The sequence below is a fragment of the Myxococcales bacterium genome (assembly GCA_016703425.1).
Taxonomy (GTDB): Bacteria; Myxococcota_A; Polyangia; order Polyangiales; family Polyangiaceae; genus JADJCA01.
This window is the reverse complement of sequence record JADJCA010000008.1, coordinates 1-57,671: the sequence shown is the minus strand read 5'-3', so window position 1 is coordinate 57,671 and position 57,671 is coordinate 1. Positions and strand designations below refer to the sequence as shown.

General features: G+C 69.1%; 45 protein-coding genes and 2 pseudogenes (1 of these 47 running past the window's edge). 23 read left to right on the top strand and 24 right to left on the bottom strand.

The window, feature by feature from the left end; genetic code table 11:
* The 6 genes from IPG50_15220 to IPG50_15195 all read right to left on the bottom strand — a co-directional run.
* Positions 1-125, bottom strand: the 5' portion of a protein-coding gene (locus IPG50_15220) for a hypothetical protein (protein MBK6693537.1). The gene continues 1,264 nt to the left of window position 1, outside the view; 125 of the gene's 1,389 nt are visible here — the first part of the coding sequence; it begins with the start codon at positions 123-125; its stop codon lies off the left edge, out of view.
* 12 nt (positions 126-137) lie between these two features.
* Positions 138-1,079 (bottom strand): hypothetical protein, encoded by a 942-nt coding sequence (locus IPG50_15215; GenBank protein ID MBK6693536.1) that lies wholly within the window; start codon positions 1,077-1,079, stop codon positions 138-140.
* Between the two features lie 26 nt (positions 1,080-1,105).
* The gene (locus tag IPG50_15210; protein MBK6693535.1) at positions 1,106-3,436 is read right to left on the bottom strand and encodes a protein kinase; all 2,331 of its coding nucleotides are present in this window, start codon (positions 3,434-3,436) and stop codon (positions 1,106-1,108) included.
* 144 nt (positions 3,437-3,580) lie between these two features.
* Entirely contained in the window at positions 3,581-3,922 is a 342-nt protein-coding gene (locus IPG50_15205; GenBank protein ID MBK6693534.1) for a hypothetical protein, read from the bottom strand.
* Positions 3,923-4,070: 148 nt separating this feature from the next.
* The gene (locus tag IPG50_15200) at positions 4,071-4,898 is read right to left on the bottom strand and encodes a hypothetical protein (GenBank protein MBK6693533.1); all 828 of its coding nucleotides are present in this window, start codon (positions 4,896-4,898) and stop codon (positions 4,071-4,073) included.
* Between the two features lie 178 nt (positions 4,899-5,076).
* On the bottom strand, positions 5,077-5,841 hold the full coding sequence (locus IPG50_15195) for a hypothetical protein (protein MBK6693532.1): 765 nt from the start codon (positions 5,839-5,841) through the stop codon (positions 5,077-5,079).
* Positions 5,842-5,933: 92 nt separating this feature from the next.
* Between IPG50_15195 and IPG50_15190 the strand changes: the two genes are divergently transcribed.
* From IPG50_15190 to pdxT, 6 genes are all read left to right on the top strand, one after another.
* Positions 5,934-6,494 carry an NAD(P)H-dependent oxidoreductase gene (locus IPG50_15190; GenBank protein MBK6693531.1) on the top strand — a complete coding sequence of 187 codons (561 nt, stop codon included), beginning with the start codon at positions 5,934-5,936 and terminating at the stop codon, positions 6,492-6,494.
* Between the two features lie 57 nt (positions 6,495-6,551).
* Positions 6,552-7,697, top strand: coding sequence for a hypothetical protein (locus tag IPG50_15185; GenBank protein ID MBK6693530.1), 1,146 nt, complete (start codon positions 6,552-6,554; stop codon positions 7,695-7,697).
* A 75-nt stretch (positions 7,698-7,772) separates the two neighbouring features.
* A complete protein-coding gene (locus tag IPG50_15180; protein MBK6693529.1) occupies positions 7,773-8,903 on the top strand; it encodes an aromatic ring-hydroxylating dioxygenase subunit alpha in 1,131 nt (376 codons plus the stop codon).
* A gap of 117 nt (positions 8,904-9,020) precedes the next feature.
* Entirely contained in the window at positions 9,021-10,568 is a 1,548-nt protein-coding gene (locus tag IPG50_15175) for a PLP-dependent aminotransferase family protein (protein MBK6693528.1), read from the top strand.
* A 142-nt stretch (positions 10,569-10,710) separates the two neighbouring features.
* Positions 10,711-11,592, top strand: a complete 882-nt coding sequence (gene pdxS / locus IPG50_15170; GenBank protein MBK6693527.1) for a pyridoxal 5'-phosphate synthase lyase subunit PdxS — start codon at positions 10,711-10,713, stop codon at positions 11,590-11,592.
* A gap of 1 nt (position 11,593) precedes the next feature.
* A complete protein-coding gene (gene pdxT / locus IPG50_15165) occupies positions 11,594-12,208 on the top strand; it encodes a pyridoxal 5'-phosphate synthase glutaminase subunit PdxT (protein MBK6693526.1) in 615 nt (204 codons plus the stop codon).
* On the opposite strand, the gene IPG50_15160 is transcribed toward pdxT, so the two are convergent.
* The 12 genes and pseudogenes from IPG50_15160 to IPG50_15105 form a co-directional block, all read right to left on the bottom strand.
* The gene (locus IPG50_15160; protein ID MBK6693525.1) at positions 12,151-15,792 is read right to left on the bottom strand and encodes an AgmX/PglI C-terminal domain-containing protein; all 3,642 of its coding nucleotides are present in this window, start codon (positions 15,790-15,792) and stop codon (positions 12,151-12,153) included. The two genes, pdxT and IPG50_15160, sit on opposite strands and share 58 nt — an antisense overlap.
* 162 nt (positions 15,793-15,954) lie before the next feature.
* Entirely contained in the window at positions 15,955-18,468 is a 2,514-nt protein-coding gene (locus IPG50_15155) for an SUMF1/EgtB/PvdO family nonheme iron enzyme (protein ID MBK6693524.1), read from the bottom strand.
* 172 nt (positions 18,469-18,640) lie between these two features.
* Positions 18,641-20,582, bottom strand: a pseudogene (locus IPG50_15150) (ABC-F family ATP-binding cassette domain-containing protein).
* Entirely contained in the window at positions 20,579-21,691 is a 1,113-nt protein-coding gene (locus IPG50_15145) for a GNAT family N-acetyltransferase (protein MBK6693523.1), read from the bottom strand. The pseudogene IPG50_15150 and the gene IPG50_15145 overlap by 4 nt, the downstream one beginning before the upstream one ends.
* Positions 21,692-21,808: 117 nt before the next feature.
* Complete coding sequence (locus tag IPG50_15140; protein ID MBK6693522.1) at positions 21,809-22,975, bottom strand: hypothetical protein; 1,167 nt, start codon at positions 22,973-22,975, stop codon at positions 21,809-21,811.
* A pseudogene (locus IPG50_15135) lies at positions 22,972-24,362 on the bottom strand (hypothetical protein). Before IPG50_15135 ends, IPG50_15140 begins: the two are co-directional and overlap by 4 nt.
* 292 nt (positions 24,363-24,654) lie before the next feature.
* Positions 24,655-25,605 carry a hypothetical protein gene (locus IPG50_15130; protein ID MBK6693521.1) on the bottom strand — a complete coding sequence of 317 codons (951 nt, stop codon included), beginning with the start codon at positions 25,603-25,605 and terminating at the stop codon, positions 24,655-24,657.
* A 185-nt stretch (positions 25,606-25,790) separates the two neighbouring features.
* On the bottom strand, positions 25,791-26,078 hold the full coding sequence (locus IPG50_15125) for a winged helix-turn-helix transcriptional regulator (GenBank protein ID MBK6693520.1): 288 nt from the start codon (positions 26,076-26,078) through the stop codon (positions 25,791-25,793).
* 182 nt (positions 26,079-26,260) lie between these two features.
* A complete protein-coding gene (locus IPG50_15120) occupies positions 26,261-26,944 on the bottom strand; it encodes a hypothetical protein (protein ID MBK6693519.1) in 684 nt (227 codons plus the stop codon).
* 286 nt (positions 26,945-27,230) lie between these two features.
* Positions 27,231-28,895 (bottom strand): PAS domain-containing protein, encoded by a 1,665-nt coding sequence (locus IPG50_15115; protein ID MBK6693518.1) that lies wholly within the window; start codon positions 28,893-28,895, stop codon positions 27,231-27,233.
* 113 nt (positions 28,896-29,008) lie between these two features.
* Positions 29,009-31,612 (bottom strand): hypothetical protein, encoded by a 2,604-nt coding sequence (locus IPG50_15110; GenBank protein MBK6693517.1) that lies wholly within the window; start codon positions 31,610-31,612, stop codon positions 29,009-29,011.
* Positions 31,613-31,888: 276 nt separating this feature from the next.
* Positions 31,889-33,352, bottom strand: a complete 1,464-nt coding sequence (locus IPG50_15105) for a DUF4388 domain-containing protein (protein MBK6693516.1) — start codon at positions 33,350-33,352, stop codon at positions 31,889-31,891.
* Positions 33,353-33,524: 172 nt separating this feature from the next.
* Between IPG50_15105 and IPG50_15100 the strand changes: the two genes are divergently transcribed.
* Both IPG50_15100 and IPG50_15095 read left to right on the top strand, forming a co-directional pair.
* Entirely contained in the window at positions 33,525-34,826 is a 1,302-nt protein-coding gene (locus IPG50_15100; protein ID MBK6693515.1) for a hypothetical protein, read from the top strand.
* Positions 34,827-34,842: 16 nt separating this feature from the next.
* Entirely contained in the window at positions 34,843-35,595 is a 753-nt protein-coding gene (locus IPG50_15095) for an SDR family NAD(P)-dependent oxidoreductase (GenBank protein MBK6693514.1), read from the top strand.
* On the opposite strand, the gene IPG50_15090 is transcribed toward IPG50_15095, so the two are convergent.
* Positions 35,592-36,290, bottom strand: coding sequence for a hypothetical protein (locus IPG50_15090; GenBank protein ID MBK6693513.1), 699 nt, complete (start codon positions 36,288-36,290; stop codon positions 35,592-35,594). The two genes, IPG50_15095 and IPG50_15090, sit on opposite strands and share 4 nt — an antisense overlap.
* A gap of 120 nt (positions 36,291-36,410) precedes the next feature.
* Between IPG50_15090 and IPG50_15085 the strand changes: the two genes are divergently transcribed.
* From IPG50_15085 to IPG50_15065, 5 genes are all read left to right on the top strand, one after another.
* Complete coding sequence (locus tag IPG50_15085; GenBank protein MBK6693512.1) at positions 36,411-37,172, top strand: hypothetical protein; 762 nt, start codon at positions 36,411-36,413, stop codon at positions 37,170-37,172.
* Between the two features lie 9 nt (positions 37,173-37,181).
* On the top strand, positions 37,182-38,414 hold the full coding sequence (locus tag IPG50_15080; GenBank protein ID MBK6693511.1) for a branched-chain amino acid ABC transporter permease: 1,233 nt from the start codon (positions 37,182-37,184) through the stop codon (positions 38,412-38,414).
* Positions 38,411-39,190, top strand: a complete 780-nt coding sequence (locus IPG50_15075) for an ABC transporter ATP-binding protein (protein MBK6693510.1) — start codon at positions 38,411-38,413, stop codon at positions 39,188-39,190. The genes IPG50_15080 and IPG50_15075 overlap by 4 nt, the downstream gene beginning before the upstream one ends.
* Positions 39,187-39,945 carry an ABC transporter ATP-binding protein gene (locus tag IPG50_15070; GenBank protein ID MBK6693509.1) on the top strand — a complete coding sequence of 253 codons (759 nt, stop codon included), beginning with the start codon at positions 39,187-39,189 and terminating at the stop codon, positions 39,943-39,945. Before IPG50_15075 ends, IPG50_15070 begins: the two co-directional genes overlap by 4 nt.
* A gap of 69 nt (positions 39,946-40,014) precedes the next feature.
* Positions 40,015-40,614, top strand: a complete 600-nt coding sequence (locus IPG50_15065; protein MBK6693508.1) for a DUF4920 domain-containing protein — start codon at positions 40,015-40,017, stop codon at positions 40,612-40,614.
* Positions 40,615-40,766: 152 nt separating this feature from the next.
* Here IPG50_15065 and IPG50_15060 read toward each other — a convergent pair whose 3' ends face one another.
* Positions 40,767-41,780, bottom strand: a complete 1,014-nt coding sequence (locus IPG50_15060) for a hypothetical protein (protein MBK6693507.1) — start codon at positions 41,778-41,780, stop codon at positions 40,767-40,769.
* A 141-nt stretch (positions 41,781-41,921) separates the two neighbouring features.
* Between IPG50_15060 and IPG50_15055 the strand changes: the two genes are divergently transcribed.
* The 3 genes from IPG50_15055 (at position 41,922) to IPG50_15045 (ending at position 44,466) form a co-directional block, all read left to right on the top strand.
* Positions 41,922-42,839 (top strand): TIGR01777 family protein, encoded by a 918-nt coding sequence (locus IPG50_15055; protein ID MBK6693506.1) that lies wholly within the window; start codon positions 41,922-41,924, stop codon positions 42,837-42,839.
* A 115-nt stretch (positions 42,840-42,954) separates the two neighbouring features.
* Positions 42,955-43,326, top strand: coding sequence for a nuclear transport factor 2 family protein (locus tag IPG50_15050; protein ID MBK6693505.1), 372 nt, complete (start codon positions 42,955-42,957; stop codon positions 43,324-43,326).
* Positions 43,327-43,425: 99 nt separating this feature from the next.
* Complete coding sequence (locus tag IPG50_15045) at positions 43,426-44,466, top strand: hypothetical protein (protein ID MBK6693504.1); 1,041 nt, start codon at positions 43,426-43,428, stop codon at positions 44,464-44,466.
* Between the two features lie 385 nt (positions 44,467-44,851).
* Here IPG50_15045 and IPG50_15040 read toward each other — a convergent pair whose 3' ends face one another.
* Together IPG50_15040 and pssA are read right to left on the bottom strand one after the other, a co-directional pair.
* The gene (locus tag IPG50_15040) at positions 44,852-46,690 is read right to left on the bottom strand and encodes a HEAT repeat domain-containing protein (GenBank protein ID MBK6693503.1); all 1,839 of its coding nucleotides are present in this window, start codon (positions 46,688-46,690) and stop codon (positions 44,852-44,854) included.
* Between the two features lie 70 nt (positions 46,691-46,760).
* Positions 46,761-47,570, bottom strand: coding sequence for a CDP-diacylglycerol--serine O-phosphatidyltransferase (gene pssA, locus IPG50_15035; protein ID MBK6693502.1), 810 nt, complete (start codon positions 47,568-47,570; stop codon positions 46,761-46,763).
* 131 nt (positions 47,571-47,701) lie between these two features.
* Between pssA and ybgF the strand changes: the two genes are divergently transcribed.
* The 3 genes from ybgF (at position 47,702) to IPG50_15020 (ending at position 52,142) form a co-directional block, all read left to right on the top strand.
* Positions 47,702-48,652, top strand: coding sequence for a tol-pal system protein YbgF (ybgF, locus tag IPG50_15030; protein ID MBK6693501.1), 951 nt, complete (start codon positions 47,702-47,704; stop codon positions 48,650-48,652).
* Entirely contained in the window at positions 48,649-49,959 is a 1,311-nt protein-coding gene (locus IPG50_15025) for a LysM peptidoglycan-binding domain-containing protein (protein MBK6693500.1), read from the top strand. The genes ybgF and IPG50_15025 overlap by 4 nt, the downstream gene beginning before the upstream one ends.
* A gap of 107 nt (positions 49,960-50,066) precedes the next feature.
* A complete protein-coding gene (locus IPG50_15020; GenBank protein ID MBK6693499.1) occupies positions 50,067-52,142 on the top strand; it encodes an aconitate hydratase in 2,076 nt (691 codons plus the stop codon).
* 24 nt (positions 52,143-52,166) lie between these two features.
* On the opposite strand, the gene IPG50_15015 is transcribed toward IPG50_15020, so the two are convergent.
* Together IPG50_15015 and IPG50_15010 are read right to left on the bottom strand one after the other, a co-directional pair.
* A complete protein-coding gene (locus IPG50_15015; protein MBK6693498.1) occupies positions 52,167-52,907 on the bottom strand; it encodes an FAD-dependent oxidoreductase in 741 nt (246 codons plus the stop codon).
* 93 nt (positions 52,908-53,000) lie between these two features.
* Positions 53,001-53,708, bottom strand: coding sequence for a hypothetical protein (locus IPG50_15010; GenBank protein MBK6693497.1), 708 nt, complete (start codon positions 53,706-53,708; stop codon positions 53,001-53,003).
* An 89-nt stretch (positions 53,709-53,797) separates the two neighbouring features.
* Between IPG50_15010 and IPG50_15005 the strand changes: the two genes are divergently transcribed.
* Genes IPG50_15005 through hemC form a run of 4 tightly spaced genes read left to right on the top strand, consistent with a single transcriptional unit; the run spans position 53,798 to position 57,385 of the window.
* Positions 53,798-54,199, top strand: coding sequence for a hypothetical protein (locus IPG50_15005; protein MBK6693496.1), 402 nt, complete (start codon positions 53,798-53,800; stop codon positions 54,197-54,199).
* Positions 54,196-55,122, top strand: a complete 927-nt coding sequence (gene ccsA / locus IPG50_15000; protein ID MBK6693495.1) for a cytochrome c biogenesis protein CcsA — start codon at positions 54,196-54,198, stop codon at positions 55,120-55,122. Before IPG50_15005 ends, ccsA begins: the two co-directional genes overlap by 4 nt.
* The gene (locus tag IPG50_14995; GenBank protein MBK6693494.1) at positions 55,119-56,438 is read left to right on the top strand and encodes a glutamyl-tRNA reductase; all 1,320 of its coding nucleotides are present in this window, start codon (positions 55,119-55,121) and stop codon (positions 56,436-56,438) included. Before ccsA ends, IPG50_14995 begins: the two co-directional genes overlap by 4 nt.
* An 8-nt stretch (positions 56,439-56,446) precedes the next feature.
* A complete protein-coding gene (gene hemC / locus IPG50_14990; protein ID MBK6693493.1) occupies positions 56,447-57,385 on the top strand; it encodes a hydroxymethylbilane synthase in 939 nt (312 codons plus the stop codon).
* Positions 57,386-57,671 lie beyond the last annotated feature (286 nt).

The following is a 57,671-nucleotide window of genomic DNA, read 5'->3' as shown; positions in this document are numbered from 1 at the left end:
GCTGTGGCGTCAGGCAAGCCCGTGGCAGGTGGCTCCGGGAACGATGAGAGCCCGATGAGATCCGCGCACGCCGCCGAGAGAAGCGTCGTGGCACCCCAGAGGCTCAAGGTGCGCGCGTGTCTCATGGCCCGCTCACGTCAGAAGGTTCCATTCAGCGCCTTGTCGATGATGCGCTGCGATTGGCTCGTCACCCCCGCCTTTGTTGGCGCGTCGACGAAGAGGTACACGCCAAGGCCCGTGAGCAGCAGCCCCGCGATGGCGGTCGCCGTGGAGACCGTGGCCACGGTTCGACCGTCGTCGACGAGACGGTTGGCGTCGGCAGCGCGTCCACCGTCGAAGGCCTCTTGCGCGTCGCCCTTCTTCGCGAGGGCGAGCACCCCCGTGACGCCCGATGCGCCGAGCGCCGCGAGGCCGGTACCGAGCGTCAGCCAAGGCACGAGCCCCCGCGCGCCCCCGGCTCTCGTCGACGCGCCCGGCGCGTCATCCTTCGCAGTCGCGCTCGCTGCCGCACCGAAGTGGACTGTGACGAGCGAGCCCGCGCGGACGTCGCCGGAGGTTCGCCGAACGACCCGATCGCCGAAACGGATCTCCACCGTGTGAGCGCCAGGCTCTACGGCTACCGGCCGCGTCAGGAAGGTCGGTCCTTGTTGCCCGTCGACCCAGAGCGACTCTCCGCCTAGCAACGGCCCGCTCAACGCCACCTTCAGGCGCGCCACCTTGTCCTCGAGCGAACGCGCGCGCGCGGTCGCGACATCGGCACGATCGGCTTTGCTTTCGCGCTCGGCGCGCGCCGCAGCCTCGGTGAACTGGTTGTATGCGAGGACGAGCTCGCCGCGCTCCTGCTGGCACCCGGCGACGTTGAGCAAGGAGCCGACGGCAGGCAAGAGCGCATGACTCCGCTCGAAGAGATCGCATGCCGCGGCCACGTCTCCGCGGCTCGAGGCCGCGAGCCCCGCCTCGAAGAGGGCGCGTCCGTCTTGCGCACGCGCGTCACCGGGCCTGAGGAGGATCATGCAGAGCCCGACGAGTCCGACGGCAAGCGCGCCGGGCGCGCTCCTCTTGTGCGCAGTGCTCTTCATGCAGGGGCTCTTCATGCCGGGGCTCTTCAATCGAGTCGGTCCGTCACCGGTTGGAACGACGACGGTGGGGTCTGCGTCCTCGCGGCAGCCGGTGTTGGCGACGACACCACCGGTGGTGCAGCTCTTCGCGGCGCCGAGCCCTTCGTGTCGACGCGCGGCCGGGCGCCCGCGTCGGTCGCGGCCTCGGTCGGCGTTGCCACGGGCACCACCGCCGGAAGGCTGATCGGCGACGGCGCGGTGGGTGGAGTCGCCGCGCCTGGCGACAATGCCGTCGCAGCGACCGTCGGCCGGCTCGCCTCGGCGGGCCTGATCGTCGCGGTCCCGTCGCGGAGTCTCGCGATGGCCGCGCCGGCGAGCGCCACCGCAAGGACGCCCGCGATCGCGAGCGCGCGACCGTGCGAGCGGACCTCCGGACCGGCGCCGCTCGGCGCGAAGGCCGTGAGGGCCGATGTCGTGGTGGTGGCGCCGCGAGGCTCGAGCCGCGGAGGACCGAACGCCTTAGGCGCGTTCGACGAGCCGGCGGACAAGGCGGCGCTCTCGTGCTGGACCGAATGAAGCGCCCGCGAAGGGGCGCGTGCCGCGAAGGGCCTGAGGGCGTCTACGAACGCAGCGATGTCGGGGTACCGGTCCGCGGGCTCCTTCTCGAGGCAGCGTGCGAGGACGGCGTCGAACGAGGCGGGCAGCTCGCCTCTCCGTTCGGAAGCCGGGACCCACGGCTTGTTGGCGATGGCCAAGAGGAGCACGGCGGCGCTGTCGTCGGGGAACGGCAACGCGCCCGTCACCAGCTCGTAGAGCACGACCGCCAGCGACCAAATGTCCGCTCGATGATCGGCGGCCTTCGCGTTTCGAATTTGCTCCGGTGACATGTACGCCGGCGAACCCATGAACGCGTAGGTCTTCGAGAGGCTCACGTCACCGAGCGCTTCGCCTCGGACGATCTTCGAGAGGCCGAAGTCGAGCACCTTGATGGTGGGCGCACCCTCTTGCCGTCCCGTGGTCAAAAAGAGATTCGCCGGCTTCAAGTCGCGGTGCACGACGCCAAGAGCGTGCGCTTCGGCAACGGCGTCACACGCCTCGAGCACGTAGCGCGCGGCCTCGTCCAGCGGTAGTCGCGTCCGCCGTTTGAGGAGGCCTTCGAGGTCGGTGCCTTCGAGCAGCTCCATCACGATGTACGGCGCGCGCCCGTCGGGCGTCGCGACGTCGAGGACGCGGATCGCGTGTTCGCTGCGCAGCTCGGCGGTGACGCGGGCCTCCTGCGCGAAACGGGCCAACGACTCGGGGGTCGCTCGAGCGACGAGCACCTTGATCGCGACGCGCGTCTTGAGCACCAGGTGTTCGGCCGCGTAGACCGCGCCCATGGCACCCTGTCCGAGCAAGCGGTCAATCCGATAGCGACCATCGAGGACCATCCCGCTTGGGAGTGGGCCGCGGCGTGAGCCGACGACGTCGTCCTCATCGTCTTCGCGCCCTGCTGCGCGCGGGTGCCGCGTTCCGTGCGCGTCGTCGGTCCAGAGCTTGGCCCGGCGCTCCGAGTCCGCCACCTCAGTTGCAGCGAAGGCGCGCGCGTCAAGCCGCGGCACCGCGCCCGCGAGCTCTCCGAGCAACGCGCCCATGTTGGCAAAACGCTCGTCGGGCTCGCCCGACGTGGCCCTGCCCAGGCCCGCGCGCCAGTGCGCCGGCAGATCCGGCGGCCAATCGGCGTTCCGTGCGAGGTCCTGCGGCCTCACATCCGCCGAGAGCTCCGTAAGCACCTCGTAGGCGACGATGCCCCAAGCGTACTGATCGGTAAGCGGCGACGCAGCCGCCCCTGCCTTCTGTTCCGGCGCCATGTAGCGTGGCGTGCCGAGGCCGTGAATCGACCCAGCGTGGCTCTCGAGAGCGTCGAGGCTCTCGGCGCGCGCGATCCCGAAGTCGATGAGGCGCACACGGCCGTCGCTGCAAAGCATGACGTTGTCGGGCTTGATGTCGCGATGGACGATGCCGGCAGCGTGCGCGGCGTCGAGGGCGCTCGCGATCTGGACGAGCCAATCAAGCTTGGTCGCGGTGGGCACCCCACGGCCGGCGAACGACGAGCGGAGCGGCTCGCCGTCGAGGAGCTCCATCGCGATGAAGGCTGTGCCGTCGCCCTCGCCGACGTCGTAGATGGCCACGACGTTCGGGTGCTGAAAGGCAGCACACGCGCGCGCCTCGCGCAGCATGCGTCGAATTCCCGTGGCAGCGTCGTCGGTCCGGTCGGGCCGAAGGACCTTTAGCGCCACCGGCCGCTTCAGCAGCGTGTCGAAGGCTCGGTAGACCTCGCCCATGCCGCCACGCCCAATGGGGCCTTCGATGCTGTAACGCGGCGAGGGCGAGCGCATCCATTGCGTAGAGTACCGAAGTCGTCGGCTCCTTGTGCTTTGAGTGTGCCTTGCGCTGCAGCGCCTCGAGGATGAAGGGTGCGAGATTCACCCCTCGCGGAGCCCTAGGCTTGCGGGCGGCTAGCGGCCAGCGTTTGTGCAGTCTTACGCGCTTCGGGCGAAAAGCTCGCTCGAATCTCCGTGCGACTCCACGCGTTGATGGCGGAGAGCGCGTCCTGTCAGCGCGACCGTCATTTCGCCTTGGGTGGTGAACCCGCGCTCGGGCGGCGCCCGCCAGAGGACGGCGCGTGCGCCGGGCCGGTGGCCCGCAACGGGGTTGCCGTCGACGTCGATCCACAAGACCCACGTGAGACCCACGAGACTTCGCGCCGGCGTGTCCTCGTCGAACGATGTGACGCGTGTGCACACGCCGTCTTCGAAGTAGATGAGCTCGCGCGCCGTCTCGACCACCGTCACGCCGTCGAGGGTGCGCGGCAGCGTGGCCATCCTCCACGAGAGGCTGTGCCTGGCCGCGAGGTGCTTAAGCCATTGCCGGCGGGTTTGCGTCGCGGTGACCATCGTTGCCCCTTTCTGCATTCGTCGTGCCTGACCTGCGAGTCGTCGGGCTTCGAGCGACCTCATCGTCCGCTGGCGCTCATCCGTACTTGGTAGGTTGCAGGCGCTCGACGCCGTAGGGGTCGGTCGCTGCGCCGTCCGTCGTCGTGTTCGGAACCGAAGGCAGCGGTGGCAAGTCGGCGAGCGTGGGCATCGCTGGCAAGTCCGGGGCGAGCGCGATGTCGGGCCAGTCGACGGGCACGTAGGGCGGAGGCAGCGGCGGGAGCGCGGATGCGTCGGTCGGACCTTCGAGTGGCGAGCCCGTCGTACCTGGCAGCGGCGGGAGCGCGGGCACCACCAGGGGTTCGAAGGGGGCATAGGCGTGGGTCGCGCTCGGTGCCGCGCCGTCGTGCAGCGCGGGTGTCGGCGCCGCGTCATTCACCTCGGGCAGCTCTCGCGTGGTGGTCGTGGGCACCACGCTCGGTGAAAACGTTGGCGGCGGCGGGACGTACGCCGGAGCGTGGTCCGTCGACGAATGCGGCGTCGCGCGCGATGGCTTGTCGTCGTCCTCCAGCGCTGCGGCGAAGAGGTTCATCGCCACGTTTCCAGCGGCCGCCAGCAGGTTGCCGCCTACGGTGCCGCCTCCCGTCACCGGTTGCTTGAGCAAGTCGATGGCCGATTGCGCGAGGCCGCCTATCGTCGACGCTGGCGTCGTCGCCGCGCGAACCTGCTCAGCGACCTGCGCTGCATGGCGCGGCGTTGCACCGGCCGCGACGAACACATGCCCCGCCTGATCGAGGCCGAGCAACGCGTCATGGACGCCGCCGATGTGCGAAGCCTGTGCGGGCGCGAGCGTGTGGATGCGGAGGCCGCCGTGGGCCCGGTCGAGCGCGGCAAGCGAGAGGGAAGCGAGCGAGGAGGGTTTCATGGCTTGTGCGAGTACGAGCACGCGCCATGCCGCGCGTTGGGTCGCGTCGCGCTCGACGAAACCCGAATGGTTTTGGGCTGGCGCCGCGCGAACGCTTCGTTCGCACCGGTCGCGCAGCGATGGGACCTCCGGGTGCGATGCGCGCCTTCGCAGTCCGCGTCTGCGATCTAGACGGGGCTCAGGGCGCTACTTCCGCCACAAAGCGAGCGAGGAGCGTCTTGGTCCCGGCTTCGAAGCGGATCGTCAGCTTGGCTTCGGGGCCGACGCCGTCGAGCTTCTCGAGGACGCCGACGCCAAATTTCGGATGCTCGAAGTGTCGCGGCGGCGCAGGCGGCTCTACCTTCGCCCGCGTCAGAACCGGCTTCGGCATCTTGAGCGTTCCGTCCGCGGTCGTCGCCACGGGGGTCTTCTTCGCCGCTGGCGCCCGCTTCGGGGAGGTCGCCTCCGCCTCGCGCACGGCCGTTGCCGCCGCTGCTTTCGCCGGGGTGGCGCGGGGCGCGGGTATGTCGAGACCCAAGGTCTTTCGCAGCGCCATCGCGGCCGGCCCTTGCGATTCGGCGAAGAGCGCGCGCAGCTCGGGCACGTCGATGCGGCGCAGTTCGACTTGAAGAAGCTCGCGGCCCACGAGCACGAGCACCGTCGGACGACCCGCCGCGTCGTCCGACGCCCACTGCCGCGCGAGAGCCCACACGTCGTCGCTTGTTTGCGGCGGCGCGTACGTGCACGCAAAGGTCACGACCTCGGCGGGCTCCGGGAAGAACGTCCATTGGCCGAAGCCGGCGCCAAGGTTCTCGGCGATGAGCCGTGGAAGCTTGGACTGCTCGGCGAGCGCCGCCCCGGCGATCTTGCACTCGGCGTAAGGGGCTCCGTGATGCGCGCGGGCGACGAGCAGTACGAGGTCTTCGCGGGAGAGAGGTGGCGTCGGCTCGGTCGGTTCGGACATCGCACAAGGATCCGGGGCCCTGGAGCGAAGGTCAATAAGGGCGGGGCCTCGAGGTTTCGAGACTTCGCCGACGCGCTACACTCGCACCCCTCATGAGAAAGCTGAACGTCATCATCGCGAGCACGCGGCCCGGTCGCGCAGGCCTGCCTATCGGAACATGGTTCCTCGAGCGGGCCCGCGCCCACGGAGGCTTTGAGGTCGTCTTGTCGGACCTAAAGGAGGTCGCGTTGCCGCTCTTCGACGAGCCAAAACACCCGCGCCTCGGTCAATACGAGCACGCGCACACGAAGGCCTGGAGCGAGAGCGTTCGCGCCGCCGACGCGTTCGTGATCGTCACGCCTGAATACAACTACGGCTCGCCGCCGGCGCTCATCAACGCGCTCGACTATCTCTTCAGCGAATGGGCCTACAAGCCGGCGGCGTTCGTCAGCTACGGCGGCATTTCCGGGGGCCTCCGGTCGGTGCAAATGACCAAGCAGTTTCTGACCACGCTGAAGATGATGCCCATCCCCGAAGCCGTCACGGTTTCTGGGTTCTCCGCCCACATGAAGGAGGGCACCTTTCAGCCCCCCGAGTCCTTCGATGGCGCAGCCAAGACCATGCTCGATGAGCTCTTGCGATGGGCCAACGCGCTTGCGCCCATGAGGGCATAGGCACGGCCCCGACCCCCTTCTTGGGAACATGTGGGGCTGTAGGGCGTCCCACTCCACATGCTCAAGCGCTTCGCCTTGTGCCTGCTCCTCTGCGCATGCTCCGCCGCGGGCGCTGACGAGGCGGAGTCGACGGAGGTGACGCGCGTTGGCGGCGTCGCTCCCCGCCACCTCGCGGAGGGGCCGTCGTGGTTCCGTGACGACTCGAAGGCCGCGGAGGTGGACGCGCTCTCGTGGCTCCCGGCGGGGTTTCAGCACGCCGCCAATCGCCTGCCGACGTCGCCGCCCCCTGTTGTGGAGAGCGATCTCGAGCTGATCGTGGCGCCGCGCGGGCTCGCGCTCGTTGACGGCGCGGCACCCGAGCTTGGCGTGCTCCTCTTCAATCGCTCCGAGTCGCGTAGTCACGTCGTCGTGCTTTCCGGCGACGGCAGCGAGCTCGGGTGGCGCGAGCCCGAGCTCCGCATCACCGTCGAGGTGCGGCGCGGCGATCGTTGGGCAAACGCCCGCACCGTGCCCGTCGCGCGTTGCGGGAACTACGCGGAGGACTGGAGTCATGACATCCGGGTCTTGGCACCGGGCGAGTCGGTGGAGCTTCCGTGGGTTCGCTTCCCGCACGTCGACCTGTCGGGAGCTGAGGCGATCCGCTCGACGGCGCACTACCGGTACGGTGCCCACACGCTGGCGCCCGGCTTTTGGGGCCGCCGCATCCCGACGCCATCGGCGGCGGCGAACATGGCGCCCTTTGCGCTGCATTCGAAGCCGGTCACGCAGTCCGTCGAGGCACCGATGCGCCTCGTCGTGAGGGCCGCCGACTTGCGTCGTCTCGCCGATGAGCGTCCGCTGAAGGACGCCCTCGAGATCGATCTGGTGAGCGAGGATCGGGCGGCCACCATGAGCCAACCCGCCTCCCTTGAGCTCGAGGTCGTCTCGCGCAACGTCGCCGCGCTGGACCGCGACGACGCGACCACGCAGGAGTGGTTCAGCCTCCGCGAGTGGTTCCCCGGCGGGGGCTTGGTGCCGCCGCGCACCGCCCTAACCGACGGGGTCAGCGGCGTGGCGCGCCCCGATGGCCAACTCGATTTGTCGCGCCTCTTGCGAGCGCGCGCCGTGCTTCACATGAAGCTCGGCGACGACGACGACCCTCGCTATCGCGTTCTCTCGTCCGCCTGGTTTGACGCGCGAGGCCGCGCCGTTCAAGCCGAGTGACCGTGATAGCGCGGCGCCGAGCCGCGTCCGCGTTCCGAGGACAGCGCGCCGGTCGCGGTGTTATACCGGCGGGCGATGGTCCGTTTGCCGCTAGAAGTCGATGGAACGCTCGACGACATCCTCGCCTCCTTCGACGACAAGGCGCCGCTCGAGGAGGCAAAGACCCTCTCGGGACCTTGGTACACCGACCCGAGCGTCCATCGCCTCGAGACGCGCGCCGTCTTCGGCGGCACGTGGCAGTTCGCGGCGCGCGAAGACCAGCTTCGGCGTTCCGGCGACTTCGTGACCACGGTCATCGGCGGCGAGCCCATCGTCGTCGTGCGCGGCGACGACGGCGTCTTGCGCGCGTTCTTCAACGTTTGCCGCCATCACGCGGCGGCGGTGGCCACCGAGCCGTCGGGGTGCGCCGAGCGTCTTCGCTGCCCCTACCACGGCTGGACGTATTCGCTCGCGGGCGAGCTCCGGTCGACGCCCGAGTTTGACGGTGTTCGGAACTTCGACAAGGCGGCCTTTGGTCTCGTGCCGGTGGCCGTCGCCACCTGGGAGAAGTTCGTCTTCGTCAACACGTCGCCCGATCCCATGCCTCTCGAGGCTCACATGGGGAGTCTGCCGGAGCAGTTCGCGCCGCTCGGTGTCGGCAAGCTCCACTTCGCGGAGCGCCGCGAATACGAGCTCGCCTGCAACTGGAAGGTCTTCGTCGACAACTACCTCGACGGCGGCTACCACGTTCCGTTTCTCCACAAAGGCTTGAGCAGCATCCTCGCGTTCAAGGACTACACGATCGAAAATTTCGATCGCTTCTGCCTCCAGTCGAGCCCCATCGACGCCTCCACGGGTGAGGCCATGACGGCGTCGGTCCGCAAAGGCAAGGCGCTCTACTACTGGCTCTACCCGAACCTCATGCTCAACTGGTACGAGGGGTACCTCGACACGAACTTCGTCGTGCCGCTCGGCGTGGATCGCATGAAGGTCGTCTTCGACTTCTACTTCGCCGACGTGAGCGAAGCCGTTCGCGAGCGGAACCGCACCAGCATGGGCGTCAGCGAGCGCATCCAGGACGAAGACCATGCCATTTGCGAGTCGGTGCAACGCGGTCTGTCGTCGCGGGCCTACGGCCAAGGTCGCCTGTCGGTGCGGCGCGAGGCCGGCGAGAACCTCTTCCACAAGCTCCTGGCGCGCGACCTGAGGGCCGCGCACCGGCGATAGTCCGCATTGGCCTCGCCTTGTGGCGACAATTGGCACACTTGGTCCAGTCTGAATCGCACGTCTGAACCTCGATCTTGTCGGTGACGAGCGGCATGATGGTCGACTTGGAGGTGCCAATTGGACCAATCGTTGGGGCTCAAGCTCGATCCGCGGCGCGACGAGCCGATTCATCGGCAGATCTTTGATCAGGTCGTCGCCCGCATTGAGGCGCGGGCTTTTCCTGCGGGGTTCAAGCTGCCGCCGACGCGCGTTCTCGCGGGAGCGCTCGGCGCCCACCGCAACACCGTCGCGCGGGCCTACGCCGAGCTCGAGTCAGCGGGCTTCGTCTTCGGCTCCGTCGGGCGGGGCACCTTCGTCGGCGACGTCGACGGCGCTCGCGCCCAGGCTGTCGACCGCGGGGCCGTCGCTGTCGCCGACGGCGGTCAGCTCCGCGAGATGCCGTGGAATGACCTCGTCGCGCGTGCGGCGAAGCCCGAACTCTTGGCCCGCGTCGAGCGCTACGCGCGCCGCGCCTCCGGCCCCCAAGTCATCAACCTCGCGCGCATGCAGCCATCGGCGGATCTCTTGCCCGATGAGCTGATGCGTCGATGCGTCGCGCGCGTCTTCGCGCAATACGGGCCGGAGACCTTGACGTACGCGCCGCCGGAGGGCGTGCTCCGCACTCGGACGCAGATCGCCCTCGAGCTTGCGGCTCGCGGCGTGCCGGCTACGGCCGACGACGTTCTCGTCACCTCGGGAAGTCAACAAGCTCTCGACCTCGTGGCGCGGTCCCTCGTCAACCCCGGCGACGCCATCATGGTGGAAGCCACGACGTATTCGGGCGCCCTCGACATCTTCGCGCTCGCGGGCGCTCGCGTCGTCTCGGTGCCGTCGGACGACGACGGCCCGGAGCTCGCGGCGCTCGAACGCCTCACGAGGCCCGACGTCAAGGCCCTCTACCTCATGCCCAACGGGCACAACCCCACGGGCCGCACCATGTCGCTCGAGCGACGACGGCAGCTCGTCCTGTGGTCGCGCCGTGTCTCGATTCCCCTCATCGAGGATGACTACGCCGCCGGCGTGGTGCTCGACCCGCCGGGCGAGCCGCACCTCCGAGCGTTAGACGGCGACGTCATTCACATGTCGACGTTCTCGAAGCGGCTCATCCCGGCCATGCGGATCGGCTACGTCGTCGCCCCCAAAGAGCTCTCAAGGAGTCTTCGGTCGCTCAAGCGCGTCGTCGACCTCGGCACGTCGTCGATCTTGCAACACGCCGTCGCCGAGTTCATCGAACGCGGCTACCTCCGCGCGCACATGACGAAGGTGGTCCGCGAATACCGCGCCCGCCGGGACGCGCTCGCGGCCGCGCTAACCAAACACCTGCCCGCCGAGTGCACGTTTCAATCTCCGCGCCACGGCCTCGTCCTTTGGGTGTCGCTTCCGCCGTCGCTCGACGTCGACGCGCTCTACCAGGAGGCGTTGAAGCAGGGGGTTCTCGTCAGCCCCAGCCCCATGTGGAGCGCCGGCCTTAACCCGAGGCCCGGCGTCCGGCTCGCGTTCTGCGCCGAGTCTCCCGAACGCGTCGCTGAGGGGGCGCGCCGTCTCGGCAAGGCGGTGAAGACGCTCTCGGCTCGCGCGCCAAGAAAGGCGGAACCACGGAGCGGAGCTGTGGCGCCGTTCGTTTAGCTCGCCGGGCGCGACTGGGTATCGCGCCCGCTTGATTCCGCTCGTTCGTCCCGTTCGTTTTCGGCGCGCCGTCACCGCGACGCGCCTTCGCACATGCCTGTTGATCGCAAGCGCGCCCGCGTGGCGTGAAAAGGAGAGCTCCATGAAAAAATCGACCCAAGTCACGAAGTCAGGCCTCGCTGAGATGCTCAAGGGAGGCGTCATCATGGACGTCGTTGACGCGGAGCAAGCGCGCATCGCGGAAGCCGCCGGGGCCACCGCGGTCATGGCGCTCGAGCGCGTGCCGGCTCAGATTCGCGCCGAAGGTGGCGTGGCTCGCGCGAGCGATCCGGAGATGGTGGCGCGCATCCAGGCTGCCGTCAGCATTCCCGTCATGGCCAAATGCCGCATCGGGCATTTCGCCGAGGCCCGGATCCTCGAAGCCCTGGAGGTCGACTTCGTCGACGAGAGCGAAGTCTTGACGCCCGCCGACGACGAGTTCCACATCGACAAGCGAACGTTCCGCGTGCCGTTCGTCTGCGGCTGCCGCGATCTCGGCGAGGCCTTGCGCCGCATCGCCGAGGGCGCGTCGCTGCTCCGCACCAAGGGCGAGGCCGGTACCGGCGACATCGCCGAGGCGGTTCGCCACCTCCGCCGCGTGCGGAGCCAGATTCGTCGCCTCACGACGCTCGGCGCCGAAGAGTTGGTGCGCGAGGCCAAGGAGCTCGGCGCTCCGGTGGAGCTGGTTCGCGAGGTCGCCGCGGCAGGCCGACTCCCGGTCCCGAACTTCGCCGCCGGCGGCATCGCCACGCCCGCCGATGCGGCGCTCGCCATGGCCCTCGGTGCCGAGGCCGTCTTCGTCGGCAGCGGTATCTTCCTCAGCGCCGACGCGCCGCGCCGAGCACGGGCCATCGTGACGGCGGTGACCGCGTGGGAGGACGCGGCCGCGCTCGCCGCCGTCAGCACCGGTCTCGGCGCGGCGATGCGCAGCGTGCCCACGGCTTCGCTCTCGGCGCCGGAGCGCTTCGCGGCGCGAGGCAACTGAGATGGCCCGTGGAAAGCCCGTCGTCGTCTTGGCGGTTCAAGGCGCCTTCGAACGTCATGCGCGGATGCTTCGGTCGTTGGGGCACGAGGTTCGCCTCGCCCGTCGCGCGGATGACCTTGCCGACGCGGCGGGGCTGGTCCTCCCCGGTGGCGAGAGCACGGTGCAACTCGACCTCATCGCGCGCTTCGATCTCGAAGGCCCAATTCGCTCGCGGGTGTCCGCGGGCGTTCCGGTCCTCGCGACTTGTGCAGGCTTGATCCTCGCGGCCGAGCGCGTGTTAGGCCCGCAGCAGCGAAGCTTCGGCGTCCTCGACGTCACCGTGACGCGAAACGGCTGGGGTCGGCAGCTCGACAGCTTCGAGGCGATGAGCGACGCGGGAAGGAGCCTCGTGCTGATTCGCGCGCCGCGCATCACGTCGGTCGGGCCCCGCGCCCAGGTCGTGGACCGGCTCGCCGGTGAGCCGATCCTCGTCCGCCAAGGCGCCGTTTGGGGCGCCACGTTTCATCCCGAGCTGACCGACGACGCCTCGCTCCACGCGAAGGTCTTCGGGGCGTCCGCTCACTTGGCGTCGACCACGCCTAGATCGAGGAAGGCGCGATCGACCATGACGACGTAGGGGCGCTCCTCAAAGGTGAGCCCCCCCTTGCCGTCGTGGTCGATGATCTCGAGCTTGCCCATGCCGTAGCCCATGGGGCCGCGCGAGTAGTAGTGCGCTTGGAGCTTGTACGGGCCCGCCCGCTGTCCGACGGGGCGTCTCACGGTGAAACACTCGGGCCCGTACCCGGTCGTGACGTCGGCGTAGAGCTCGCCGCCGCTCGGCAGCGACTTGGCGCCGTAATAGGCGTGCCCGCCGCGCGAGTCCATGATGTGAAAGTCGACGTCGTTGGCGTCGGTCTCCCAGTTGAGGACGAAGCGCAAGGACGCGCCCGTCTCCAACGTGGCGCGAACCTCCGCGAGCTGCGCCATGATCTCGGCGCGCTTGCTCGGATCCTTTGCAAGCCACGCGGCAGCGATGAGACCGAGGTCCTCGCGGAGGATTCGGTCGACACCGGCGAAGCGGCCCGACGGGTAGCTGCGCCGGGCGCCGGACAGCGCAGCGTCGAAGGCGCCGGGGTGATCGCCGCGCTTGAGGCGCGCGAACGCCAAGAGCCGGTGACTCGCAGGATGATCGGGCCGTTGCAAGACGGCCTTCTCGTAGGTGTCGACGGCGAGGGCCATGGCCTCCCCGAAGGGCTCGACCTTTCCGTCGCGCCTTGAGGTGACTCGTTCGAGGCGTTCGCCAGCAAAACGCCGGAGGTCGGCGCGCGATGCGAAGAGGTCGATGAGCGAGCCGTAGGCGCGTGCCGCTTCCGTCGTGTCGGCGAGACCTTCGTAGGTTTCGCCGAGGGCGATCAGCGCGAGGACGTCGGCGGGGTCGGCCTTGCGCCACTCCAGGGCGATGGGGAGAGCCGCCTTCGCGCCTTGCGACGCGATGGTGGTCATCACCGTCTTGAACTTCCCGGTGTAGGGCGCGACGGTGTTCGCGTTCCAGTTGTTGGGCGACGCTGCCGAGGGCGTCGCCGCCTCACCGCCGCCGGGGCTGAAGCTGATTGGGAATACGACCGTCACCACGCCGCCTTCCGGCTGAGGAAATGACAGGTTCGTGAATGACCGCACGACGCACGACACGACCGACGCGTCGGGAAGGTCGGAGCCGCCATCGCTCGTCGTCAGGACAGCGCCCGACTTGTCGATCACGAACCGCGTGACGACGCGTCCTTCGAGCGCGGGGTTGGCGCGAAGCCCATTTTCGTAGCAAAGGCGAAAGCGACCGAAGTTCTGCCGGACGATGCGTTGAACGACCTCCGGTGGCAGGGCGCCGTTCACGGTCGTGACGCCCATTCGGACCAAGGGGACCTGCGTGCGGTGGCTGCCGCCGAGCCGGCCCGAGCCGGAGCCGAAGCCCTGTCCCGTGCCCACGCCAGCGCCGTGACCGATGGTGCCGATGTTGCCGAGACCGATCCCCTCTCCGCGGCCGCCGCCGCCTTCGCCCGCGCCCGACAGGCCGAGGCCGCCGGCGCCGAAGGACTCCTGTTCGGCCGCCGGCCCGCCTCGGGGAGCGGGCCGTGCCGCGCGATCCGCGAGGGGCTCGGCGGCCATAGCGGGGGCGGGGCTTGCGGCCGGAGGAGCGCCGGGCGCTTGCGCCGGTGCTGGTGGTGGCGTTGCCGCTGCGGTCGCCGTCGCCGCGCCCGACGTCGGCGCCTCCGGGTCTCGGTTGTCGCTCGGACCGCGAACGCCGAAGCGCTGCGCCCCAGGCGCGCGCGGGTTTCCCATGGCGCCTTCTTCGGCCTTCGCCCGCGTCCCCGAGCCGCCCTCCTTGTTGTCCGAATTCCGAGCGAGCTCCTGCTTGTCTTCGTCGGCGTTTCGATCGAACGGCCACGAGCGGTGCTTGAGCTTGAGCGTGCCCGAGTCCATCGTCAGGATGTCCTTCAAGGCCTTGCGATCGATCTTGAAGCGCGCGTAGTCGGCCTCGGTCTCGAGGACCAAGAGGGCCGTGTACGGGGAGAGCACGCGGTGGTTGATGGAGAGGTCCAAGATCTCTTTGGTGCGCTCCGGCGAAGGTTCGCGACTCTGCGCTTCGACGAGGCTCTGAATCTTCGCCTGCACCCAGGCGCGCTCAAGGAGCGGCACTTCCGCCGTCGCGAGCTCGGGCATGGCGAGGGGCTTGCCCGCCGACAGGCTGAAGGCTTGCCCTTCGGGAACGTCGGCATAGACGAGCACTTCGTCTCCCGCCTGAACCCCTTCCATGCGCTTGGGCCAGAACCATCGGGCACCGGGCACGTCGATGGGCACCTCCGAGAGCGTGCGCTCCGTGAGGCGCCGCATCGCGTTGGCCACGCCGAGCGAGCCGTCGATGACCATGCCGTCCTTCGCGAAGGAGCCGGCGACGAGGCGCTTCATCATGACGCGATCGCGGATCCCGCCCACGGCCACCGCGTCGACGCGGACGATGCCGGCGGCCTTCAGCTTGCTCAGCACCGCGGCGAAGGCTTCGCCCTCCGTCGGGCCCGCCGTCGCGACGCCGTCGCCCACGAGGATGACGCGCGTGGCCTTCGCCTTGGCTGCTTCGTCCGTGGCCCAGGTGAGCGCGCCTGCCAGGTTCGACGCCCCGAGCGGCATGCGCTCCCGGAGTACGGTCGCTTCCTTGTCGCCGAACTCGCGGGCCTTGCCCGCAAAGATCGGGACCACGGTCTGATCGAAGGCCGCTACCCGCAAGGTCGCGTCAGCGCGCTCACCGAGGCTTCGGAGCAAGCTCGCGACGAGGCGTACTTGCTCTTCGTAACCCAGCGCGCGTGACGCGCTCGTGTCGACGAGCACGATGGCGCTCTCGATGGGGTCTTTCTCCTGGCTGGCGATGGCGTCGGCCTTGACCTTCGCGAGCACCATGTTGCGTGCGCGGAGGCCCAGGCCCTTGCTCGCGAGGCGCTCGTCGAGCACGAAGTCGCCATCGGGGAGGAACCGTCGCTGCGAGAACGTCTGCACCGGCTGCGGGAAGCCGTCTTGCGTGACGCTGATCGACACGAGACCGAGCTCCGGCAGCCCGCGCAGCGGGAGCGAGTAGCGTGCGCCGCCGCTGACCTCTTGCGAATACGAGAGGATGATCTCCTTGGTGCCTCGCGGCGGGATCGGAAAGACGCGCGCCGAGAACTCGTTGCCCGCGGCCTGCTCCAAGAGGGCCGGGTCCTGCTTCCGGTGAAGGAAGTCTTCGTAGGCGACGCGCGCCGCTTGCTTCTCGACGACCTCTCCTTCCTGCCACCGGTTGTCGATCTTCATGGCAAAGCGGCTCACGCTGGCGCCCTCCGGCAGCGTGATGCGGAAGGTGCCCTCGAGCTGCCTGGCTTGGGGGTTCTGGAACGTCAGTCGCAGCTCGGTGAAGGCCAGCGGATCTTGCACCTCGGCGCGCGCCACCATGCTCGTGAGCGTGAGGCCCGTGCCGTCGGACGCGGTGAGGCTAAGCGGCGCGGAGCGAGGTCGCTCCACGATGGGCGTGTCGATGGGGCCGACGACTTGGGTGTTCGTCAGCTTCGTGGTCGTGACCGGCGCGCGATTGGCGCGCTCGACGAACCCCGCCGGCGCGCGCGGCTCTTGGACACCTTTCCAGACCATGGCGCCCATGAAGACGACCGCAACCGAGACCACCACCGTCGACGTCCTGTCCATGTTTCCGTTTCCTCGCAGCGTTCAGACACGCCCCATTGGCGAAGTTCCCGGAAAAGGGCGGCAGAGTTCCCGGAAAAGGGAGCAGACCCGCAAGAACGCTCCCGCGGAAGGGAAAAGCGCACGGCTTCGCGCCCGAATTCCGTCCCGGGTGGACGCCGTGTTCTAACGCGCCAGCGTCTTCGCGAGGCGAAACCCGAGCGCAGTGCCGCGCGCCAACGCTTGAAGGGGACCCCTTGAGGCGCCGCGGCACCATTGCGCGTCGATCATCCAGGCGCCGCCGCGCGCTTGGCGCAGCGAAGAATCGCCGCGCGTGACGAGCGCGCCCGGCTCGGGCTCGCGCAGCAGTTCTTCCGCGGAGGGGCCACCGTGAAAGTCGGCGACCCATTCGCGCACGCCGCCGGCGAGATCGCGCACGCCGTAACACGACACGTCGCGCGGGAATGCGCCGACGGGCTCCGGCTGCTGCACGACGGCGCGCGAGTCGCGCATCTTGCAGAAGGTCGCGTCGAACTCGTTGCCCCACGGGAAGGCGCGGCCATCGACACCGCGCGCGGCCTTCTCCCACTCGGCCTCCGTCGGTAGGCGCACTCGCGTGTTGTCTCGCTGGCTCCGCCACGCGGCGTAAGCGACGGCGTCGTACCAATCGACGAGCAAGACCGGCAGTCGACGAAGGTCGCGCGTCCCGTTGGGCAAGAGGGTGCGTCCTTCGCCCTCGACGAGGCTCTCCTCGGGCTCCCACAAACCGCCCGGCCCGCGGCGCACGACAAAGCCTTCCGAGCCCCGCTTGTCGCGGGGCGCACGTTTCTCGGCGAGCGCCGGGGACCTCGCTTCGAGCGCGTCCAAGAACTCGCAATACTCGCCGAAGGTCACGGGGAGCTCGGCGATGGCGTAGTCGTCGACGAGGCACTCCTCGGAGGGGAGGCTATCCATCGCCTGGGGATCGCCGCCGAGCATCGTCAGGCCTTGCGGCACGTAGATGAAGCCGGTCCCGAGATCGCGTGGGCGCACCAAGCGCACCGTTGTCGCGTGGGTCGCGCCGCGGCGCAGCACCACCGGGTAACGCGCGGCTTCGAAGCCGTCGGCCGACAGCGTGAGCAGGTAGGAGCCCGGTGGCAGCTCGGTGCGGACCGGTGTCTTGCCGAGGCTGATGGCGCCCTTCGCGATGAGCGTGCGGTCCTCGTCCACGAACCGCTCGAGGACGACGGTCGCGCCCGCCGGCAGTGAATGGAGCACGAGCTGCGAGGGCGCCGTTAGCTGACGTGCCAGCTCGCCGTGGTCGTGCTCGTGCACGCGAGCCTCATGGTGCGCTTGGTCGCCGCGCTTCTGCTCACGCTCTGCGCGCCGGGCCAGCGTCCAATGGAGTCGCGCGAGGCCGCGGTGCGCGTCGCCCGCGTTTTGGTCGTACCCCAGCGCCTGCGTGTACATCTCGAGGGCGCGCGCGAGCGCGAGGTTCGCCTCGACATCGGCCTCCCGCGCTTCGCGTTCGAGGCCCCAAGCGACGCGCTTTTTGTCGACCGACTCCCACGGTTTGAGCGGCGCGAGGGCTCGCCGCGCCGCTTGCTCGAGCTCCTTCTGCCGCCGGCCCAGCCGCTCGAACTCCGTCGCCCATTGGAGCGCTTCCTCCGCGAGCCGACTCGCCTCCCGGGCACGGCGCTCGACCTCGCGAGCACCCTCGAGAAAGTCATCGAGTCGCTCGACGGTCTCGCGCGCCGAGGGCCTCGTCCTCGGATCTTTGTCGAGCAGGGCGAAGGCCAGCTCGTCGAGCAAGAGCGGGCAATCGTGCGCGAGGGCGCGCGGTCGTGGCGGCACATGCCTCAGCGTTCGCGACAACGTCTCGGTGACCGACTGGCCGTCGAAGGGAGCGACGCCGGTTAGTACCTCGTAGAGGATGACGCCGACGGCGAAGAGATCGGCGGCGCGATCGGCGATGCCTTCTGGCGCGATCAATTCGGGCGCGATGTAGCCGGGCGTTCCGCGGAGCGCGCGGCGCTCCGTCTCTCCGTCGGTCTCGGCGAAGGCCAGCTCCCAATCGGCGAGGTAGACCTCACCGAAGTCACCCACCAGGATGTTCTCGGGCTTGACGTCGCCGTGCACGAGCCCGCGCGAGTGTGCGTAGTCGAGGGCGCGGCTGACGCCGACCAGGGCGCTCGTGAGGCGTCTCACGGGCCACCGCGTGCCTTCGCTGCCGACCTGCATGATCTGCCGCAAGGAGCGGTTCTTGACGAGCCGCATGGCGTAGAAGGGCGCGCCGTCGCGCGTCGTGCCGCTGTCATAGACGGGCACGATGTTCGGGTGCTCGAGGCCGGCCGTGAGGCGCGCCTCGCGACGAAAGCGCGTCATGGCAGCCGCGTCGGCGTCGCGGACAAGCTTCAGCGCGACAACGCGCTTCATCGTGTGGTCGTAGGCCGCAACGACCGTCGCCGATGAGCCGGCACCAAGCGACGTTTGGAGGTCGTATCGCTCCGGGCCAGGCTCGCTCTCCGGCGCGGCGTCGGCAGAGCCGGAGTCGGAAGGTGCCGCAGCGAGCGTGGCGCCCGTCACGAGGTCCGCGCTGGGCCCCGGCCCGCACAGCTCAAGAACGAGCGCATCACCGTCTTCGCCGGCGGCCAAGCGCTCCGCGGCCGACCATAGCGTGGCCAGCGTGATCTCTCCGCGCGCGGCGGCGTCGGTGAGCACTTGCCGCGCCGAGGCGTTGTCGAACCTTCGTGAAATGGGATCCGTTGCCTGGGGGCGCTCTCGTAAACCTGACGGATCGCGTGCTCCGCGCCCACCCATGTGAGCAGCCGCCCTTCGATTTTGTGACGAAGGGTAGGTTCCCCTCGCCCCATTCAGCTCACGCGGGTCCGGGTCACGCGGTGGCCTCGGCGATCTCCTTCTCAAGCAGCTCCCACTCTTCCAAGAGTCCTTCGATCTTGGTGCCGAGCGCCCGATCTTCAGCCTCGAGCGCTTGCACCTCCGCCGCCGGGGTCTTCTCGTAGTACCCGGGCTTGCACCACTCGGCCGCGATGGCGGCCTTGCGGGCCTCCGCGACGTCGATGGCTTTGAGCACCTCGTCGCGGCGCGCCGGAAGCTGCTTCAAGCGGTTCGCCCGTCGCTTCTTCTCCTCCCAGGAGACAGCCGCGTCGTCGGCTTTGGTGGCGCTCGTCTCGCGGTCCTTCTTCGCACGCAGCACCACCGCGTCGGCGTCGAGGTGGTCGTCGCCGGCACGTGCCAGGTATTCGTCGTACGTACCCGGGAAGTCCTTGAACCCTTGCGGCGTCACCTCGAGGATGCGGGTCGCCAGCCGTGCGACGAAGGCTCGATCGTGCGAAACGAAGAGCAGGGTTCCGTCCTCGAAGGTCTCGAGCGCGGTGGCGAGTGCGTCGATGGCCTCCATGTCGAGGTGGTTCGTCGGCTCGTCGAGGACGAGCACGTTGGGCTTCTGCACGATGATTCGACAGAACACGAGGCGAGCGGCCTCGCCGCCCGAGAGCGAGCCAACCTTCTTCTCGACGTCGGCGCCAGAGAAGAGGACGCGTCCCAGCTCGCCACGTACGTAGGCCGTCTCGGCTTTCGGGATCGTGTTCCACACCACGTCGAGGGGCGTCTCGTCGGGATCCACCAGCGCCTCGTGATGATCCTGCGCGAAGTACCCGACGCGAGCTTCGTGTCCCCACTTCACCGAGCCCGCGTCGGGGCTCAGATTGCCCGTCACGATCTTGAGGAGCGTCGACTTGCCGAGCCCGTTTTGGCCAATGACCGCCACGCGCTCGCCGCGCCGCACCATGAGCGACACGTTGGCGAGGACCTTCTTTTCGCCATAGGCCTTCGAGATGGCCGTGACCTCGAGGACGTCGCGGCCGCTCTTTCGCTCCGCCTCGAAGCGGAACTTCGGCGCGCGCCTTGATGAGGCCTCGAGGGTGTCGACCTCGATCTTTTCGATCTGCTTGAGGCGGCTCTGCGCCTGGCTCGCTTTGGTGGCCTTCGCGCCGAAGCGCTCGACCCAGGCGCGCTTCTCGGCGACGGTGGCCTCGGCGCGGGCGATCTCCGCCTCCTTGCGCTCGCGAACGGCCGCCTTCTCGCGAACGAAGTTGGAGTAGTTGCCCGGGTAAAGGGTCACGGTGCCGTAGTCGACGTCGAGGACGTGCGTGGCCACGTTGTCGAGGAAGCGCTGATCGTGGGGAGATGACGACGGCGCAGCCCTGGTAGCTCGCGAGGAACTTTTCGAGCCAGCGAATCGACAGGATGTCGAGGTGGTTGGTGGGCTCGTCGAGTAGGAGCACGTCGGGACCGCCGAGGAGGACCTGCGCCAGGAGAACGCGCAGCTTGAAGCCGCCCGACAGCGTCGCGAGCGGCATGCGGTGCGCGGCGACGGGAATGCCGAGGCCGTCGAGGATGGCGCTGGCGCGGGCCTCGAGGGTGTAGCCGTCATGGGCGCGGATCAGGTCCTCGAGCTCCACGAGCCTCGCGGCGGCGGCGGTGTCATCGGCGCCGAGGCCGCGGGCAAGCTCGCGCTGCGCGGCGAAGGCCGCCGTCACGCGCTCGTCGCCGGCCATGGCGATGTCGAGGATGAGCTCGTCGTCGGAGAGGAAGCGGTCTTGCCGGAGTACGCCGACGCGAGCGTCCTTCTGCATCGTGACGCTGCCGTCGGTCGGTGGCTGATCGCCGGCCAAGATCTCCATCAGTGTGGTCTTGCCGGAGCCGTTGGCGCCCACGAGGCCGTAGCGTGAGCCGGCGTTGAGCTTCAGGCTCACGTCCGCGAAGAGCGTGCGTGCGCCGTAGGACTTTTCGAGGCCTTGGATACCGATCATCGGAGGTTCTTGCGGAGCGATTGTAAGAGGAGTGTGGCCCGCGCGGCTCGCCCTACGAGTTGGCCTCGGAGGGAAGGCGAGGGAGCAGAGACGTTGACCACAGGGCGCGCCTTTCCGCCACACAGCAGGGTGCGTTCGCGGGTGACGCCGTTTTGGAACTCGAAGTGCGTTTGCCCAAGGGCGATGGCCCGTCGCACCATCGCGACGTGCAGCATGGTCTCGAGTCCTTCTAGCGACGACGTCGCTGTCGCGTAAACGAACGTGCCGCCGCCCGTTCGCCACGCGAGCCCCACGGCCACCGCGGCGCCGTCGATGGAGATGCGCGTTCGAGCGAGGCGCTCCTCGGATGCGAGCTCGGCGAGGGCGGCGTCGTGAAAGGCTCGAAAGCGGTTCTGCGGGCCTGGTTGGAAGCGACCGTCGCCGAGGCGCGCGAAGTCGTTCTGCAACGAACGAAGCTCGACGTCGTCGTCGTGTTCGACCTTCGCGGGGCTCACGCCAGAAGGCGCCGAGCCCTCACCGTCCAGTCGCCTCGCCGCTTGCTCAACGCGCGCGCGCCCTTCTGGGGATAGCGTCGCGACGAAGTCCTCCCACGTCGGCGGGAGCGAGGCCTTGGGGCATTGCCCGCGCGGGGTTTCGCGAACGGCGAGGCCATGGGCGGCCAGCGCCTCTTCCAGCGCAACTGTGCCGCGCGCCGCGCCGTCCATCTGGGCGAAGTGCAGCTCGTCCCACGCGGCGGCGCAGCGGACAAGCTCGGCCGCGAACGCGTCGGCGGCCCGCTCTTCGCAGCCCTTCGCGAACACCGGGCCCACGCAGTCGCCGTTGAGCTCGTCCGCTTCGGGCTCGCCGGTGCCGAGAAGTTCGAGGCGGCGCCGCGGCACCGCTCGGACAACGAGGCGCCGCTCCGACATCGCCAGCACGCCGATGAGCTCCGCACCGTCGAGGGCGAAGAGAACGCGCAGCGAGCGCCCTTCGCCGAAGGTCTTCCACCACGTCAGGGCCCAGGTAGGAGACGAGGGAATCGGCGCCGCCCGGGCGAGGTCTCGCCAAGCGGGGAGCAGCGACCCGAGCTCGCCGAGCGCGGTGGCCGTTTTGGTCAAGAAGATCGACATCGGACGTGTGAGCCCAAGGCCTTGTACACCAAGGGCAGCCGGGGCCCATGCCCGACGTTGGCGGGAGGTCGCCGACACCCGTTGGACGCCGCCCGACGACGTTCGCCTGATGACCGATCAGAGCGAGTGTTCGCTCGCCCGTTGACGCGCCGCCGCGAGGACGCTCGCCTTGAGCAGGTAGCCAAAGCCCGCGTTCACGAGCCGCTTGATGAGCTCGTCTTTTGTGGTGCGGAGCGCTCGCGCCGCGAGGTCGAGCTCCCAGCCGGCCGCCGCCAGCTGCTCCAAGAGGTGACCGCGGCGCACCTGCGCCGCCGAGAGCCGGAACGTCTTCATGTACTCAAGCGTCCCATCTTCGCGGACGATGCGTTCGCCGATGTGGCAGTCGCGCTCCGGGTCGAACTGAGGCGCGAAGCGCTCCAACCGGAAGGGCCCCATGGTGCGAACGCGCTCGACGCGAACGGGGTGCTCGAAGAGGCCCGTCGTGAGGAGCTTCGCGTAGTCGGTCCACGCGTCGCGAGCGCGAGCGACCTCACGGCGCAGGTCGAGGACCGTCTTGATGCGCGCGCCGTCGAGGCGCGTCTCGAGGCGCGGCGTGTCGGGGTAGAGGAGCGCGTATTCGTAGACGAGGTGGCCGAAGAAGTCCTCGATGAGCGAGCGGTGAAGTCGCTTGTAGTCGCCGGGATGAGAGACGACGAAGACGCTCGCCAGGGCGTCGGCGACGAAGACCATCGTGCCCACCTGGTTCTCGGCCACCTCAAAGACGCGGAGCGCCTCTTCGAAGCCCGAGAGCCGGGAGCCGCGGACGCTGCGTTCAACGCGCGGATCGAGACCAAAGCGCAACGCGGTCTCGGAATATTCGCGCCACGCGATGTCGGGTCCGCCGAACTGCAGCGCCAAAAAACCTTCCATCGCGAGGTGCAGCGGCAGAATGCGGAGCTCGGAGGTCGCGCCCGAGCGCTCCGCCTTCACCATGCGGTGAAGGAGGTTCACGCATCGGCACGACTGCTTGTCGGAGCCCAGCGTCGCGCCGAAGGTCGCTTCCGTACCGTCCTTCGTGTGCGCGATCACAAAGCCGTGGGGAACGTACGAGGTGTACGCGAGGCTCGGCGCGGCGCGTTCGCCCGCTAGCGTCACGACCGCCGGCGCATCCGCGTAGCTCCGCGTTCGGATGCGTAGATCGCCGGGAGCGCCGTCGCGCAGCAGAGGAATGAGGCGAAACGCGCCGAGCGTTTGCGCCGAGCCGATGCGAAGCCCCGCGAGGGTCAGCTGTTCGAGCGTCTTCATGGCGAGGCCTCGTGCATCTTTCGGTCCGCCGCCAAGAAGCGCTCGGTGCGCTCGTCGAGGTGCGCCACGAGGTCGCTCAAGGAGGCGCGCGCCTCGGCGAAGCTCGCGAGGGCCACCGCCGTAGGCAGATCCTCGGCGGCGCGAATCCCCATGGTCACGGCGCCCACGCCCAGTGCCTTCGGCGCGAAGCTCTCGGCGTCGAAGACGGGGTTTAGGTGCACACACAGGGGCGCGGCGCGAAGGTTCTTCTGGGCGAGCTCGAGCACCTGCGCGGCGACGCCCGGCGGATCGTTGTCGAAGCCGTCGGAGACGAGAATCAGGAGCTCGGGCGCCCAATCGAGGGCGTCCAGGATCGGGGTCGCGAGGTCTGTCGCGCCGCGCGCGTCAACCAGGACTTCGTCGGCCGTGGGCGCGGTCCAGAAGGCGCGGTACTCGCGGGACGCCTCGCGCAAGAAATACGAGACGGCGAGGGCCACGGCGAGGGGGCGGCGCCGCTTCTCGTTAGAGCCCGACGACGAGTAGCTTCGGTCGAGGACGCACGCGACCTTACCGAATCGCGAGGCGGTGCGCGAGACGGCGCGGCGCGTGGAAAGGAGCAGCGCTTCGTGGAGCGAAGCTCGCTGCTCCTCGCGATCGTCACGCGAGAGGATGAAGCTCGCGAGCTTCGTCGGCGAGAGGCGCGCTTCGTCGATGGCGTAGGCCTTTCCCAGCGCTTCGCGACTCGCGTCTTGAAGGCGCAGCCGCTCGTTCGCCGTGAGGCGCGGCTCGATGCGCCGCAAGAACACGTCGCGCGGCACCTGGTGCTTCGCGGCGAGGCCTTCGGCAATCGAAAACGGGAGGTCGTAGAGCTTGCTCTCGGCGAAGTGCGCTTGGCGGAACGACTCCAAGAGTGGCGTCTGGTACACGCGCTCGCGCCAGCCGTTCTGAAAGAACGGCGCAAGCTCGCCGCCGAGGCCGACGTGGGCGTGGTGCGCGGCGCGTCGGAAGGCGCGGCGGTACTTTACGGCGCGAAAGTCTCGCTGCTCGGGCGACGCCAAGAACGCGGCGATGATGGCGCGCGTGCGCCGGTTGTTGACGCGGCGCTTCGCGAGGGACTCCAAGAGGTGCATCGCCCGATGCACGGGGAGGCGCGCGAGGGCGCGCGCGTCACGAGCGCGTTCTCGAGGGAGCGCTCGGAAGGCGTGGTCGACTTTCCCGTCGAAAGGAGGTTCGAAACGATGAGCGCCTGGTTGAAGTCGTTCACGCCGAGGGTCAGCGTGCGCGCGTAGAGCGAGCGATAGTTTCCGAGGACGTAGCGGTGCAAGAAGTCGATGGACACGGCCTGGCCGCGGCCGTCGGAGTAGAACTCGCGCTGTCCGGTGCACGCGAAACACGCGCTCACGAACATGAGCAGGTCTTCGCGCTCGACGCGCTCCTGGGCGGACTGACAGGGACCGACGATCACGGGGGCTCCTTGAGAGCACCGCCCGGGGAGGAGTAGCGCGACGAGCTAGTTCAGCTTCAGAGGCTGTGTTCGGAAGTCGCGCCGAAGTCCCACGGGCGGCACGGCCACGCTATCGCAAGCGGCGAGCCAGGGCGGCGGGACGCGTGCCTGGGGCGGATCGACCGGTCCGCTCCCGCAGCTCCTTGGACGAATCGATACGGACTATCCGGACGTATCGGGCCCAGGAGGGGCCGCTTCAGGGCGCCATGATGCGGCCGGGGGCCTTCTTGACGCCGCCGCCCACGCTGGTCCCTTGCTCCGTGTGGCAGGCGTTGCAGTCGCCGTTGGTCTGCGCGTCCTTCATGACGGACTCTTTGCCGCCGCGAACGACCTTCGCCTTGTAGGGCAGGGCGATCTTGCCCGAGAGGCCGAGCGGCGTCGCGTGGCTGAAGTTGCCGGCCGCGTTGACCGGCAGTTCGAAGACCTGCCCATCAGCGCCGGTGATCACGACCTTGGTGCCGCCCGCGACGCCGTAGCAGTCGTCGGGCTCGTGGCCCGTCGGGTAGACGGTGCCGGCCATGTCGAAGGACGCCTTGAAGAGCGTCTTGATGTTCTTCTGGTGGCAGGCGATGCACGCCTTGCCGGGATGCATCTCCGCTGAGCCCTTGTCGGCTTGCTTCCACAGCTTGTTCGAGGAGCAGACGGTGGCCGTCGCGTACGGGTCGTTGGCGGGCGGCGGCGGGGGAGGGGCTCCGGCGCCGCAGCTCTCCTTTGGCGCGCCGGCCTTGACCCAATTTTCGACCAAAGCGAGTTCGGGCGCGGTGACCGGGCCTTCCTTGGCGTCGGCGGGAGGCATCGGATCCTCCGCGTCCTTGATGCGCGCGAGGACCTCGTCATAGACCTTCTTCTTGGCGTCGCCGGGCAGCGGCTTGACCAAGTCGGCGTAGCCGAGCAGCGAGACGATGGCGCCGCTCGTGGGCTTCTTGCCGTGGCAGCTCTGGCAACGCTCCGCCAAGAACTGCCCCATCTCGCACGAGAGGTCGGAGCCTTTCACGGTCGTCGATTCGGGCGGGGATGCCGCCGCCGTGGCAGCGCCTGGGCCTGTGCCGGCGCCGTCCGCCGCCAGGTCGGTGCCGCCATAACAAGCGACCACCAATCCGAAAGTGAGCGGTGCAACGAGGGTCCAAGCGGTGAAACGAGATGCCATGGTCTGCTCCGTCAGTGCCCCCTCACGCGACGTGCTTCTCGCAGATTTGGCCGCACGACGCCAGGCCCATAGCCAAGTCGGTTTTGTCCATGAAGCGCGAAGGCGGCCGAAAGGCGTGTTTTACCGCCCTGATGGCGGCACCCCGAGCACGTCTCACGCACATCTCTCGCTCTCGCTGCGCGGCCTCACTCGTCGGTGGCGTCTTCGTCGTGCTCGGGGCCGTGCGCCTCGTCGGCGTGGTCGAGGGCGCTCTTGATGAGCGCCGCGACGTGGTCATCCAAGAGTGCATAGTACATGTGCTTGCCCGCGCGCCGTCGCTTGACGAGGCGCTCGGCCCGTAAGAGCCGAAGCTGCTGCGACACCGTCGAGAGGCCCACGCCGGCGGCGTCGGCCAGCTCGGAGACGCACCACTCGCCGTCCGAGAGTCGCGCGAGAAGTCTCAGGCGCGCTTCGTCGCCGAGGGCGCGAAAGATGGCGCTCGCCCTTTCGACGGCGTGGTCCGAGACTTTGGCTGCGAGACGCCGCGCGTCGTGTTCGTGTTCGCCCGGGGGGCAGGCGTCATGCTCGTGCGCCATGGCGAAGGAACCATCGCACGAGGGCGCGGCCGCCACCATCGAATCTCAGACGCGCCCGCGGCGGCTCCCGAGCCGCGCCGCTACGCGGTGCGCACCGGCGCGTCGGTCTCGTTGCCTTCCCCCGCGACTTCCGCCGCGGCGTCGCCGCCGCCCGTTTCACGGATGTGGCTCGGCCGGCCGCGGTCCTGGCACCGGGCGCAGGCCCGCTCGGCACCGTCGAAGTTCACTTCGTCGCAGGCCCCGCAAACGAGGAGGTCCGTCGTGTAGGCATCGGAGCGGAGCAAGTAGTCCACTGCGAAGAGCGACATGAGCCTCGCCTCGAGGCGCAGCCGCGGCCGATCGGCGGGAACCCAGACGAGGCTGCGCGGCCCTTGTGCCGACGCGATGGCCCGGTCGCGCATGGCCTCGGCGATGGGCGCCGTTTCGCCGCGCGCGAGCTCCGCGAGGGCGGACGTCGCCGCGACGGCGACGAGCTCGATGAGTCCCTCGACGGCTCCGGCGCGGATGGGAGCGTGCGCCGTCCCTGACGGGAGCACGAGGAGGATGCCGCTGGCGTCTTCCGCCATCGGCGCGCAGATGGGCCGGTACGAGCCCACGAGCCATGCGGCGAGCTCCAACTTGCCCCAGCCGCCGCGGGCGCCCTCAAGAAAGGCGAGCCCAGCCTCGCGGCACGCGTCGGCGATGGTCGTGGCCTCGACGTTCGGCGCGAGCTCCGGCACCGGCCCGTCGAAGAGCACGAGATTCGACGCTGGGGAGGCGCGCATGCTGGTGCAGGATGCAAGGGCGGTGCTGAGTGGCCCCGTTGGAACTTGCCGCTCCCGCGGTTTTTGCGGGGAATTCGAGGCAAAAGTCGGCGCCGGCGGCCCCGAATCTTCCCGCGTCCTTGGCCCAGTCTCGTTGGCACATCGGCGCATCACTGGTCAACGCGCGCGCAAATGCGATGGACGCGGTTCGATCCGGGGACAAGGCCTCGGGTGGGGGCTGGCCTGTGGGGCTTCGCCCTCTGCCGGCCGCGCGCCGCGAGCGGCGCCGAGACGGGCGCTCGCGGGCCTACGTGGCGCTACCGCGTCGCCGCAAGAGCTCGAGCTCGGCGCCGGCGGGGAGCTTCATTTCGAAGCGCGCGCCGAGTCGGCCGTGGGCCTTCGGGTCGACGAAGCTGAGCTGACCGCCTTGCGCTTCCACGAGGGTGCGCGCAGTCACGAGCCCTAAGCCCAAGCCCATGACCTTGGTCGTCAAGAGCGGCTCGAAGAGGCGCCCTTCGACTTCCGTCGGCAAGCCGGCGCCATCGTCCTCGACGGAGAGGGTCACCCAAGGGTCGCTCTCTTCTGTCGCGATCGTCAGGTTGCCTCCGTCGGGCATCGCGTCGATGGCGTTGCGCACGAGCACGTGCACCGCCTCTTGAAGCTGCGCCGGGTCGACCGCCGCTTGGCTTGCGCCGACGCGATCGTGGACCGTGATGTTGGGCGGCAAGACCACGCTCGCGAGCGCCTGCGCGACGAGGTCGCGTAGCGACGTCGCCTGCCGCACCGGGACGCGGACCCGCGCGTAGTCGAGGAGCCCCGAGATGATGTCGTTGGCACGGCGGATCTCCTCGTGGATGATCTCGACGGCCTGCGCGAGCTGCTGCTCCGGGCTCAAGCGCGGCACGCCGTCGGGGCCTAGCTCCCCGAGCAGCGGCGACGAGCGACGCGCCCCGGGCACGACGCTCGGCAACAGGACGCCGGCTAGAGGGAGCGCGCGTTCGAGCACATACGTGGCGTTCTTGATGGCGGCGAGCGGGTTACGAATCTGGTGGGCCACGCCGCCGGCGAGCTGACCCAAGACGGCGAGCCGTTCTTTGCGCACCGAGAGGTCGCGAGCGCGCTCCAGATCACGGGTGCGCTCGTCAACGCGCCGCTCGAGGTCCTCCTTCGCCTGCAAGAGCGTCCCTTTGGCGCGCTTTCGGTCCGTGATGTCTCGCGCGATGCCCGTCGTGCCGATCACCTCTCCGTTGTGATCGACGACGGGAGCCTTGATGGTCTCGAGGGTCACCTCGGCGCCGTCGGCCATGATGAGAGGCTCTTCGATGCGCAAGGTCGAGCGCTGGACGATGACCTGCCGATCGTCGGCCCGGTAGCGCTCGGCGAGGGCCGCGGGGAAGAGGTCGAGATCGGTGAGGCCGATGAGCGTCCGCGGCTCTCGCCCAACGGCGCGCGCGAGCGCGTCGTTGACGGCGACGAAGCGACTGTCCCGATCCTTGAGCCACGCCATGTCGGGGAGGTTGTCGAGGATCGCCTGGAGGTACGTCTCTCGCTGCTGGAGCTCGCTCCGGGCGCGCTCGTGTTCGGTGACGTCTCGGTAGACGGCGAGCGCGCCGATGGTGGTGCCCGCCTCGTCGACGAGCCGGTGGCCCTCGACGAAGAGCCGTACCCCTCCGGGGATCGCTGCGTTCTTTACGACGAGGTTCTTGGTGAGCGGGGGAGCGTCACCGCGGAGCGCTCGGAGCAACGGGATCTCGTGCGGATCGACGGGCGTCACGCCGTCGGGTTCGAAGACTCCATAGCGCACGGCCCAATCGCCGGGCGGGCCCTCCACGACGCCGAGCCCGACGATGCGCGCGCCCGCTGGGTTCATGTAGAGGAGTTCACCGGCCGGATTGGCGATGGCGATGCCGTCTTGCAGGTGCTCCAGCGTGAGCCAAGCCAAGGCAGGTTCGATGTGGCGCGGAGCGGTCACGGCGTTTCCCCCGAGCCATCGTACACAGGTCGCGCGCGGGCCCGAGCGCACAAAAGCGCTGCGGCGCTCCCCCGTGAGGAAGAGCGCCGCGGCTCGTGGTGTCGTGGGTTACTTCAGCGATCGTTTCGGATCGTGATGGTCCACTGGTTGAAGTGGGCTCCGCCGGTGCCGCAGGCGCTGCACAGGCCGTAGGCCCGCTCGTCGCGTGAGGCGTTGGCGCTCGCCGGGTCGATGACCGGCGCCGCGCTCGTCGCCACCTGACCGACGTCGGTCATCGTGGCCGAGATGAGGCCCGCCGTGGCGCGGCTGACGTCAGCGCTCTGGACGTTCGCGAAGTCCCAGGTGCCGTCTTCCTTCTGCGAAACGACCGGGCACTTCATGGTCGGCGCGTCGGGGCTTCCGATGGTGCAGACCTTGGTGAGGTCGAAGGTGTAGACGGCATCCGCCGCAGCGCCGCTGGCAACGGCGCGCACGTCACTGACTTCCGCCTTCGACGGGTCGAGGACGATGGCGCGCTTCGGAGCGCAGGTGCCGTGGCGCTGCTGCGACGCGGCGACCTTGTTCATGGCCGTGCAGGCGGCGTCGTAGTCACGAACGCTCAGGCCCGAGAGGCCAGCGGCGCGGACCTCGCGAGAGAGGACCGTGTCGGGGACAGCGCTGAAGAGTTGCTCCACGAAGGGCGTGTAACCCTCCTTGTAGAACTCCGGCGTGTGGAGGAGGAACTTCACGTCGCTCATCTCGTGGCTCGTCGCGCGGAGCGTGAGCTTCGTGCCCTTGCCGAGGAAGGCCTGCGTCGGTGCCGGCGGGCGGAACGTCGAGGCGTCGAAGCGACGGTGCGTGCGCTCGCCGCCGTTGCCGATGGCGTAGTGCGGGTAGGTGCTCGAGTCGGCGCCGCCTTCGCTGAACTGGTCCATGCCGGTGCCTTCGGCGCCGCAGGCGTCGCCGGCGGTGCCGTCGGCCGGAGAGAGCAGCTCGCAGCTGATGACGGTGCCGACGTAGACGAGCTCGCCCTTGCTCTCGGTCCGGGAATCGAAGCCGCCGGGAACCCAGACGCGGTCTTCCGACGTGTCCATCCAGGCGCGCGGCGGCCAGAACCGGTTCGTCACGTGAGCGACTTCGAGGGCGCGGAGGATCTGCGACGCCGTCATCTTCGCGGGGTCGATGGTGATCCATTTGTCGGGGTCCGTCGCTTGGCCTTGGGGCACCGCCGCGTTGTGGTCCGCGATGAGCTGCGCCATCGGGATGACTTGGCCGTTCTTGGCCTTGATCGACTGGGCGTTGATGAACGCCGTGTTGGCGGCGGCCGCGGCGGCGGTGTCGCCGTTCTTCATCGCCGTGGCGAAGGCTAACGTGGCGCCGTAGGAATCGCCCCAAGCTTTAAGGTTCTCGGGCGCGGTTACCTGCGCGGGGGCTTGCGCCGGCTCGCCTACGCGGGCCTCGGGCTTGCTGTCGCCGTCGCTCCACTGAACGTTGTAGAGACCTTGCGCGAGCTGCGCCTGTGCGCTGGAGGGATCGGGCTGCCCCGCCTGCGGGTGGCCGGCCGGGAAGCGTGACGGCTTCGCGGCGATGGCGGCGCGCTTCTCCGGCGGCAGCTCGCCGTAGGTGTTGTCGAGCCACGCCGTGGCGAGCTCGCCGGTCGTGTAGGGTTCGGCGAAGAGCTTGCCGCGGCTCTCGAGAGAGGCAACCTCGACACCCGCGAGCTTCGCCGGAGCGAGGACGCACTTGTCTTCGTTGCCCGTCGTGCAGTCCGAGGGGCTGAAGGTTTCGCCGGTCTCCTGGCGCTTGTATTCCTTGGTCAACGCACCCGGCTTGAGGGTGTGATTCGTTCCAAGGTTGAGGTTCAAGAACGCGAGGCCTGAGCAATACACTTCCGCCGACTCGTTGCCGGCGAGCAAGCGCGTGGCGAACTTCTCGCGAAGGTCCTTCTTCGTCTGCACCTGAAGGTCGAAGAAGTCGGCGAAGGGCGAGAGGTCGTCGTTCAAGAAGGCCCAGTTGCGGCCCGCCATGGCGTAGGCCTCCGCCTTCTTGGCGTCCATGTCCTTGGGCTGGTACCGGAACACGTGGAACGGCATGTTGCGGCTCGGCGGGTAGTTGTACCGAGGGCCGTAGTTGTTCGGGTTGTCGATGTGGTGGACGAACTCTTTGCCGTTGAGCGGGCTCTTGTAGTCGTAGTGCATCGCCACGTGGCTCACGCGGCGATCCATCAGGTTTCGCATGCTCGTCTGCTCGGGGTGGAAGAAGGCGAGCGCGTCGCCGTTCTTCAGCCACTTGCGGAGGTGCGTCTGGTTGAGCGGATCGGTGTTCTTGAGCAGGGGAATGATGTTGAGACCCTTGCCCTTGGGGCCCACGATCTTGCCGTCGGCGGTCTTGATGAGCGGCGTCTCGCGGTCGTTCGGGTAGGGCTTGCGGAAGGTCGGCGCGTCGGCGGTTCCTTCGGGGCCGAACCGCAACGCCTGGTCCCAAAGCGCGGGCTTCGCAGCGCAGGCTTCGGCGCTGTCTTCCGGTTTGCAGATGCCGTACTCCTGGGCCGTCAGGCCGAAGAAGAGCTTCGAGGAGCGGCCGTAGCCGCCTTGGTTGGTGGGCAACGTCACCTTCGCCATGTCGACGACCCACTTGCCCGAGAGATCCGTGAGCGCGTCGTCTGAGGTGTCCTCTTCCGTCGTCGACGAACAGCCCATCGCGCTGCACGCGACGACGCTCATTGCAGACAGGCCCATCAAAGCTCGCATCCAGTTCATGGCATCCTCGGGGTCCGACACCTGCGGAGTTAGGTGTGGGGGGGTATCGGACTGACTCCCTCCTCAGCACTCCTTGTGCCAAGGGGTCGGTCGGGCGATTCCCGGGACTTGGAGTCCTCGGCCCAGGGGCGGTGGGGCCTTGGGATGGACAATCGACGATCCGACGTCTTGTCAGCTTTCCCGTTTCGTCCCGCGCGGTTGCGAGTCCTGCGAGTTCTCACCAGCGGACGATCCGGTCCCATTTACGATCCGGTCCTACTTGCGCAGAAGCAGCCGGAGTCGCCTTTGGGCGTCGAGTTGATTCGGATCGAGCTTCACGGCGTGGGAGAACGCGCGTTTCGCCATCGCCTCGTTCTTCTCGGCGAGCGCCATCTCGCCGAGAACGAAATACGCAAACGCCGAGTTCGGGTCGGCCTTGACCGCCACCGACGTGAGTCGCTTGAGCTCCGCGCGTGCGGCGTCGGCGTCGGCCGGCCCCGCGAGGTAGCCAGCCCACCGCGCGTAGAGCTCGTACTCAATCGAGTCAGGCATCAGATCGTGCGCGCGTTCGAGCTCGCCGAGCGCAAGCTGGTGGCGCCCCGCACCAAGGTGCTGCTTCCCTCGCTGAAACTCCTGCTCCGCGAGCAAGCGGCGTTCGTGCTCCGTCGGCGCGGCCTTCACGTCGGTCGGATCGGCCTTCGGTATCGCTGCGGTCACTTGCTTGCGCGCGAGCTCGCGAGATTGGCGCAGCATGGCAAGGGCGCGATCGGCGCGCTCCTTGGCGACCTCCTTGGACACGCGCGCCGTCGAGGGTTCGGCGGGCGGCGCTGGCGCGGGCTTGGCCGCGGCCTTGTAAGGAACGAACTGGAGCGGCGTAGCCACAGCGCTGCGGTGCACGCCGTCGCTCGGGGGAGCGCTTGGGAGAGGCGAGCTCTTCACGGGGCTCGGCGGCGGCGCCACACGGATCTCCTGCGCCGGAGTGGGCGCGGTGATCGCCGGAGGAGCATGCCCTTGCGGCGCTTCCGGTGGCAGCTCGGAGCTCAATTGAATGGCCCGAGCGGTGAGCAGGGCCGTCAAGAGCGCGGGCACGTCGGCCTCCACCTCGCGGGCCGATTCCAAGAGGTCCTTGAACGAGCGGGTGCCGTCGATGCTGGCGAGAAACTCCGTTTCCTCCGGCGTCGTCGAGAAGCGTTGCGCGATGCGTTCCGGGGCCTGGCTCAGCGTGACGAAGCGGCTCGACGCGACGCCATCGAGCGTGCGCTTCTTCCGTTCGTCGGGGACCCAGCGGCAGGCCTCGAGGATGAGAGCCTCCAAGACCAGGGGAAAGCGAACGTCGGTCTCCGCTTGCCCCGTCGATTCGCGAAAGACAAACTCGTGCGCTTCGCGCTGCAACGTTCGCACGACCTTCCACTTGACCTGATCGGCGAGCGCGCCTTGCACCTCAGCGGCATTGAGGTACCCGAGCTCCACGGCGACCTCTCCGAAGCGGAGCTGCTCGTTATCGAAGAGCGCGCTGGTCATCCGCTCGATGACAGACATGTATTGCTCTTGCGTGAGCTTCCGCTGCCGCACCAGCATGCGGCCCAGCGTCTCGCCGATGGACTCCTCTTCCGCGAAGACGAGCTGTCCTCGCAACAGGTAGAGGAACGTTCGCACGCCGTCGGCACGGACCTCCAGGACGCCTGAGCGGCCTTCGTGCCGCAGCGTCAACAGTGTGTAGGCGAGCGTGCTTCGGTCCATCGTGGACCCTTGCAGCTTAGCCGTGCCGCGCCGTTCGCGACACGCGGAGTTGCGCTCGCGGCATCCCAGATCGGCGTCCCCCGTGAGGTCGCCTGTCCACCCACCGCCGTGTCGCCCGCGGAAGCGCGAAACTCATGTTCGCGGGTTGGGCCTGGTAACATCCGAGTCCGCCATGCGCCGCATCCTTATCGGGCTCCTCTTCGTTCCGTTCCTCGTGAGTGCCTACGCCTGCAGCGACGGGGGCAGCGGCAGCACAATCGCGCCCGTTGGTGAGGGCGGCAGCGACGCTGCTAGCGAAGGCTCCGTCGTTGCGCCCCCGAGCGACGCTTCGTCGAGCGGCGAGGTGGGGCCTCCGCCTCCCCTCACGGTCACGCGGCTCGGCGCGGGAACGGCGCACGCGTGTGCCGTGCGCTCCGACAAGAGCGTCGCCTGTTGGGGCGACAACGGCACCTACCAGTTGGGCGTCGTCGACGCCGGCGGCGCGACCGGCGCCGTCTCAGCGCTCACGTTGACGGGGCCGCTCACCGGCGCCGTGTCGTTGCTTGGGACCTTTGCGTCGAGCTGCGCGCTCCTCGATACGGCGCAGCTCGTGTGCTGGGGCTCCAATACGCAAGGTCTCCTCGGCAACCTGGCGGCGGGGCAAACCGCCGTTCCAACGCTCGTGGGTACGCTCACCGACGTGGTCGCTATCACCGGCGGCTCGAAACACGCGTGCCTCTTGCGAAAGGGCGGCAAGGCCTTCTGCTGGGGCAACAACGACGACGAGCAGCTCGGCAGCGGCATTCCCGGCGCAGGCAATTCGGGCGCGCCGGCACCGGTGGAAGCGCCCACGGGCCTCAAGTTCATCGGCTCTGGAGCTGCGTCGTTCCACACGTGCGCCATCCGCGACGACGACCAAGTCGTGTGCTGGGGTCGCAACAACAAGACGGGCCAACTCGGCGCCCCGACCTTCGACGAGGTCCGCTCGGCGCTTCCGCTCCTCGTCGACAACGTCCAGGACGCCATTCGCGTCGCCACCGGTCTCGATCACAGCTGCGCCATTCGCAAGGGCGGGACCGTTCGGTGCTGGGGCGCCAACGATTATGGACAAGTCGGCTTCGGGACTCCGGCGCCGCTCGCGGTGGAGAAGATCGCCCAAGATGTTCCCGGCGTGACCGACGCCGTCGCGCTCGCGCTCGGTGCGCGAACGTCGTGTGTCGTCCGGCAATCGGGCAAAGTGTCGTGCTGGGGCTTCGGCGGCTCGGGCTCGCTGGGCGCCGGCGCCCTCGACGGCGGCGATACGCAAAAGTCACCGGTCGACGTCGCAGGGATCACCGACGCGGCGGACATCGCATCCGGTAGCGGATTTTCCTGCGTCGTTCGCTCGAACGGCAAGGTCGCTTGTTGGGGCGCGCGCGACAAGGGACAACTCGGCGCGCCGAACGCCGACGGCGGACTCTTCTCCAACGTGCCCGTCGACGTCGTCGGACTCTGACTCTAAGAGTCCTACTGTGGGCAGTCGAACCGTCCTCATCACGGGAGCGTCGAGCGGCATCGGCGAAGCGCTGGCGCTTGAATACGCGAGGTCTGGCGCGCGCCTCGCGCTCCTGGCGCGGCGCAAAGAAGAGCTGGAGCGCGTCGCCCAAGGCGTCCTTGCGCAAGGTGGCACGGCGCACGTTTATCCCGTCGACGTGACCGACGTCTCGGCCGTCGAGGACGCCGTGCAGCGCGCCGATCGAGACCTTGGCTCGCTCGACCTCGTCATCGCCAACGCGGGCATGTCAAAGCCCGTGGCGGCGCCGCTCCTCACGGTGAAGACGTGCACCGACATCGTCGACGTGAACGTGCGCGGCGCCCTCGCGACGCTGACCGCTGCGATTCCTTCCATGGTGGCGGCGCGGCGCGGTCACCTTGTCGGCGTCACGAGCCTCGCGGGGCTGCGAGGCATGCCCGGCTTCGGTCCCTACTCGGCCACGAAGGCTGCGCTCTCCACGTTCCTCGAAACGTTGCGCGTCGAGCTCCGTCCCCTCGGCATTCGCGTCACCGACGTGATGCCCGGCTTCGTCGAGACGCCGCTCGTGCCTAAGGACCTCTTTACGCCGTTCATGTGGCCCGTCGCGCGCGCGGCCCGGCACGTGAAGAACAAGCTTGAACGCGGGCCCGCCGTCGTGGCGTTCCCGATGCCGCTCGTCTCCCTCATGTCAGTCGCCTCGGCGTTGCCGCGTTTTCTCTACGATCCGATCATGCGCGCGGTGGTTCGTTAGGGCGAACGTTCGCGCTGGGTCGCACGCGCGCAGGCCCGGGCGAGCTCGTCGAGTCGCTCGGCCGAGAGCCTCGCTTCGTCGAAGGCGCGGCCCTCGCTCTCGAAGCGGCGCTCGGAGAGGACGACGAGGGCGCGGCGCATCGCCTCCCAGTGGGCGTCATCGCAGGCGAGCGTGATTCGGTTCACGCGCAGCCAGACGAGAGCCGCGGCGTCACATTGGAGCTCCGTTTCGGCGCGCTCTTCGAAAGGGCCGTGGTTGTGAAAGTGGGCCCAGTCGTGAAGGCCCCATACGAGGGCTGTCAGCCGGTCAGCGGCGAGCTCGAAGACCGTGTCGGGCGGCACCTGGTGCGCGAAGAGCTCGTCGGTCGCGTCGTCGATGGCGTAGGGCGCGAGGATCCACTCGCGCTCGCACTCGTGTCCTTGCGCGCCAGCCGCGCAAAGCCGCGGGATGTGGAGCGCCGCCAGCTCGCGCGGAAGAAACGGCGCGGCGTCGTCCTTGCGAAACACGAACGCCATGGCGTCGGGGTTCTTGCCGTCGATGGCCTCACCGGGCGCGAGCGGACCGGGTGGCTTGCGAAGCGTTAGCGTCGTGCTCTGGCACCAACCGAACGCGTCCCAAACGGCAGGAGCCGTGAGGCAGGGGAGGGGAGGCGTGGAGAGCCTCAGACGTTCGAAGCGTGGGAAGGCGGGATGCAAAGCGGTGGAGGGAAGGGGCTGCCGCGACGTGGCTGTGGCATGGAAAGGGCATGAAACGGGCGGAAAGACCCGCAGGGATCTCTTGCATCGGCGCGGGACCGGTGCAAGGTAGTCGCCCGCGTGCAGAAGCCCCCGCCCAAGAAGGACGTCTTGACCGTTCTGCTCGACCGCTCGACGGTGTTCATCCACCTCGATCCGCGCTCCGAGACGGTCATCGTTCCGCCGGGCTTCAAGAAGGAGCCGCGGCTCGTCCTGCAGATCGGTCATACCATGGCCGTCCCCATTCCCGACCTCACCGTGAACGAGGAAGGCTGGAGCGGCACGCTGAGCTTCCGCAAGGTGCCGTTTCGCTGCGTCGTCCCGTGGAGCGCGGTCTTTGCCATGGTCGGCGAAGACGGCCGATGGCTCGTGTGGCCCGAAGACGTGCCGCCGGAGCTCGAGAAGCCGAAGCCCACGTTGTCGGTGGCGCCGGCCCCGGCGCCCGACGCGGCGCCCAACGAGAAGCTCGAGAAGGTCGGCGCGCCTGGGCCGAGCCCCCTTCGTGTTGCGCCGGCCCCCGCGCCGGTCGCCGTCGTTGCGGTCCCTGCCGTCGAGGCGCGCCAAGACAAGGACGAAGCCAAGAAGGCGAAGTCCAAGGCCAAGCGCGCAAAGAAGAAGGGCGAACGTCCCGCCCTTAAGGCCGCCAACATCGCGACCGACGCAGCCTCCGCTGGCGCTGACGCCGCGCAGCCTCCGGGCCGGGGCGAGCCAGAAAAGGCGCCCGACGGCCCTCGGCCCGTCACACCGGCGGTGACCCCGCTCGGACGCGGACCAGCAACCGACAGCTCGCGTCCTCCCAAGCCGAAGCGCGAGTTGCCCCACTACATTCGCGTCATCAAATAAGCGGAAGCGATGCTCTTTCGTCCGCGTCGCTTGGCTGTGGCGGTGGCCTTCCTGGCGGTCGTCGTGCTGCTCGACTTCGTGCTCGAGCGCGCCATCCCCGACAGCTCGATCCGTCAGCTCTTAATGCTCGCGGCGTGCAACATCGTCGTCGCCCTGTCGCTCAACATCATCAACGGCATGGCGGGCCAGTTCTCCATCGGGCACGCGGGCTTCTTGCTCCTCGGCGCGTACACGTCGGCCATCGTTTCGTCGCACCTGCACTACGCGATGGGCGCCGGCGACGTGACCTTCGCGCGCTCCTTTGTCATCGTCCCGTTAGGCCTCCTCGCCTCGGGGCTCGTCGCCGCCCTCTTCGGCTTTCTCGTGGGCCTTCCGAGCCTTCGGCTCAAGGGCGACTACTTGGCCATCGTGACGTTGGGCTTCGCGGAGATCTTGCGCCTCGTCATCCAGACGGCGAGTGCGTCGGGGCGCGAGACCGTCGCCGCAGCGTGGGGTCACGTCGGCAAAGACGGTGTGGTGGGGCCCTTCTTCCACGCCATCGCCGTCATGATCGCGAACCTCGAGGGCCCGCGCGGCTACGCCGGGCCGAACGCCACGACGGGGTTGCCGCTCTACGCGGGGCCCTTCTGGATCTTCGGCCTCGCGGGGCTCGCCGCGGTCTTGGCGTGGCGCATCAAGTTTTCCGGTTGGGGCCGGGCGCTGCGCGCGCTCCGCGAAGACGAGATCGCGGCGGCCGCCGTCGGCGTCGACCCGACGCGGTACAAGGTCATGTCGTTCGTGGTGTCGGCGGCCGCTGGCGGCGTCGCCGGCGGCATGATGGCGCAGATGCGCGACGGCGCGCCCATCGTGCAGCCCGAGAGCTTCGGCTTTCAGGCGTCCTTCGACGCCATCACCATGGTGATCCTCGGCGGCTCGGGCAGCGTCACCGGCGCCATGCTCGGGGGCATCTTCGTGACCTTCAGCGTCAAGGCCATCGAGCTGGCGCAAGGCACCGCGGCGGTCCAGTCGCTCCGCACGCAGTTTCCCGCGCTCGATCTGAACGCCCTTCGCATGATGCTCTACGCGGCGCTCCTCATTGCGCTCATGGTGCTTCGTCCCGAGGGCTTGCTGGGCGAGCGTGAGCTCTTCGCCAAGAAGAAGACCAAGGGCGGCCCCCCAAGCGCCTCGCCCGGCGGCGCCGGCGGCGCACCCGAGCAAGGTGCAAGGGCCGAGGTGATCGCGGCGAGCGAGGTCTCGTCGTGACGCTCGAGCTTCGCGGCGTCTCGAAGAGCTTCGGCGGCCTCCGCGCCGTCAGCGATGTCTCGTTCACGGTGCCGGCGCGCGCGATCTTCGGCCTCATCGGCCCCAACGGCGCGGGCAAGACCACCGTCTTCAATCTGGTCACCGGCGTCTACCAGCCGGATCACGGCACGATTCGTTTTGCCGGGACCGACCTCGTGGGGCGCAAGCCCGCCGACATCGCGGGTGTCGGCGTCGCGCGGACGTTCCAGAACATCCGGCTCTTCGGTCAGCTCACGGTCTTGGAGAACCTCCTCGTGGCGTGCGAGCTGTCGCGCAAGGCGAACCTCGCGTCGGCGATCTTGCGAACGCGGGCCCACTACGACGATGACGCGCGTCTGGCCAAGCGCGCCATGGAGCTCCTCGAGGTCTTCGGCCTCGCGGACATCGCCGACGACGATCCCACGAGCCTCTCGTACGGCAATCAGCGCCGCCTCGAGATCGCTCGAGCGATGATGCTCTCGCCGAAGCTGCTCCTCCTCGACGAGCCGGCCGCCGGCATGAACTACGGCGAAGCCGAGGGGCTCAAGAAGCAGATCCGCTGGCTCCGCGACACCTTCGACCTCACGGTGGTGCTGGTCGAGCACAACATGCAGGTCGTCATGGGCGTCTGCGAGCGTATCCATGTGCTCGACCACGGCGAGACCATCGCCCACGGCACGGCCCAAGAGGTGCGCACGCATCCCAAGGTCCTCGCCGCGTACCTCGGCGAAGGCGCTGAGACGGAAGAGGCCTCGTGAAGACGACGCACCCGAAGCGCGCACCTATCTCGCTCGCCGATGGCGTGCCGCTTCTTCAGCTCGAAGACGTTCGCGTCCACTACGGCGGCGTCAAGGCCATCAAGGGCGTGTCGATGACCGTCGCCGCCGGTGAGATCGTGGCGCTCATCGGCGCCAACGGCGCCGGCAAGACCACGACGCTCAAGTCCATCGTGCGGCTCTTGCCGCTCGCCGGCGGAGCGATTCGCTTCGCGGGACGCGACCTCGCCGCGGTGGCGACGGAGGACACCGTGGAGTTGGGCGTCTCCCTCGTGCCCGAGGGCCGCGCCATCTTCCCGAACCTCACGGTGAAGGAGAACCTCGAGCTCGGCGCGTACCTGCACAAGGACAAGGTCGCCATGGCCGAGTCGATGGCCGACATCGCCGAGCTATTTCCGCGCATCAAGGAGCGGCTCACGCAAGAGGCGGGGACGCTCTCGGGCGGTGAGCAGCAGATGCTCGCCATCGGGCGTGCGCTGATGGCGCGACCCACGTTGCTCTTGCTCGACGAGCCTTCGCTTGGCATCGCGCCGAAGCTCGCGGGGCAAATCTTCGACGCGATTCGCGCCATCGCCGCCGCCGGCGTGACCGTGCTGCTCGTGGAGCAGAACACGCGCATGGCGCTCGCGGTAAGCCAACGCGCCTACGTCCTTCGCACGGGCGAGGTGGCCATGAGCGGCGCCTCCGCCGACCTCGCGAAGAACGCGGAGATTCAGGCCGCGTATTTGGGCGGCTGAGCAAAGGAAGAGTCTCCCTCGAACCACCGCGCTTCGCGGCGCGGGGGCGCGTGCTATATCGAGGGACCGATGCGGCGATTGTCGTTGGCCCTCGTGTCTGCCGTTCTTGGCGTTATGACCTGCGCCAGTTTTGCCTGCTCGAAGAGCGAAGCGCTTCTGCCGCCCGCAGAAGAGCGGAGCGAGGCGCCGGGAGCGCAAACAGGCGCCGCGCTCAAGCCAGGTGCCACGCCCGCGGCCCAAACCTTTGCTTGCGCGAAGTCGGCGAGCGCCAAACGCTACGGCGCCAAGCTCGAGGGTGGCGCCGCGGTCGCGTCGCTCGCCGCCGTGATGGAGGACCCCGACAAGTTCGCCGACAAGGCGATGCGCATCGAGGGAACGGTTCGCGCGGCGTGCACCCGCAAGGGCTGCTGGATGGAGCTCGCGAAGGGCGCTGACCGCGAAGCGAGCGGTGCGCGTGTCACCTTCAAGGACTACGGCTTCTTCGTCCCCACGAACTCGGCCGGCAAGGTCGCGTGCGTCGAGGGTGTGCTCTCGTCGCGCCGCGTGGCCCCCGAAGAGGTGGCTCACCTCGAGTCCGAGGGCGCGCGGTTCGCGAAGAAGATGCCCGACGGCAGCGCCCGCGAAGTGCGCATCGTCGCGACGGGCGTCGAGATGTGGGACCCGAGCTAAATCGCCGGGCGCTCACGCCCGGCTGATTTAGTTGCGTTGGGGGGCCCGCCCCCCGCCGCCCCCCCCGCCCCCCCCCCCCCCCCCCCCCCGGCGGCGGGCGGCGCGCCCCCCCGCCCGCCCCGCGGGCGCACTTAGGTCCCTGCGCGCGCGCGCTACTTCGCGAGGACGCCCTTGCAGCCGTGAGCCACGGCGTCGGCTGCGCGATCGCGCGTGCGGCCGGTGAGGCCTCGCGCCGCCGGGCCCGCGAGGGCCTTGCAGGTCTTGACCAGCTGCTTCGTTTCTCCGGCGTAGGGCTCCACGCCGCCGACGATGAGGGCCGCTGCCGTGGGCGTCTGCGCGAGCGCGGTCTCCATCGCAGGGTCGAGCTCCCGGGAGCATCGCTTGATCGCGACCGACAAGGGCACCGCGAGCCCGCCCTGCGTGGGCGGCGGACGATTCCTGAACGCGCGCGCCCACACCTCGGCGAGGCGCGGGCAGGGCATTGCGTCGCTCTTTCCGGCGCCCGCGAGGAGCCCCGGTTCGGCGCTATCGGCGAGCCACGCCATCGTCTTCGCGTCGAGCGTGGCCAGACGTACCACCGAGTCGACACACGCCGGGTCGTCGCGCGATTCGGCCGCGGCGGCGAGGAGCGCGCCGCGCGCCGCCGCGCTCGCGTCGGGGGAGGCGAGGCCACGGCACATGTTCCCGCGCGTCGTCTTGTCGCGGAGCCGCTGGTCGATGACGTCGGCGGCCGGCGTGCTCGCGAGCATCGCGGCGACCGTGACGCGCGGCTCCTTGGTGCCGGCGGCGACCAGCGCACCCACGAGATCGGCAGAAAAGTCGGCGAGCTTCGCGTCGCCGCGTGCCATCGCCGCGGCGGCAATTTCAGCGCGGATCGGGGACTTGAGGCCGCTCCGCAAGACCTCGGCGCCCCAAGGCGCGCCGCGCTGCACAGCGCTCCAGGCTGCGATGTACGCGTTCAAGTCCATCTCGGCGCGCGTCTCGAGCGCGGTGCGGGCCTTCGGGTTCTTGTCGGCGAGTCGCCCAAGGGCCGCCACCGCCTCCGGCGAGCCGTTGGTCGTCAGGTAGCCGATGTCGCCTTTGGCTTCCGCGTCGGTGACGTCCTTCGGCTTGCACGCGAAGAGCGCGAGCGCACAAAGCGAAACGACGGCCCCCCGGATCTTCATGGACGACCAGCCTAACGTGCGCCGCGTGCCGGCGAGAAGTTCTCGGAGGGCGGCGGCCCTGGGCGTTGCCGTTTGGCGCGCCGGGCCCTATCTCTCCGCGATGACTTCTGGTGGCCCGCTGCCCATCGCTTCGAGGATTCGTTGAAGGTCGTCGTCACCGGTGGAACGGGCTTCGTCGGGCGCGCGCTCGTCGTAGCGCTCGTGGCCCGCGGCGATGAGGTCGTGGTTCTCTCGAGGGGGCACGGCGCCGTGGCCGGAGCGCGTTCGGTTCGCTGGTCGCCCGGTGAGAGGGGCGGATGGGAGAGCGAGCTTGCGGGCGCGCACGCGATCGTTGGCCTGGCGGGGGCCGGGCTCTTCGACGAGCGCTGGACCGAAGCGCGACTCCGCGAGGTTCGCGCGAGCCGCGTCGACGCGACGGCGTTGCTCGCGGCGAGCATCGCCGAGCGCGCGCCGACAACGACATTCGTCAACGCGTCCGCCGTTGGCGCCTACGGGATGCGAAGCGACGACGCGATCTTGGACGAATCGTCACCGCGCGGCGACGACGCGCTCAGTCGCCTCTGCGCCGAGTGGGAGGCGGCGGCGGAGCCCGCCGCGGCGGCCGGCGCCCGTCTCTGCATCGCGCGCCTCGGCATCGTCGTCGGGCGCGGCGGCGGCGCGCTCGAAGCCATGCTGCCGGCGTTCCGTGCTTTCGTCGGTGGTCCCCTCGGCGACGGCCGCCAGTGGCTAAGTTGGGTTCACCTGGCCGACACGGCCCGAGCCCTGATGTTCCTGATCGACAACGAAGCCTGCCGAGGCGTCTTCAACGTGACGGCCCCAGAGCCTGCGACGATGAACGAATTTTCGACGGTCCTCGCGGCGACGCTCCATCGCCCGCGCCTTTTTCGCGTGCCCGGCTTCGCGCTCAAGATGGTCATGGGAGAAGGCCGCGCCGACGCGCTCCTCACGGGCCAGCGCGCCTTGCCGACGCGCCTCCTTAAAGAGGGCTTCACGTTCCGCTTCCCGCGCCTCGAGGCGGCGATGGCCGACGCGTGCGGGCGGCCTGCCCAGAGGGGCTGAGCGAGTCATGCTGGTACGGGGAGACGCCAAACCAACCCGAAGCGCCCGCTGAGCGCTGCGACAAGGCCGAGTCGACGCGCCCCGTCGCTTCCTTCCACGCGGTAGACTCGCCCGCATGAGCGGAGATCCTTCAGAGCTCGTCGCCCTCGCGCGTGCGTGGCTCGACGCGTTCAACGCGCGAGATCTGGAGCGCTTGCTCGCCCTCTACGCCTCCGATGCCGTTCATACGAGCCCGAAGCTCCGCGCGCGCGAGCCCGAAACGAACGGCGAGATTCGTGGCAAGGATGCGCTCCGCGCTTGGTGGGCCGACGCGATGGAGCGGCTCCCCGGCCTTCGCTACGAGGAGCGCTACCTCACAGCGATGGGGCGCCGTGTCGTGATGGAGTACGTGCGAACCAACCCGGGCGACGAACCGCTCTACGTCGCGGAGGTGCTCGTCGCCACCGACGCGGGCATCATCTGCGAGTCGCACGTCTACCATGGCTAAGCCCAGCGCGACCAAGACGCCCAAGCGCCTCACGAGCTCGTTCGCGCCTGGGAGGAGCCGGTCACCGACTTTGCGTCGCGCGCGGCGCTTGCCCCTTCCGTGGACGTCCATGACCTCCTCGTGGCGCGCGGCTACGACGACGCGCTGCATCGCGCGCGGGAGCAAGACCCGTCCTGGGTTCCTTTTTCGCCCGGTCGACGCAACTTCGCTCGCATCGCTGCCGATGTGACGTTCATGACGCTTCCCCGTCGGGTCGTGGCCGGTCGCACGTACCTCACCAGTCGCCGCTGCACGCAGCGGCAGCACCTGCTGCGTCCCGATGCGCGCGTCGAGCAGATCTACCTCTACTGCCTCGCGGAGGCGTGCGAGCGCTACAAGATCACGCTGCATGGCTTCATCGCGATGAGCAACCACCAGCACCTGCTCGTCCGGGACAACCTCGGGAACTACCCCGAGTTCTTCGCCCACTTCCACAAGATGATCGCCAAGGCCCTCAACGCGCACTGGGGTCGCTGGGAAAACCTCTGGGCCACCGAGCAGCCCAACGCCGTCTACCTTGTCGAGGCCCAAGACCGCTTCGACAAGCTCATCTACGTTCTCTGCAACCCCGTCGCTGACAACCTCGTCGAGCGAGTCGCGGAGTGGCCTGGTGCGTCGTCGTTCGGCCAACATCTTCGCGGCACGACGAGGACCATCAAGCGCCCACGCGGCTTCTTCCGGGAGGACGGCCCGATGCCGAAAGAGGTGACCCTTCGCATCGAGCCCATTGACGGCTTCGAGCACCTCGCGGCCAAGGAATGGGCCGACAAGATCGCCGCTGCGGTCCGTGCGGAAGAGGACGCGGCGAAAGCGCGGCGCGCGAAGACGGGGCGACGCGTGCTTGGACGCAAGGCCGTGCTCGGCACGGCGCCGACGAGCAGGCCCCGCACCGTCGAGCCTCGCCGCAAGCTCCGGCCCCATGTGGCATGTCGCAACAAAGAGCGGCGGCGCCAAGAGCTCTCGGCGCTCCGCGGCTTCCGAAAGGCCTACCGCGACGCGCGACTCCGATGGATCGCGGGTGACAGGCGTGGCGTGTTCCCAGAGGGAACCTATCGCTTCGCCGCGTTGGGCGCGCGCTGCCGAGGGGTGGCGCAGAAGTAGACCTGCCTAACCGCGCCCCGCACGGCTCACGCCGATGTCCGAAAGCGCAGTGCGCCCCTCGCGAGCGCGCGCGATGGAACCAAAATGGCTCGCCGTGACGGCAGGGCACGCGCCCCGTTGCCCACGGCGGTCGCACGAGCGTTGCGCGTCGCGTCCAGGAGTTCTGCGCGGCGACTTGGGACGAGATCGCGGCCTGCACCACCCGCGTGCGGCGACCGTACCGTAGCCCCACGGAAATCAACCCAGGTCCGGCCGGCTCACGCGCCGCATTGTGGCAATCTGACGCCCTCTGACGCCCGCGTCGCGAGCGGCGCTCGCCGCCTACCTCAACGTTGCAAGGGGATTCGCTGAAACAGCGCGGCGAGCTCCGTGAAGCTCCCGCGCCTCACACCGCCACACCGCGGCTCGTGAGGATGTCCCGCAGTTGCGCTTGCACGGCGCGCGGCGCGGACGCGAAGGTCGCTTTCGCGAGCTCAATGAACTTAGCGGCCTTCGTGCCCCCGAGCGCGCGCGTCACAGCTTGCCGGTCCTCCGGGCTCCCGTGTTCGAGGACGCCGAGCAAGAGCTCGGCCGCCTCCTGCGTGTCGATGTGCGCGATGGCGTCGAGGGCCGCGGCGCGGACCTCCGACGGCGGCCCGTCGTGGAGGATGCGCGCGAGGGGATCGAAGGCATGAGGAAAGTGAAGCGCCCGGAGCGCGCTCGCCGCCTGCGTCACGAGCTCCGGCGTCCCGTCGGCGATGGCCGCCCGAAGCGTCATGAACGTTCGCTTGAAGAACAACGTCTGAAGCGCTTCGAGCACCGCGAGCTTGACGGCTTCTTCCGGAGACTCGAAGAGGTGCTCGAGCGGCGAGAGCACCGCGTAGACCTGCACGTGCGCCAACCGTTGCGCGAGCGAGGCCAACGCCGCCGTCCGCTCGGGGCCCGCGGCCGGGACGCGCAGCGACGCGAGGCGGGCGAGCATGGCCCGGCGCCGCGTCAGCTCGGGCCACTTCGCGTCGCAGAGCACCGTGGCGCACGCCTCTTCGGCGCTCCCGGCCTCCTCCCACTCGACGACGTCGTCATGCCAAACGGCCGGCAGCTCCGCGGCCCGCGCACCGCGACCGGCGAGCGGACTCTTCTCCACGAGCTCGTCGCCGACGCCCTGGTACCGCTCCGCCACGCGCGCATAGTGCGCCCGCCGCGAATCCTCCAGCGGAAGGTCGCCGAGCTCCCGGTAGAGGCGACCGACGCGTGCGAATTGGCCAACGTCCGCGTAGGCGAGGATCGCGGCGAGCATCGCGTTTTCGGCGATGGCCGGCGAGGAGCCGCGGCCCTTGTGATCTTCAGCGACGAGCTCCCAGAGGCTCCCTTCGTCGAGCGCGTAGTTGCGGCTCGCGGCGCTGAGACCGATGGTGCGCGCGTAGCTGGCCGCTTCTCGCGCCAGCGTCGCCGCGGCGGCGAGCTCGCGCCTCTCGCGCGAGGCGACGATGGCGTCGTCGTAGTGTTGAAGGACGAAGTACTTGAGGTGGTCTTCGCGCAGGATGCGCACCGAGTTCACGTAACCTTCGAGCACGTGTTCGAAGGCGTGCGACTCGTGACCGATCTGCACGAGCACCTGGAAACAGTCGAAGGCGCGCTCCCGCTTGCCCGTCGACTCGAACTCGTCGGCGGCCTCTTCCATCAGGCGCACAGCGGTGACTTGCGCGTCGCGCGCGCCCCTCTGGTCGCCGCCCTTGGCGGCGCAGCGCGCGAGGTTGTACGCGACGAGGCCTCGCAAGTAAGGCTCGGCGCCGCTCTGCTGGAGCACAGTGAAGAGGCGCGCCCAAAGGGCCCGTGCAGCGACGAAGTCGCTGGCGTGCTCCGAGTGGATGGCCGCCGACGCGATTTTTCCGCCGGCCTCGGCGGCGCGTGCGGCCTCCCGAGGCCGGCCTGCGGCGGCGAGCGTGCGGGCTTGCTCGTGCGGTGACGCGCCTTCGGCTAGCGTCAGCGCCGATTGCCAGGAGGCCTTCTCGGCGCCGCCCTTCTCCGCGAGCGCGAGGTACCAGGCCACGGTCAAGGCGTCGCGCGGTCGGCCGAGGTGCGTCAACGCCGCGGCGAGCGGCTTGAGCACGCTCGCGTAGTCGGTCTCCGTGACGTGCGTCTGCTGCGCGGCGTCGAAGAGCAGGCGCGCCGCTTCTTGGTGATCGCCGCGCGCCGTCGCCTTTTGCGCTCGCTCCCTCAGGTAGTGAAGGTCTTCGAGCACGATGGCCGAGGGCTCGGGGGACGCAGAAAGGTGCCGGTCACACTTCTGATCACGGTACCGACCACGCCGCGGATCACGGCACCGGCGGCTGGCTCGGCTCCGCCTCGCGGGTGCGCTTGCGCTTCGGGAACGAGAGCAGCGTCTCGACAAGGCCGATGACGACGTAGAAGGTCAACAGCCAGACGAGCACGAAGGCCGGCTTGGTCTGGAGCGAAATCACGGCGCTCGAGCCGAGGGCGAAGGCCACGAGGGAGAGCGAGCGGGCGTTGATCTTCAGATCCTTGAAGGAGCGGAACTTGATGGTCGAGACCATCAAAAACGCGAGGAAGATCGTCAGCGCGACCATGGCCCATGCGGTGCTGGGACCGAGCAGCACGCCGGGCGCTGCGTGGTGCGCGACGACGAGCGAGATGAGAATGCCAGCGGCCCCGGGCACCGGCAGGCCCATGATGTATTTGCCGGGCTTCGTGGGCTTTCCGTACTCGCCCATGCTGAGGACGTTGAAGCGGGCAAGGCGCACCGCGCCTGCGCCGGCGAACACGAAGGCGACGACGAGCCCGACGTTGCCGGTCTGGTAGAGCGACCACCGGTAGACCAGGAGCGCCGGCGCGACGCCGAAGGAGACGACGTCGGCGAGCGAATCGAGCTGCAGGCCAAAGGCGCTTTGGGTGCGCGTGAGGCGCGCGACGCGGCCGTCGAGCATGTCGAAGAAGAGGGCGAAAACCAGGAGGAGCGCCGCGCGGTAGTAGTCGTCGTCGCCGGTGGAGGTGCCCGAAAGGCGGATCGAGTCGAAGCCGCAGAAGATGCTCGAGAGCGTGATCATGTTCGGAAGAATGAAGAGGGTCTTCCGGAGATCGAGCTTCTTCTTGGTCGGCGGGGCCATCGTGCTCCTAAAAAACGGAAGGCCTGAGGCCCACCGAGGGCACGAATGTGACCCAAAGAGAGCGATCCGTAAAGTCTCCCCACCAATTTGGCCGAAACGCGCCCCCGCCCTTACCCTTCGAGAACGCTCCAATGCGACCGCGTCCTTCATGTCGATTCACGGGCCCCTCAGGGGCCACGGCGCCGGTGGTCGCGCCAGCGGTCGCTGCAGGGATTTTCCTCGCCGTCTCGCTCGCGCTCTCCGCCTGCGGCGGCGAATCCGACGGCGATCGCCGATTCCGCCAAATCCGCGAAGAGCTCTCGCGCGTGCAGTCCGACCGCGACCGCGTGGACCAGCGGCTCATGGCGCTCGAGACCAAGGGCGCGGACGACGGGACGGGTGAGGTTCCGCGCGCCGAAAAGGCTCCTCCTCCTCCTCGCGTGGCTCCCGCGGCGACGCCCGCCCTGCGGGTCGTGCGCATCGGTGCCGACGGTCGCGAGACGCCCGTCGCTGGCGCCGAAGAAGTCGCCGCTCCGCCCGTCGACGACGGCGGCGCGCGGCCCATGCTCCGGGTGACCGGCGGGCGCGGCCCTCGGGGAGCCAAAGCCAGCGCCGATCGCATCGAGCAAACGGCGCCCGAGCCCGAGCTTCCTGAACAAGGCGGCGACGTTGGCGGCGGGGCGCCCCGCATTCGCGAGGGCGCGCCGAGGCCGAGCGCCCTCAACCCGGAAGCGAGGCAAAACTACGACGCCGCGCTCGGCCTCGTTCGCGGCGGAAAGTGCAAAGAGGCGCTCGACGCCTTCGCGGGCTTCTTGCTCCGCTACCCCGACCATCCGAACGCCGACAACGCCATGTATTGGCGCGGCGAGTGTTACGCCAAGATGGGCGATCTGCCGCGCGCCATCGAACAGCTCGAGGGAACGCTCGCCCGCTTTCCCCTCGGCAACAAAGTGCCCGACGCGCTGCTCAAACTCGGCATGGCCCACGAGAAGCTCGGCAACGTAGCCAAGGCCAAAGAGGCGTGGGCGCGCCTCGTGCGCGAGTACCCGCGAAGCGAAGCGACGCAGAGAATTCCGAAGAAGGAAGCCGAAGGGAGACCATGAGACGCTGGCTGCTGTTTTCCCCTATCGCGATCCTCTTTCCTCTGGAGGCGCTCGCGCAGAACGCCCCGGCGCCGGCCCCCGGCGGCGCCACCACGACCACGACCGTCGTGCCGGTCTTTCCCGGGACTGTGGCGCCTCCGCCCCCCGGCCAGGTGCTCGGCGGCGGCAGCATCGAGTCGTCGTCGTCGCGGCCCAAGATGCCCGGCGAACGCGACGGCTTCGACCTCGGCCAAGGCGGCGGCTCCGCGGGAACGGCCTTCGGCAACGACCGGGGGCCCGTGTTCCTCGGCGGCAGCAACGGCGGCTTGCGCATGGGTGGCCGCGTCCCCGACGTTCACGTGGTTCGCAAAGGCGACACGCTCTGGGACCTCTGCGATCACTACTTCCAGAACCCGTACCAGTGGCCTCGCGTGTGGTCCTTCAACGCGCAGCTTCAGAACCCGCACTGGATCTACCCCGGCGACACGGTGCGGCTCCGGCCTAGCGGCCAGTCGCAGCTCGCGAGCTCGGGCACGACCGCGCCTTCGAACAATGGGCCTTCCATCATCGACCGGCGGAGGCAGGTGCCTCCCGACACGTTGTTCCTGCGCGATCAGGGCTTCGTCGACGACCAGGCCGACGAGAACTGGGGTGAGATCAGCGGTTCGCCCGAGGACAAGATGTTCCTCACCGACACCGACGAGGTCTACCTGAGGCTCGACCCCTCGCGCGACATCCGCATCGGCCAAGAGCTCACGGTCTTCCGCTACGCGCGGCCCGTCGCCGGCGGTCGCCTCGTGCAGATTCACGGCACCGTTCGCGTCAACGAGTGGAACCCAAAGACGGGCGTCGCGCGCGCCCTGGTGACCGAGACCCTCGACGTCATCGAGCGCGGCTCACGGGTTGGCCCCGTCGGGCGCCGCTTCACCATCGTGCCTCCGCAGCGCAACGACACCGACGTCGACAGCAAGGTCATCGCGAGCCTCTACCCGCACGTCTTCTACGGGCAGAACCAGCTCGTCTTCATCGACAAGGGCGAAAAGGACGGCCTCAAGCCCGGCAACCGCCTCCAAATCGTGCGCAAGGGCGACGCCTGGGGCGACAGCCTCGCGACGCCCAACGCAGCGACCCGCATCGCCCTCGAGAGCCCGTCGCCGGCGGCCGTGGAGAAGGTGCCCACGCCTCGAAACCGCAAGGCCCTGCCGGACGAGAGCGTGGCCGAGCTGCGCGTGGTCTTTATGCGCGACCACTCGGCGGCGTGCGTCGTCACGCAGAGCTCTCGCGAGATCGAGCCCGGTGACGTGGCCCAGGCGCGCAAGGGGTACTGACGAAGCGCCGGCACGAAGCCGGCACAACGAGCACAACGGGGGCGCCACGTCGGGCGCCTCTGCGACTTGCCGCGGTGACGCTTCCGCGGCAATGAGAGCGGGCTCGCATGGGCGCCTCGCTCTTTCATAAGCTTCTGGACCGCCACTTCGCCGGCGGCTCACGGCACGCGCCGGGTGATGCCATGGTCCGGGTGGACCAGGTGCTCCTCGGCGACGGCGCGGCGTCGCTCGCGCTCCTCGCCCTCGAGAGCTTCGGTGTCGAACGCGTCCGCGTCGAGACGGCGATCACCTACGTCGACGAGGTCACGCTCGCCGACGACGGCCGCGTGGCGGAAGATCACGCGTACCTCTTGGCGGCTTCGCGGCGCATGGGCCTTCGCTACTCGCCGCCGGGCAACGGCGTCGGGCCTTGGCTGCACTTGGAGCGCTTCGCCGAGCCCGGCAAGAGCCTCGTGGGCGCCCACGAGCACACCTCGATGCTCGGCGCCGCGGCGATGCTCGCGTTCGCCGTCGGGAGCTTCGACGCGGCCATGGTGCTGGCCGGTGAGCCGTACGCGCTTCCCGTTCCAAAGGTGTGGCGCTTAAGGCTCACGGGCACGATGCCCGCGTGGGTCTCGGCGACGGACCTCGCCCTCGAGCTCTTGCGTCGCCACGGCGTTCGCGGTCGCGCGGGCTTTGTGCTCGAGGTCGCCGGTGCGGCCGGCGATGCTGCTAGCGATGCTGGCGCCGAGAGCGGCGTCCTCTCGATGTCGGTGCCCGAGCGCGCTGCCTTCGCCGCCATGGTCGCCGAGCTCGGCGTCGTCACCACGCTCTTTCCCGCCGACGCCTCTCTAGAGGCGTGGCTCCTCGCGATGGGGCGCGGGTCTTCTTACGAGAACCTCGCGGCCGACGAAGACGCCGTCTACGACCTCGACGAAGAGCTCGATCTGTCTTCCCTCGAGCCGATGATCGCGAAGCCCCAGAGCCCCGGCAACGTGGTGCCGGTGCGCTTCGCGGAGGGCACCGCCGTCGGGCAAGTCATCGTGGGCGGCCCCGGCATGGCGGGCGCGCACGACCTCGGCCGCGTGACATCGATGGTGCGCGGAGCGTCGGTGGCGCCGGGCGTGAGCTTCGAGCTCAACCCGCAAACGCGTGGTCAGCTCGGCGCGCTCGCCGAGACGGGCGCCCTCTCGTCGCTCATCGAAGCCAACGTGCGCATCGCCGAGCCGGCGCTCTTGGGCTACGCGGGCGTTGGGCAAGCGCCCGCCGCCGGCAAGCCGAGCCTCCGGACGGCCACTCAGAACTACCCCGGCGCGTCGGGCACGAAGGACGATCGCGTCTTCTTGTGCAGCGCCGCCACCGCCGCCATCTCGGCGCTGCGAGGCGTCATCACGCGGCCGAGCGAAGCCGGCAACGACGTGGCTTTTGGCAGCGCGCGCGGCGACGTGCGCACGACTGGCGGCGCCCGCGCGCAGGTCTTCGTCGAGCCCTCCGCCCGTGTCGCCTCGCCCACTTCGGAGCCGCCGCCGAGTCGGTCGCGACGCGGCTCGGCGCCTCCGTCGGCCAAGGGTTCGGCAAAACCCCCGCCAGCCATCGCCAAGGGGCCGAGCATCAAGCCCCTGCCGACGCTCGATGCGATGCCGAAGGGCGGCGAGATGCGCGTCATGCTGAAGCTGCCCGACGACGTGCCGATGCACGAGATCGTTCCCGCCGGCCTCCGCGGCGCTTCCCTTGGCAGCAACGTCGCGGCGCTCGCCGATCTCGCCTTCGAGCGCATCGACGTCACGTACGTGAAGCGCGCGAAGGTCGCCAAAGATCTCGGCGGGCACGTCATCGTCGCGGGGCACAATTTTGGTTACGGCTCGCACCGCGAGCACGCGGCTCTCGCCCTCAGGTCGCTTGGCCTTCGCTTCGTCCTCGCCAAGAGCATCGGTGCGGCGTTTCGGCGCGCCCTCGTCAACGCCGGCGTCGTTTGCCTCACCTTCGTCGACGGCGCCGACTACTTCCCCATCGAGCCCGGCGAGATCCTCGTCTTCACGGACCTCCGGTCTTCGCTCGGGACGGCCAACGACCTGGCGGTCCGAAGGAAGGCGTCGAGCACCTTCCTGACGACGACCGATCTCACGCCGCGCCAAGTGGCCATCGCGCTCGCCGGCGGCGTGCCGAACTGGTTTCAAGCGAGCGTCGCCGCGGAACCGGGCTAAGTCGCCGAGCGGCGGCGAGCGAACTCAGTCGTAACGTTCCGAATGCACGAGCTGTCGCGGCAGACCGAGCTCCGTCTTCAAGAGCTCACGCACCGCGTCGACCATGGGCCGGAGGCCGCAGATGTACACGTGCGGCGGCGTCTCGGAGCCGCCCTTGAGCGCGTCGTAGAGCTCGAGCACGTGAGTCTGCACCCAGCCGCGGCGACCGGTCCACGCGTCGTCGGCCCGGGAAAGCGTGAAGTGTGCACGGAGCGGTGAGTCGCTTTCGGACAGCGCTTCGAGCTCCCGACGAAACAGAATGTCCGACTCCTCGCGGACGCCAAAGAGCAGCGTCGCGGGCACAAGCGAGCCGTGGGCCTTGGCCGACAGCAGCATGCTTCGAAGCGGCGTGAGCCCGGTGCCCGTGCCGACGAGCAAGGAGGGGCTCGCCGAACCGAGGGGCCGCGTGAAAAATCCCTGGGGCCCAACGACCTCGAGCTCTTGGCCGGGCTCGAGCGCAAAGAGGAACGCGGTGCCGGGGCCTCCCTCGACCCGCGTGATGGCCAGCTCGAAGGTAGGCTCGGCGCGCGGCGGCGAGGCGATCGAGTAGGCGCGCCTCAACGCGGAGCCGTCTGCCGCCGCACCTTCCATGATGAGGTTGACCCACTGGCCAGCCTCGAACGTCATGGGGGCACCGTCGGCGCGCTCGAAGAGGAAGTGGGCGACGTTCTTCGTGAGCGGCTGCCGCGACACGAGGCGGGCTCGAAACGTGGGCGGCAGCGCCATGTTGCAACGATAGCGCAGCCCGCTCGCGGGCGCGCGCCGTGTCGTCGGCGGTCGGCGGTGCTCCTGTGAGCCCCGTCTCGTCGCCGCGGCGCTCTACTTTTTTGGCAAGCGCTCGGCCCGGTAGGCGTAGGCCGCCTTGACGCGCGAGTGGCCGCGCAGCCTCGCCTCCATGTGCATCAAGGCGTCGAGCACATCGGCGGTCGCGAGGCGCTCGTGTGGCGCGCGCCCACGCGCCGCCGCAAGGACCGCCTCGATGGCGCCCGTCGCGTCGGGCGGATGAAAAAACGCGCCTGGCAAGAGGGCGATCTCGAGCGGCGTCGCTCGGCCCACGAGGCGACCGTCGAAGAGCCCCTCGCTGCCGCGCAGCGCGAGCAACGTCTCGGGGCGGGGGAGCGGGCGCACAAAGAACGACGCGCCGGACCAGACGTCGCGGAGGACGAGCTCGGCCCGGTGGTCATCGGCTTCCGGTTCGACGACGAAGAGGCCGCGATGGGCGGAGCCGAAGGCCACGAGCCACGGTTCGTATTCGGGGCCGACGACGCCGTGGAGCCGGCCGAGCAACTCGGGGCTCGTGACCGCGCTGTCCCAAAAAGCGGCCATGCGCCCCTCGAAGCCGTCGTCGTCGTCGTCGACCTCGCCGGTGCGGGCCCCAAAGACGCGTCGCGCCTCGCGGATGGCTCCTTCGAAGGTGGCCCGAGACAGCGCCGCGACGATGGCCTCGTAGGCGGCCTCGAAAGGCGTTGCGGCTGGCTGGGAGCCTGGCTGCGAGACGGAACGCGTGGCGGAAGGGAGGAGCGCCATGACCGTTTCCACGCTTATACCGCGGTGGCGCGCGACTGCGGCTATACTCCAGCGTCGCGACTCACGGATCACGGGTCCCTCGGTTCCTCATGGAAAACCGCGTCTTCTTCTCCCAAAAGACACTCGACGACTGGCTCTCGGCGGGGAAGGTCGACCTCCGCGGCAGCGAGCTCACGATCATCGAGCGGGGACGCCGCTACGAGATTTGCGAAGCCCTCTATTTTGCGCGCGAGGTCACCGAAGCCAACGACGCGCACAACGTCGTCGGGCGCGTGAAAGCCAGGGCGCTGCTTGACGGCCAAGGCGCGGAGATCTTCGACACCTCGTGCATCCTCGGCGACAACGCCTACGACGTGGTGCCGGGTTGGCTTGGAGCCCCCATCGGTACCTACGACGAGCATCGGAAGAGCCGAGCGGCGTTCTCCGACGACGAGCCGAGCACCGACGAAGACCTCCTCGCGCGCCTGATCCTCCGGAGCCTCAAGGGATGAACGCCGCGTTCGCAGACTTCCTCTTCGTGACGACCTGCGTCGTCTACACAGTGGCGGCGATCCTCTTTGGACTCCACTTGGCGGGTGCAGACCGCGGGCCGCCGGCGGGGCGCCTGGCTCCGAAGCTCGTCGCCGTCGGCGTCGTGCTCCACGCGTCGCACATCGTCGTGTCGTCGTTGGTGCTCCGCATCTGCCCCGTCGAGGGCATGCACTTCGCCATGAGCGTCGTCTCGATGCTCGCGGGCGCTGTCTACCTCGCGGCCCGCGTGCGGTTTCGCATCGACGTCGTCGGAGCCTTCGTCACACCCGTGGCGCTGACGTTCCTACTGGCGTCGCGCTGGGTCGGCACCGCGGGGCAAGAGCCCTCCAACAAAATCAAGAGCGCCATCTTGCCGCTTCACGTCGCCGTGAACCTCCTCGGCGACGCGCTCTTCCTCTTGGCCTTCGCGGCCGCCGTTACCTACCTGGTGCAAGAGCGGCGCCTCAAGACGAAGCGCCTCGCGGGCCTCTTTCAGCGGCTTCCGCCCCTCGACGCGCTCGACAAGGCCGAACATCGGTTCCTCCTCCTAGGGTTTCCCTTGCTCACGCTCGGCATCCTCACGGGCACGTTGTGGGCGCGCCGGGTGGAGCTCGGATCATCGGCCGACCAATGGCGCGCGGCCTTCGGCTACGCGACGTGGGTCCTCTTTGCCGGCGTGCTCTTTCTCCGCGCCGTTGCCGGCTGGCGCGGTCGCCGGGCCGCGTACGGCACCATCGCGGGCTTTGGTCTCGCGGTCATCGTGCTGGCTCTTTACCTTTGGCGGAGCGTCGCGCCGGCGCCGGTGGCGCTCGAGCCCGGCGCGGCGCGGCCAGTGACGGCGGCGTTGGACCGCGGAGCCGCCATCGCCGAGCGCGAGCGCGAGCTCGACGGTGCGGGCCAATGATCGTCGTCATTGGCGTCTCCCATCGCACGGCGCCGGTGGAGGTTCGCGAGAAGTTCGCGGCGAGCTCCGACGCATTGCCCCAGGTGTTGGCGCGGCTGTCTTCGCGGCAAGAGCTCAGAGAGACGCTCTTTCTGTCGACCTGCAACCGCGTGGAGGTCTTCGCGGCGTCCAAGGCCTTGCCACCCGCCGAGGGCGCCATCCACGAGGTGCTCGCCGAGCGCGCCGGCATCGCCCCGGCCGACATCGCCCCGTACCTCTACCGGCGCGAGGGCAAAGAAGCGGTCCGCCACATCTTCCGCGTCGCCGCGAGCCTCGACTCGATGGTGCTCGGCGAACCGCAGATCTTGGGTCAGGTCAAAGACGCCTTCGAAGCGGCCAACGCCGCCGGAACGCTCGGTAGCTACCTGGGGCGATGCGTCCACCGGGCCTTCGGCGTCGCCAAACGCGTGCGCAGCGAGACGTCGCTCGGCGCCGGCCTTGTCAGCATCTCGAGCGTCGCCATCGATCTCGCCAAGAAGATCTTCGGTGAGCTGGCGGGCCACTCGGTCTTGCTCGTAGGCGCCGGCGAGATGGCCGAGCAAGCGGCCAAGAGCCTCGGCAAGGACGCTAGGGAGATCCGCGTGTGCAATCGGAGCTACGAGCGCGGCACGGCCCTCGCTCAGAGCATCGGTGGGGAGGTCGCCCCGTGGAGCGCCCTCGAGCCGGAGCTCGTTCGCAGCGATGTCGTCATCGTCAGCACCGCGAGCCCCGGTTACGTCATCACCAAAGAAACGCTCAAGCGCGTGATGCGCGTGCGTCGCGGACGTACGCTCTTCGTCATCGACATCAGCGTGCCGCGCAACGTCGAGCCCAACGCCCATACCATCGACAACGTCTTCGTCTTCAACGTCGACGACCTCGAGGGGCAGGTCGCTGAGAACATGAAGCTTCGGCAGAGCGAGGTCTCCGCCGCCGAGGCCATCGTCGAGGAAGAGCTCGCTGACTTCGAAGCGTGGGCCCGCTCGCTCGACGTCCAACCGGCCATCGTGGCGCTCCGCGCGAAGACGCGTGGCATCCTCATGGCCGAGCTTGAGCGGAGCCTCGGTACGCGGCTCAAGCACCTCGGAGAAGGCGAGCGCGCGGCGCTGACGCAAATGGTCGAGAGCGCGACCAACAAGCTGCTGCACGAGCCGACGACGCGTCTCCGCGCTTCGGCGTCGTCGTCGTCGAGCGGCGAGCTGGTGCAGGCGCTCAAACACCTCTTCGAGCTCCCCGACGTCGGACGCCCCGACGAGCCGGCACCCGAGGCCGGCGACGGTCCCGAGCGCATCCACTGAGAGAGTCCATGACGTTGCCCCAAAAGGTTCGTTACGCCACGCGCCGTTCGGCGCTCGCCTTGGCCCAGTGTCGAGCCTTCATCGGCGAGCTCACGCTGGCGAGGCCTGGCCTCGCGGCAATAGAGTTGCAGGTCGTGACGAGCGGCGATCGCATCCAGGATCGGCCGCTCTCCGAGGTGGGAGGCAAGGGGCTGTTCGTCAAGGAGATCGAGGAGGCCCTCCTCGCCGATCGCGCCGACGTCGCCGTCCACTCCATCAAGGACGTGCCGGGCGTCATGCCCGACGGCCTCTCGATCGTTTGCATTCCCAAGCGCGTCGACCCGCGCGACGTGCTGATCGCACCGCGCTTTGGCAGCCTCATGGCGTTGCCCATGGGCGCCAAGGTGGGCACGAGCAGCCTGCGTCGCGCGCTCTCGCTCAAGGCCCGGCGCCCCGATCTCAACATCGTCCCGCTTCGCGGCAACGTCGACACGCGGCTCAAGAAGGTCGAAGGCGGCGAGTACGACGACATCGTCCTCGCGGCAGCGGGCCTCTCGCGACTCGGCCTCTTGCAGCTCGGGCCCGCGCAACTCGAGCCCGGCAAGCACGCTCAATCCGCCTTGGACGTCGACGTGTCACTGCCGGCCGTTGGGCAAGGTGCGCTAGGCATTGAGGCGCGCGCGGGCGACGACGCCATCGCGGAGTTGCTCTTGCCGCTGCACGATCCCGAGACCGCCGTCTGCGTGTGGGCCGAGCGAGGGGTGATGGAGGCCTTGGAGGGCGACTGCAAGACGCCGTTGGCGGCGTACGCGCGACGCGACGGCGCCGCCCTCTTGATGGATGCGTTCGTGGCAGAGCCCGACGGCTCGCGCTTCCGGCGGCTCTCTCGCTCCGTGGCGTGGCCGTCGGAGCGCGACGCCAACGCCTTCGGACGCGAGCTCGGTCTCGCGCTCCGCGCCGAGCAGTAGGACAAGGTCTCTCTCTTCCCGCACTCTGCGCGCCTCACGGATGGAGTAGGGCGCGAGCCTACGAAAATGAGCCTTCCGTGGTGCGAGGCCCTTACGAAGGCGAGTGGCTGACCGTACCGTGATCGAATGCGCATCGCCCCGTTGATGGTTGGACTCGGAGTGCTCCTCGTAGCCCCAGGCGTGTTGGCTGAAGAGCCGGCGTCGAGCGCCGCTCCCCCTTCGGCAGCAACTCCCGCTGCCGGCAGTCCGACGAAGAGCGAGCCTCGGCGCGAGACACGGGCGCGCG

Bases quoted from the DNA above. Each gene is read 5' to 3' on its own strand.
- IPG50_15215 (MBK6693536.1), bottom strand. From the start codon at position 1,079: ATGAAGAGCACTGCGCACAAGAGGAGCGCGCCCGGCGCGCTTGCCGTC.
- IPG50_15210 (MBK6693535.1), bottom strand. From the start codon at position 3,436: ATGCGCTCGCCCTCGCCGCGTTACAGCATCGAAGGCCCCATTGGGCGT.
- IPG50_15205 (MBK6693534.1), bottom strand. From the start codon at position 3,922: ATGGCCACGCTGCCGCGCACCCTCGACGGCGTGACGGTGGTCGAGACG.
- IPG50_15200 (MBK6693533.1), bottom strand. From the start codon at position 4,898: ATGAAACCCTCCTCGCTCGCTTCCCTCTCGCTTGCCGCGCTCGACCGG.
- IPG50_15195 (MBK6693532.1), bottom strand. From the start codon at position 5,841: ATGTCCGAACCGACCGAGCCGACGCCACCTCTCTCCCGCGAAGACCTC.
- IPG50_15190 (MBK6693531.1), top strand. From the start codon at position 5,934: ATGAGAAAGCTGAACGTCATCATCGCGAGCACGCGGCCCGGTCGCGCA.
- IPG50_15185 (MBK6693530.1), top strand. From the start codon at position 6,552: ATGCTCAAGCGCTTCGCCTTGTGCCTGCTCCTCTGCGCATGCTCCGCC.
- IPG50_15180 (MBK6693529.1), top strand. From the start codon at position 7,773: ATGGTCCGTTTGCCGCTAGAAGTCGATGGAACGCTCGACGACATCCTC.
- pdxS (MBK6693527.1), top strand. From the start codon at position 10,711: ATGAAAAAATCGACCCAAGTCACGAAGTCAGGCCTCGCTGAGATGCTC.
- pdxT (MBK6693526.1), top strand. From the start codon at position 11,594: ATGGCCCGTGGAAAGCCCGTCGTCGTCTTGGCGGTTCAAGGCGCCTTC.
- IPG50_15160 (MBK6693525.1), bottom strand. From the start codon at position 15,792: ATGGACAGGACGTCGACGGTGGTGGTCTCGGTTGCGGTCGTCTTCATG.
- IPG50_15145 (MBK6693523.1), bottom strand. From the start codon at position 21,691: ATGTCGATCTTCTTGACCAAAACGGCCACCGCGCTCGGCGAGCTCGGG.
- IPG50_15140 (MBK6693522.1), bottom strand. From the start codon at position 22,975: ATGAAGACGCTCGAACAGCTGACCCTCGCGGGGCTTCGCATCGGCTCG.
- IPG50_15130 (MBK6693521.1), bottom strand. From the start codon at position 25,605: ATGGCATCTCGTTTCACCGCTTGGACCCTCGTTGCACCGCTCACTTTC.
- IPG50_15120 (MBK6693519.1), bottom strand. From the start codon at position 26,944: ATGCGCGCCTCCCCAGCGTCGAATCTCGTGCTCTTCGACGGGCCGGTG.
- IPG50_15110 (MBK6693517.1), bottom strand. From the start codon at position 31,612: ATGGGCCTGTCTGCAATGAGCGTCGTCGCGTGCAGCGCGATGGGCTGT.
- IPG50_15105 (MBK6693516.1), bottom strand. From the start codon at position 33,352: ATGGACCGAAGCACGCTCGCCTACACACTGTTGACGCTGCGGCACGAA.
- IPG50_15100 (MBK6693515.1), top strand. From the start codon at position 33,525: ATGCGCCGCATCCTTATCGGGCTCCTCTTCGTTCCGTTCCTCGTGAGT.
- IPG50_15080 (MBK6693511.1), top strand. From the start codon at position 37,182: ATGCTCTTTCGTCCGCGTCGCTTGGCTGTGGCGGTGGCCTTCCTGGCG.
- IPG50_15065 (MBK6693508.1), top strand. From the start codon at position 40,015: ATGCGGCGATTGTCGTTGGCCCTCGTGTCTGCCGTTCTTGGCGTTATG.
- IPG50_15060 (MBK6693507.1), bottom strand. From the start codon at position 41,780: ATGAAGATCCGGGGGGCCGTCGTTTCGCTTTGTGCGCTCGCGCTCTTC.
- IPG50_15050 (MBK6693505.1), top strand. From the start codon at position 42,955: ATGAGCGGAGATCCTTCAGAGCTCGTCGCCCTCGCGCGTGCGTGGCTC.
- pssA (MBK6693502.1), bottom strand. From the start codon at position 47,570: ATGGCCCCGCCGACCAAGAAGAAGCTCGATCTCCGGAAGACCCTCTTC.
- ybgF (MBK6693501.1), top strand. From the start codon at position 47,702: ATGCGACCGCGTCCTTCATGTCGATTCACGGGCCCCTCAGGGGCCACG.
- IPG50_15025 (MBK6693500.1), top strand. From the start codon at position 48,649: ATGAGACGCTGGCTGCTGTTTTCCCCTATCGCGATCCTCTTTCCTCTG.
- IPG50_15020 (MBK6693499.1), top strand. From the start codon at position 50,067: ATGGGCGCCTCGCTCTTTCATAAGCTTCTGGACCGCCACTTCGCCGGC.
- IPG50_15015 (MBK6693498.1), bottom strand. From the start codon at position 52,907: ATGGCGCTGCCGCCCACGTTTCGAGCCCGCCTCGTGTCGCGGCAGCCG.
- IPG50_15010 (MBK6693497.1), bottom strand. From the start codon at position 53,708: ATGGCGCTCCTCCCTTCCGCCACGCGTTCCGTCTCGCAGCCAGGCTCC.
- IPG50_15005 (MBK6693496.1), top strand. From the start codon at position 53,798: ATGGAAAACCGCGTCTTCTTCTCCCAAAAGACACTCGACGACTGGCTC.
- ccsA (MBK6693495.1), top strand. From the start codon at position 54,196: ATGAACGCCGCGTTCGCAGACTTCCTCTTCGTGACGACCTGCGTCGTC.
- IPG50_14995 (MBK6693494.1), top strand. From the start codon at position 55,119: ATGATCGTCGTCATTGGCGTCTCCCATCGCACGGCGCCGGTGGAGGTT.
- hemC (MBK6693493.1), top strand. From the start codon at position 56,447: ATGACGTTGCCCCAAAAGGTTCGTTACGCCACGCGCCGTTCGGCGCTC.